Raw genomic sequence first — 55389 nt, 5'->3', positions numbered from 1 at the left:
GCGCGCCGCTCGGGCTCGCTGTCGGGGGCCGGCGGTAGAATCCGTGCATGCACGCGGGTGCCACGCCATCGTGGGTGATTCGCGAGAACGCGAGCACCGGAGCCCTCCTCGCCCTCTACCTGCGGGAGGTGCTCGGCGTCGCCTCGCCCGCCGAGCTCCCGCGGCTCCGCGACGTCGGCCGCATCGGCCCCGAGGGGTCCCGCGACGTCGACGCGCACGACACCCTCGAGAAGCAGTGGCGCGAGTGGTGGACCATGACCATCGAGCCCGAGACCCACCCGTCGCCGGTGCCGCTCGAACTCGTCGAGGAGTTCGGCACGGCCGTCGCGCTCCCGGTGACCGGGGCCGAGTCGCTCGCGGCCGCCATCCGGCCGCACGCCGAGGCCGCGCTGGCCTGGGCCGAGTGGGCGCACGAGCGCTACCGCACGGCGTCCGCCGCACGCTCGGGCGACACCTACCGTGCCTACGCGGGCTCGATCGCCGAGCACGAGCGGGAGGTGGGCCGTCGCGCACACTCGTTCGAGCTCAACGTCGAGGTGCTGCCGCTGGCGGCATCCGGCATCTGGTGGATCGGCCAGAAGACCGTGGCCGTCACCGACACGCTGCGGTCGGATGCCGCGGCGTTCGACGACGCGATCCATCCGATCATCGCCGAGCTCGCCTGACGTCGCGCGACCCCGGTGAGGCCGAAGCCGGCGGGCGTGCCCGGTCCAGCACGACGGCGGCCGCGAGCAGCACGGTCCCCGCGGCGGCCAGCGCGAGGTCGAGCCCGCGGAGGATCACCCCGAGGAGCGGGATGAGCGCGAGCACCGCGGCGACCACGATCGACGTCGCCGACGGCCGGCGGGACCCGGGACGGGCCGCCCGGGCGAACCGCTCGAATCGTGCGAGCGGGGACGAGATCAGCCACACCACGAGGAGCACGACGACGAAGACGGCGGGTCGCCCCACCCACCACGCGACCTGCGTCGGCGCGGGAGCGAGGGCCGGCAGGAGCAGCGACGCCGCCGAGATGACGACGATGACCGGCAGGTGCCAGAGGTACAGCGTCAGCGCCCGGCTCGCCACCAGTCCCACGACGACCCGAACGGGCCGTGACGCCATGAGCCGCCCGAGCGCGGTGTGGAAGAGCGTCAGCAGGCTGACCTGCGCGATGCCGAGCAGCATGAGCGAGACCGTCGGCGGGTCGAGGTTGGTCAGCATGTTCGGCGCATGCCATCCGGCGGCGACGCCGAGCCAGGCCAGCGCGTAGGCGGCGACCGCGATGGCAGCGAGCTGCACCCGCCGTCGACCCCCGAACCACCCGTCGGCGTACCAGAACCCGAGTTGCTGCACGAAGCCGCCGACGAAGAGCAGGTCGATCAGCCCGATCTCACGACTGCCCGTCGCGAACCGGGCGAGGTCGACGATCGCGGCGGCCCCGGCGAGCACGATGAGCGTGCCGCGCGGCGCGCGCTCGTGCAGCGCGAGGAGCCACGGGACCAGGCACTGCACGAGGAGGTATGCGGCGAGGAACCAGAGCGGCACGCCGATGCCCGCGGCGATCGTGTCGAGCAGTGCCGGGTCGACGCCGGCGAAGGCCGCGATCAGCAGCGCAGCGGTGAGGACGGCGAACAACGGGAGTGCCGGCGCCGCCAGACGCAGCGTGCGCGAGCGGACGAAGTCGGCGGCGGTGTCGCCCAGTGCCCGCCGACGACGCCACGAGGTCGCCGCGGTGAAGCCGCCCAGCGCGAAGAACAGCGGCATGATCTGCCCGACCCACGTCGCCGGGACGAACCACGGCTGCTCCTCGACGGGGCGGGAGAGCACGATGCGACCCGACGGATCGAGGCCGACCCCGACCATGAGCAGGTGCGCCACCACGACCAGGAGGATGCAGGCGACCCGCGCGAGGTCGACGACCGGATCGCGCGACGCCGACGACGCGGCCGGCACCGGACCCAGCACCGGTTCGTGCACCGGTTCGTGCAGTGCGCGGAGGTCCTCGTCGTCGCCCACGGCACCATCATGGCCGCCCGGCCGCCGCCGGCGCAGCATCGGCGCGTGGCAGACTCGATGCCCATGAGCATCTGGTTCGGCGAGCCCTCACTGGAGTGGGCGAACTCGCGCGGCGAGCACGCCCTGATCCGCGCCCTGGGCATCGAGATGACCGAGGTCACGGACGGGTCGTTGAAGGGGCGGATGCCCGTCGACCACCGCACCCGCCAGCCGGCGGGCGTGCTGCACGGCGGAGCATCCGTCGCCCTCGCCGAGACGCTCGCGAGCTGGGGCGCATCGTTCACGGTCGACCCGGCGCAGTTCTACTGCGTCGGCATGGAGATCAACGCGAACCACGTCCGCCCGGTCTCCGAGGGGTGGGTGTACGCGGAGGCGAGCCCGATCACCCGCGGCCGCACGACGCAGGTGTGGGACATCCGCATCACCGACGAGCAGGGGCGACTCGTGTGCGTGTCGCGCTGCACCATGGCCGTGCTGCCCACGCCCTCGCAGTACTGACACGAGGCGAGCGCCGCGCGTATCGTGGGGCCGTGAAGCCCTTCGTGCTCCTCGCCACCCGAGCAGAGGACCAGCCCGCCGACGAGGAGTACGCCCTCTTCCTCCGCGGCACCGGACTCGATGAGCGCGACCTCATCCGCGTCCGCCTCGAGGCCGAGCCGATGCCGCGGCTCGACCTCGACGCCCTGTCGGGGATCTTCGTCGGCGGCGGGCCGTTCAACGCCTCCGATCCCGCCGATCGGAAGTCGGCGGTCCAGCATCGGGTGGAGGCCGAGTTCGCGACCCTGCTCGACGAGGTCGTCGCCCGGGACTTCCCCTTCCTCGGCGCCTGCTACGGCGTCGGCACGCTCGGCGCGCACCAGGGCGCGCTCATCGACGACCGCTACGCCGAGAAGATCGGCGTGGTCCCCGTGACGATGACGGAGGCCGGCGCCGAGGACCCGCTGCTCGCCGGGCTGCCCGAGACCTTCAACGCGTTCGTCGGGCACAAGGAGGCGATCCGCGCACTGCCGTCGTCGGCGACGCTGCTCGGATCGTCGCCGACGTGCCCCGTGCAGGTCTTCCGCGTCGGCGCCAACGTCTACGCGACGCAGTTCCACCCCGAGCTCGACCTCGAGGGCATCCAGGTGCGCATCCGCGCCTACGCGAGCTACGGCTACTTCGCGGCCGACGAGCTCGAACTCACGCTGGCCGCGGCCGCCCGCGCGGTCGTGTCCGAGCCGAGCCGAATGCTGCGCACCTTCGTCGAGCTCTACGCGCGGTAGCGCGGTCCGCTCCGCGCGCGCCGCACCGCCGGTGCATGAGAATCCGGCGCACGAGTCGCCTCAGCCCCCGTCACCCGGATCCTCATGCGTACGGGTGGATTCGTCAGGACGACGCGAAGACGTCGCCCAGTGAGGGCCACGCCGTCGCCCGGACGAACACCGGAATCCGGTCGATCGGCACCTCGACGCGAACCAGCGCGTCGCCGGCGACCTCGTCGCCCGTCCACGCGTCGACCCACTCGCCGGGCGGCAGCGCGGCCTCGTGACGGACCTGCCCTTCGGAGAGCACGGGCGAGACGAACAGGTCGCGGCCGAGGAACCACTGGAGCGGATGCGTCCAGGCGCCATCCCACTCGGGGTGGTCGAAGTACACCGGGCGCATGAGGGGCGCCGAGGTGCGGATGCTCTCGGCGGCCTCGGCCGAGAGGTACGGCACGAGTCGCTCTCGCAGCTGCGCGAAGGCGCGGAACACGGGGAGCACGTTCTGGTCGCCGGTCTGCTCCGCGACGTTCCACGGCGTCCGGTCGCGCGACGGGGTGCGGTGGTGGTTGAACTCGGAGTGGTACTGCATGATCGGCACGAACGTCGAGGCCGCGGTCGCACGCAGGTACAGCTCGGCGCTCGGCAGTTCGCCGGAGAACCCCGCGAGGTCCCAGCCCCAGTAGAGGATGCCGCTCGCAGCCGCCGAGAGCCCGGCGAACATCGACCAGCGGAAGGCCTCCCAGGTCGAGTTCTCGTCGCCGGCCCAGAACGCGCCGTGCGCCTGCGAGCCGGTGAAGCCCGCCCGGCTGAACGTCACGGGCGCCTTGCCCGCCGACCGGAGCAGGTCGCCGTACGCCTTCGCGTACGCGACCGGGAAGCGGTTGTTCGCCTCGTCGCCGCGCGCGCCGTCGAGGTACGCGAGCTCCCGACCCCAGGCATGCTCGCCGCCGTCGGTCTTGAACCCGTCGATGCCGACCTCCTCGACGAGGTACCGGCGCTTCTCGGTCCACCACCGCGCTGCGCGGCCGTCGGTGAGGTCGGGCATGGTCGACAGCGGGAACCACCAGCCCCGATTCCGGTACGCGCGCAGATCGCCGCGTGCGTTCGGCTCACGGATCAGCACGCCCTCGCGCTCGGCGGCGAGCGCGTCCGCACGCGCCTGCCCGGTCGGGTGCGGGCGGGCCTTCAGGAGCGGGATCTGCCACAGGTGCACCCGGATGCCGCGGGCGTGCAGGTCGTCGACCATGCCCTTCGGGTCGGGCCACGCCCCGTCCGCCGGGAACTCGAAGTCGGCGAGCCGGTGCGGGGCGCCGTCCTCCGTCACCTCGTATCGCGCGTCGCGGAACGCGGTGAAGGTGCGCTCGTCGCTCCACGCCTCGATGACGACCGAACCGACCGGCACGTCGTGCTCGCGGTGCAGGTCCATCTGACGCACGACCTCGGCCTGCGTGTTCCACTCGTTGCCGCTCGCCCAGAGCCGGAACACCCAGTCGGGCAGCTGCTCGGGACGGCCGACCTCGGCGAGGAAGGCGTCGAGGACGGCGCGCGGGTCGCCGTCGTAGAACGCGACCGCGACGGCCGGTTCGCCGGCCGCGGCATCCGCCTCGACCTCGACGACGAGCCGATCGGGCTCGCTCGCGCCGATGTCGAACCAGGCGCGGCGGGACGTTCGCACGTGGAATCCCCAGCCCTCGCCGCCTACGACGTGCGCGAACGGCATCGGCAGGTACGTCTTCCGCTCGGCGCCCTGGCTCTTGTACTGCTCGAACACGACCGAGTCGAGCTCGGCGCCGCGGTGGTCGAGCGCGTCGAAGCGCTCGCCGAAGCCGGTCACGTGCTCGCCGTCGGCGAGCGGCAGCGCGAAGCGCACGCGACGCACGCGCGCGCCGTCGGTCAGCACCCGCACGCTGCCCGGGACGACCCGGCTCGCGCCGGCGACCGCGACCAGGTCGTCGTGCGCGTCGGACCACCCCGACACGGTCGTCTCGAACCGGCGCGTGCGCTGATCGCGGCCGTCGGCCGCCCGCCCCACGAAGCGGTAGCGGATGGCGCTGCCCGCATCGGGCGCCGGGAACTCGACCGCCCAGCCGCCCGCGCTGCGGGCGAGCCGCGCCTGCGCGGACGCGAGGTGCCCGCCGTCGATCGTCTGGCCGCGCGAGGTCCGGGCGACCCGCGCGAGCGGAAGGCGCTCGGTGCGACGCTCGCCCGCGGCATCCGTCGTCTCGAGCTCGACCCCGACCGACTCGACGTCGGGCGTCGCGCGTACGCCGAGCCGCAGGGGCTCGCCAGCGACGGGGTCGAGCGGCCAGCGCTGCTCCGTGTCGATCGAGTACGGGTGGCCGGAGCCGAGCGGGCGGTGGCGGATCATGCGGGGAACTCCTGTGGTGCGGGGGCGGGTTCGGGGGCGGGTTCGGGTGCGCCGTCGAGCTCGACGGCGAGGCGGATGAGCATGGCGTGGCTCCAGAGCAGCGGGTCGGCCGACGTGCCCCAGCGCTCGACCCACTCCGCCACGCGCGCGGCGTCGAGGAGGTGTCGCTCGACCTGCTCGGGCATCGAACCGTCGGGCCCCGCCGTCGAGGCGGCCCATCCGAGCAGTTCGCGCGCCCGATCGGCGTCACCGGCCCGCGCGTGCGCGAGGCCGAGGAAGCACGAGAGCAGCGGCCACTGGCCGCCGCCGAAGTAGGTGTCGCCGAGGAAGCGGTGCACGCCGCCGTCGACGGCGAGGTCGCGCTCGATGGCGGCGATGGTGCCGGCGCCGAGCGCGGATGTCGCGGGCACGACGTCCATGACGCCGACGATCGCCGCGAGGCTCGCGTCCACGGCCGGCGAACCGATCCACTTGGAGAGGTGACCGTCGGCGACGCCGCGCGCCGCCATGAAGGCCTCGACCTCCGCGGCGGTCGACGTGGCGAGCGCGACCCGTTCGTCGTCGAGCACGCCGAGTGCGGCCGCGGCACGGAGACCGGCCGCGATGCAGCCGAGGGTCGAGACGTGCACGTGCTCGGCATGCTCCTCCCACCAGTCGAAGCAGGGTCGCTGCCACGACGTCGCGAGGTAGTCGACCGTGAGCGAGATCGCCGGCGCCCAGCGCCGTGCACCCGCGCCGTGGCGTCGCACGTGCTCGGCGACCGCCCAGACCCAGGTGCCGTACCCGTCGAGCTGGAAGTCCCACCATTCGTCGTCGCCGGCGCGGCCGTCGAAGGAGAACCGGGTCGGCAGCATCGCGGCATCCGCGACCGGCGCACCGGCGCGCGCCGCGGCCGCGATCGCGTCGATCTCGTCGCGGCGCGACTCGAGCACCCGGGCGCACCAGTCGAAGAACCGCTCGGCCGACCCGGTGCGTCCGTACGCCGACATCGCGTCGGCGATGAAGGCGCCGTCGCGGAACCAGCTGTACCCCGCGTACGCGGAGAACGTGGGGCTCGCCGGGTACGCTCCGCCGTCGTCCTGGAGCGACCCGACGAGGTCGGCGCTCGAGGCGACGAGTGCGGCGAGGCCCGCGCGTGCGGTCGTGGGAACGGTCATCGTGGAGCTGCCTTCGTGCGTCGTGGATGGGAGCGGGGCCGGGCGCGTGGACGCCCGGCCCCGAGGTGGTGCGAGCGGTCAGCCGCCGATCGCGGCGTTGATGCGCTCCTCGGCGGAGTCGAGCGCCTCCTGCACGGTCTTGCGTCCGGCCTGCGCCTCGACGAGCTCCTCGGTCATGATGTCCTGCATCTCCTGCTGGCCCTCGGCGACCACGGGCGGGAGCGCGACGTCCTCGAGCGAGTCGAAGACGGCCTGGCGGTTCTCCGGGTCGCCGAGCGTCAGGTAGCTGTCGAGCGCGGCCTCGTCGGAGGTCGCCGGCAGCTCCCAGCCCGCGTCGAGGCGGGTCTGGACCATGACGTCGCCCGAGGTGAGGTACTCGGCGAACGCCGCCGCGGCCTCCTGGTGCTCCGAGCCGGCGGAGACGCCGACCGCGTTCGAGAAGAGCGCGCTCGCCTGCTGCGTGTTGCCCGGCTCGACCGCGATGTCCCAGCCGAACGGCACGTCGGCGAAGGCGCCGAACATCCAGATGCCGGTGTGCAGCATGGCGAGCTCGCCGTCGAGGAACAGGTTGGTGTCGAAGTCGGGCGTTCCCTGGCCGTCCTCGATGCTCGGCATCGTCGTGCCGCTCTTGCCGACGAGCCACTCGGCGGCCTCGACGCCCTCGGGCGTGTTGAACGCGACCGCGGTGCCGTCCCCGTTCAGGAACTCGCCGCCGTTCTGCGCGAGCACCTTGTAGTACTCGTAGAAGCTGACGGGCTGGTGGTCGCCCCAGACGCCGGCGGCCTCGTCGGTGAGCTCCTCGGCCGCGGCCTGCTCGTCGGCCCAGGTCCACTCCGAGGTCGGCGTCTCGACGCCCGCGGCCTCGAAGAGGTCGGCGTTGTAGAAGAGGACGACGGTCGAGAACGAGCTGGGCAGCGCGTACTGCGTGCCATCCGCCTGGTATGCCTCGAGAACGCTCGCGCGATAGGCGGACGGGTCCTCGGGATCGAGCTCGGCGAGCACGCCGTTCGCCTGGTACTGCGCGAAGTTCGCGTACTCGATGTCGAAGACGTCCGACACCGTTCCCGCGGCGAGGTCGGTCTGCAGCGCCGTGCCGTAGTCGGCGTAGGGCAGCGTCGTGACCTCGACCGTGACGTCGGGGTTCTCCTCCTCGAAGGCATCGACGATGGCCTGGAGGTTCTCCTCGTTGCCGCCGTTCGAGATGAAGTTCGTATACGTGATCGTGACGGGGCCGTCGGCCTCGCCGGACGAGTCGCCGGCCGAGCAGCCGGTCAGGGCGAGGGCGGTGGCGGCGACGATGCCGACGCCGGCCAGTGCTGTGGTCCTCATGGTGCGTATCTCCTTCGATAGGGGTGAGGCGTGGGTCGGTGATGGATGGATGGGTGGATGGAGCGGGTGTTCGGGACGCGGGCGCGGCTCGCGACCTCACTTGAGGCCGGTGTTCGCGACCCCCTGGATGACGTACTTCTGGGCGAACAGGTAGATGGCGAGCATCGGCAGGATGCTCACGACGGAGCCGGCCATGACGATGTCCCACTGCGTCGTGTACTGGCCCTGGAGGCCGGCGAGGGCGACCGGCAGCGTCTGCAGCTCGGGCGAGCGCAGGACGACGAGCGGCCACAGGAAGCTGTTCCAGCTGCCCATGAACGCGAACACCGCGAGCGTCGCGAGCGCCGGACGGATGTTCGGCAGGATCACGGTCCAGAAGATCCGGAAGTGACCGGCCCCGTCGAGCGCCGCGGCCTCGTCGAGCTCGAACGGCACCTGGTTCATCGCCTGGCGCAGGAGGAATACTCCGAACGCGGCGGCGAGCGTCGGCAGCAGCGCGCCGAGGTAGGTGTCCACGAGGCCCCAGGCCCGCAGCTCGGCGAACAGCGGCACGACGAGCACCTGCAGCGGGATCATCATCGTCGCGAGGTAGATGCCGAAGAGCACCGTGCGGCCCCGGAACGGCAGTCGGCTGAACGCGTACGCCGCCGTCGCGCTCGTGAAGAGCTGCGCAAGCGTCGTGATGGTCGCGAGCAGCAGGCTGTTGCCGACGACCCGGGCGAAGGGCAGGTCGGCGAAGAGCCGCTGGTACGCGTCGAGGCTCGCGTCCGCCGGGATGAGCGAGGGGGACGAGCTCAGTCCGCTGCCCGGGGTCAGGGACGTGACGACCGTCCAGTAGAACGGGAAGAACATCGCCAGGGCGCCGAGCACCATGATCACGTGCAGCACCACGCTGCGGGCGAGCGCCGCACGCGCGGCGTCCGTGCGACGGCGGATGCCGCCGGCCCGAGCCGTCGTGGGGGCGAGCGTCGTCTCAGCCATAGTTCACCCACTTGCGCTGACCGCGGATCTGGATGACCGTGACGGCGAGGATCACGACGAACAGCAGCCACGAGAGCGCGGACGCCTCGCCCGCCTTCCCGTACCGGAAGGTCAGGTCGTAGATCTGCTGCACGACGACCTGGGTCGCACCGCCCGGTCCTCCGCCGGTCATCGCGTACACCTGGTCGAAGACCTGGAAGCCGTTGATGAGCGAGATCACGATGACGAAGAAGGTCGCGGGCGAGAGCAGCGGCAGCGTCACGGAGAAGAGCCGGCGCCACCATCCCGCCCCGTCGACGCGTGCGGCGTCGAGCAGTTCGGGATCGATCGCCTGGAGGCCGGCGAGCAGGATGACCATCACGAAGCCGAGGTCCTTCCACGCCGACGCGAGGATGATCGACGGCATCGCCCAGGCCGGGTCGGTCCACCACCCGGGGCCGTCGATGCCGAACCAGGCGAGCACGGTGTTGACGACGCCGTTCGACGGGTTGAGCAACCACCGCCAGACGAGGGCGACGACGATCCAGCTCGTGATGACGGGGAGGAAGTACACGCCGCGGAGGACCGTCCGGCCGCGCAACGCGGTGTTCAGCGCGAGCGCGATCGCGAGCCCGCCGACGTACACGAGCGGCAGGTAGCCGACGATGTAGGTCAGCGTGTGGAGGAACACGTCGGCCGTCTCGGGATCGGTCAGCAGGTTCGCGTAGTTCTCGAGGCCGACCCACTGCGCGGGTGCGAGCAGGTTCCACTCGGTGAGGCTGATCCACGCCGCGGCGACCATCGGACCGAGGACGAACAGGAGGAGCGGCACTGCGCTCGGCAGCAGGAAGGCGAGCACCGTGAGCGCGTACCGGAGCCGGCGAGCGCGGCGGCCGGGGGTCCGCGGCGCGCGGTCGCGCGACGCGGTCGGACGCGGATCGGCGCCGACGTCGGCGGCGGCCTCGCCGATGAGCGCGGTCATCGGCGCACCACCTGGCCGACGAGGCGTTCGCGGATGAGTCGCCCCTGGTCGCCGGCCGACCCGGCGGAGTCGAACGGCATCGCGAGCACGAGGGCGGCGGCGCCCTGCGCCCAGCTCTCGTCCTGCCAGGTCTCGATCTCGACGGGGAGGCTCCTGCGGTGGCGGAGGAGGTGCGATCGGAACGCCGGCTCGAACCCGGGCGACCAATGGCGCCAGCCGGTCGTGCCCTCGCCGAGGACGACGACGAGGGCCGGGTCCACGGTGTGCACGACGCCGGCGAGGGTGCGCCCGAGCAGTCGGCCGGCCTCGCGGTAGATGGCCGCCGCGCCGTGGTCGCCGGCGTCGGCCGCGGCGAGCAGGTCGTCGATGCCGCCGTCCGGCATGATCACGCCGAGCTCGCGGGCGTCGCGGACGAGCGCTCCCTCGCCGATGTGCGCCTCGAGGCATCCGTCGTTGCCGCATCCGCACCGGGGGCCGTCGTCGGCGACGGGGAAGTGACCGATCTCGCCCGCGCCGCCGGAGGCGCCGCGCAGCACGTTGCCGTCGAGCACGACCCCGGCGCCGACGCCCGTGCCGATCGTGACGACGAGGAAGTTGTCGTGCGAGCGGCCGAGGCCGAAGAGGCGCTCCGCCACCGCGAGGGCGTTCACGTTGTTCTCGACGACGACGGGAAGGCCGGTCGCACGGCGGAGGGCGTCTCCGAGCTCGACGCCGCTCCAGCCGAGCTGGGCCGAGTCCACGACCCCGTTGCCGAGGCGGTCGACGCTGCCCGGCACGCCGACTCCGAGGCCGAGCACCGTGGTGCCGTCTCCCGAGGCGATGAAGCCGCGGATGCGCTCGACGAGTCCGGCGATGAACGTGCTGGCCGTCGCGTCGAACGGCTCGCTCGCCGAGCGGACCACGCGGCCGTCGACGCCGACCTCCACGAAGGCCACGTGGTCGGCGACCACCTTGACGCCGATGGCGTGCCCGGCCGAGGTCGCGAGGCCCAGCATGCGCGCCGGGCGCCCGCCGTTGGAGGGCGCCTGCTCGAGCTCGACGAGCAGGCCGTCGGCGAGCAGCTCCTTCACGAGCTGCGTGATGAGCGCGGGCGAGAGCGCCAGGACCCGGGCGAGCTCGGCACGCGAGGCGGGGCCGTCGGCGCCGAGCCGGGCGAGGATCGCCGAGCGGTTGACGTCGGTTCGGTTGCTGGAGTGGATCGCCATCGATGCCTCTGTGTCCGTGGAGCAGGTCGTCCTGCGGGGTCGAGGCTTAATTTAGAACTAAACAAAGTCGGAAAGCAACCCCCGATCGTCGCCGGCACGACGAAGCGCCCCGACCGGTCCCTCGGTGCGGGGCGCTCCGCGCTCCGGCGGCCGCGCTCAGCGGCCTCGACGTGCGATCAGGATGCCGCCGCCGTGGCGTAGGTCGACTGGGCGACCGAGCCGTAGTACGGCCCGAACATGACGTTCGGGATGTTGTTGTATCCGAAGCTGTTCACCGAGTTCTGCGACCCGTTGCCGAGGAACCAGGGGCCGCCGGACGAACCGCCGGTCATGTCGCACGGGATGCCCTGCGACTGCGTCTGGCCGTACGGGTCGGCGGTCGCGGTGCCCGCGCAGGACTTCAGCGTCTGCCCGTTGAACGGCGCCGCCGCCGGGTACCCGAACGCCTCGTACGAGAGTCCGCGCGCCTGGTTGAACGAGATCGCCGTGCCCCCGACGGTCGCCTGCAGCGTCTTCCCCGCGACCTGTCCGACCGTCGCGAAGGCCGTGTCGTACGTGATGTCGCCGCCCTTCGTCCACTGGCGGGGCGCCGTGAGGGACGTCGCGACCCACTGCCCGTACGGCGCGGCGCCGTTCTCGTAGGCCGGCACGAACGTCCAGTTCGTGGCGTACTTGCCCTTGCCCGAGTGCACGCAGTGCGCGGCCGTCGCGACGACGCTGCCGTTCGCCGCGCTCACCGAGTTGCCCGAGCACACGTAGTTGCGGCCGTTCAGCGTGAAGAACACCTTGCCGATGTTCGGCACCGGCGACTCGTTCGCGGCCATCGGCGTGATCTCCTGGGCCGGGGCCGGCTTGCCGTAGGTGACCGGCGCGCCGGCGGCGACCTCCGCGGCCGGCGTCGATGCCGACTTGCCGGCCAGCAACACGTCGGCCGGCGCCGCCGTGCGCATGCGCTCCGCGGTCCAGTACCCGGCGGCCGCAGCCCGTTCGGCGGCGGGCACGGCCCGCTGGTCGACGCCCGGCGGCACCGCGGGCGGCGCGGCCGACGCGGCGGTCGGCGCGGCGAGGAGCCCGCAGGCGACGAGGGCGGCGCCGGCGAGTGCCGCGCGCATTGAGGTGAGCTTCATGGAGTGAGCCCTTTCTGAGCAGGCGGCGGCGGTCCCCCCAAAGGTCGCCGCGCCGCAGTTGTGCGAATGCGGGAGAGCGTGGCACACGTCCCCCGTTCGGGGGGAGGGCCCGAGGCATCCTTCGCGGAAATCGAGAACCCGCCGGAGGGATCCGAAAACCTCCCCCGCGTGCACCGCCCGCGATGTATGTTCATCGTTTGGCCGCAGGGCGCCGCTCGGCCGGCAGGCGGCCCCGCCGAGCAGGGCCGCGCTCACGTGAGCAGCGGCGTCCGTTCAGCCGGCTCACACGCGCGCGTGTGCGAGGATGTATCGTCCAGCTCGGACGCATCACCACACCTCCCGAGGAGCCATCGCTCGCATGTGCGGCATCGTCGGCATCGTCTCCACCGAGCCCGTCAACCAGCAGATCTACGACAGCCTCCTCCTCCTGCAGCACCGCGGCCAGGACTCGACGGGCATCGCGACGGCCGACGGACCCGTCTTCCACATGTCGAAGGCCCGCGGCCAGGTGCGCGAGGCGTTCCGCACGCGCGACATGCGTTCGCTGCTCGGCACGATGGGCCTCGGCCACGTCCGGTACACGACGAAGGGCGCCGCCGAGCGCGAGGAGGAGGCCCAGCCGTTCTACGTGAACGCGCCGTACGGCATCATCCTCGTCCACAACGGCAACCTCACGAACACGCGCGAACTCTCGGAGGACCTCTTCCGCATCGACCGCCGCCACGTGAACTCCACGAGCGACACCGAGATGCTGCTCAACGTGCTGGCGACCGAGCTGCAGGGCCGGATCACCGGCCTCGACCTCGACCCCGACCAGGTCTTCCAGGCCGTGTCGCACGTGCACGAGCGCGTCGAGGGTTCGTACGCGGTCATCGCGATGATCGCCGGCTACGGCCTGCTCGCGTTCCGCGACCCGTTCGGCATCCGGCCGCTCATCCTCGGCCGGCGCACGACTGATGCCGGCAAGGAGGAGTGGATCGTCGCGTCCGAGTCGCTCGTGCTCGAGAACGGCGACTACGAGATCGTGCGCGACGTCGAGCCGGGCGAGGCCGTCTTCATCACGCTCGACGGCCAGATGATCTCGCGCCAGTGCGCCGCGAACCCGCGCCTCGTGCCGTGCTCGTTCGAGTACGTCTACCTCGCGCGCCCCGACTCGATCATGAACGGCATCTCGGTCTACGAGGCGCGCCTGCGCATGGGCGACCGGCTCGCGAACACGATCGCGACCCACATGGACCAGGGCGACATCGACGTGGTCATGCCCATCCCCGACTCCTCGCGCCCGGCCGCCATGCAGGTCGCGCAGAAGCTCGGCATCGAGTACCGCGAGGGCTTCTACAAGAACCGCTACGTCGGCCGGACGTTCATCATGCCCGGGCAGGCCGCGCGCAAGCGCTCGGTCCGGCAGAAGCTCAACGCCATGGGCACCGAGTTCCGGGGCAAGAACGTGCTCATCGTCGACGACTCCATCGTCCGCGGCACGACCTCCAAGCAGATCGTCGAGATGGCCCGCGCCGCCGGCGCGAACAAGGTCACGTTCACCTCGGCCGCGCCGCCCGTGCGATTCCCGCACGTCTACGGCATCAACATGCCGAGCCGCGCCGAACTCGTCGCCCACGACCGGAAGATCCCCGAGATCGCCCGCGAGCTCGGCGCCGACCACATGATCTACCAGGAGGTCGAGGACCTCCAGGCCGCGATCACCGAGGGCACCCCGATCGATCGCCTCGACCTGTCGTGCTTCACGGGCGAGTACGTGACCGGCACGGTCACGCCCGAGTACCTCGACTGGGTCGAGCGCACCCAGCTCAGCTGACGCGGGCTCCGGCGCTCACAGGCGGCCTCCGGTCGACCCTGCGAAGCTGACCCCATGGTCGAGCATGTCGAGTACCTCGGGGTCTACGACGCCGACGGCGGCGTCCGCGGCGAGCTCGCCTACCTCGTCGGGCACTTCCTGGGCAGCGCGGAGTGCGCGCTGTGCGACATCACGCACACCTGGCGTCGCAAGCCCGAGTGGGACGACATGGTGCGCCGGCTCGGAGCGCCGTTCGCGCTCCGACATCGCAACGAGGTGACGGATGCCGCGGCGTCGGCCGTCGTCCGGGCCGTGGGCCTGCCCGTCGTGCTCGGCCGCGATGCGTCTGGCGAGTGGCATCCCGTGCTCGGACGCATCGACCTGGAACGCGCCGAGGGCAGCGTGGGGACGTTCGAGCGGCTGCTGCTCGCCGCCCGCACGGATCAGGCCTCGGGCTCGTCGCCCACGTAGTGCGTCGACTCGTGCTCGGCGACGGCCGTGCCGCGGCGCCTCGAGAGCACCCGGTCGATGACCAGTGCGGCGGCGCCGCCGAGGGCGAGCCCGCCCGCGCCGCACCACAGCAGCAGGAACCCGAACACCTGGCCCCGGTCGAACTGCTCGTTCTCGGGGAACGCGAACGTGAGGATCAGTGCGACCAGCACGCCGAGCGCGGCGCCGAGCAGCAGGAAGCTGCCGTAGCGGGGCGACCGGCGCACGGTCACGGCGTCGCTCGTCACGTCGGTCTCGAGGTGCTCGCCCGTCTCGGGGTCGACGTCCATGCGCTCGACCTTCGGTCGGGTGCCGTCATCCGTCATCCCCGGGTCGACGGGAGCGACCGAGGCGTCGGGCGCCGCGCCCGGCTCGGCGGACTCGGCGGGCTCGGGACGGTTCGCATCGCTCACCCGTCCATTCTCCCGCATGCGGCCGGTGCCCCGATCAGCGCATGCGAATCCGCTTCACACCGCCACGCGGCGGCCCATCACGCGAATTCCCATGCGGAATGAAGCCGGAAGGACCGCGAGCGGCACCGGACGACCCACGCGGCGGAGGGCGGCGAGCGGGTCAGCCGAGGCGCGCGGCGTCGATCACGGGCACGACGTCCTCAAGGTCGGCTCGCTGCCCCGAGGCGTGGACGGCGCCGGAGGATCGCGCCTCCGCCCACGCGAGCGAGCCCGTCGCGAGGCCGAGCCAGGTCGCGGCATCCGTCTCGACGACGTTCGGCGGCGTGCCGCGCGTGTGCCTCGGCCCCTCGATGCACTGCACCGCCCCGAAGGGCGGCACGCGCACCTCGACCGTGCCGCCCGGTGCGCCCTCCGCGAGCAGTTGCAGCGTGTAGCGCACGGCGAGCGCGAGCGTGCTGCGGTCGACGGATGCCGCGGCATCCGCTCGCACGAACGCGGCGACCGCGTCGCGCCCCTCGACGTCTCCGATCCTGCGCGGCATCCCACCATCCTCCCCCACGGAGGCGACCGTCGTCGGGCCGGCCCGGGAGGGCGTCACGCGCCCGGTCCGGCGCGAGGGGGTCCGGTAGCCTGAGCGGGTGAGAATCCTCGTCCTCGGTTCGGGCGCGCGCGAGCACGCCATCATCCTCGCCCTGCTCGACGAGGAGGCCGGCCACGAGATCGTCGCGGCGCCCGGCAACGCGGGGATCGCGGCATCCCCCACGTCGTCGTCGCGCGGCAGCGTCGAGACCATCGCGCTCGACCCGACCGACCCGGTGATCGTCGCCGACTACGCGATGGACAACGACATCGAGCTCGTCGTCGTCGGCCCCGAGGCGCCGCTCGTCGCGGGCGTCGCCGACGCGCTGCGGACGAGGGGGATCGCCGTGTTCGGCCCGGGCAAGGCGGCCGCCGCGCTCGAGGGATCGAAGACCTTCGCGAAGCGCATCATGGAGTCGGCGGGCGTGCCGACCGGCCGCGCGAGCCTCGTCGACTCGCTGCCGAAGGTGACCGAGGTGCTCGACGAGTTCGGCGCCCCCTACGTCGTGAAGGCCGACGGCCTCGCCGCGGGCAAGGGCGTGCTCGTCACCGAGGACCGCGAGGCGGCGCTGGCGCACGCCGCGCACTACCTCCAGCAGGGCCCGGTGCTCGTCGAGGAGTTCCTCGACGGCCAGGAGGTCTCGCTCTTCCTGCTCTCCGACGGCACGAACGTGCTGCCGCTCTCGCCCGCACAGGACTACAAGCGACTCCGCGACGGCGACGAGGGCCCGAACACCGGCGGCATGGGCGCGTACTCGCCGCTGCCGTGGCTCGACGACCGCTTCGGCGGTGAAGACGCCTTCGTCGACGAGGTCATCGAGACCATCGCGCTGCCGACCGTGAAGCAGCTGGCCGAGGAGCAGACGCCGTTCATCGGCCTGCTCTACGCGGGGCTGATCCTGACGAGCCGCGGCATCCGCGTCATCGAGTTCAACGCGCGCTTCGGCGATCCGGAGACGCAGGTCGTGCTGCCGAGGCTCGCGACGCCGCTCTCCGGGCTGCTCTACGCGGCCGCCACCGGCGGGCTCGGCGAGCTGCCTCGCCCCGAGTTCCGCACCGACGCGGCCGTCACGGTCGTGCTCGCGAGCGAGGGCTACCCCGAGTCCCCCGAGACCGGGCGCCGGATCGACGGGTTGGACGCCGCGGCATCCGTGCCGGGCGTGCACCTCGCGCACGCGGCCACGGCGGTCGGCTCGACCGAGGACGACGCGGAGCCGCACCTCATCGCGACGGGCGGCCGCGTGCTCAACGTGGTCGCGCTGGGCGACGACTTCGCCGAGGCGCGCCGCCGAGCGTACGAGGCGATCGGACAGCTCCGCCTCGACGGCGGGCAGTACCGCACCGACATCGCCGCGCGGGTCGCGGACTGAGCAGGCGCGCACCCGGGCGGGCTGCGGCATCCGCGACGCGAAGGAGACGGACATGACCCACGTGAACGACCTCACCGGCTGGACCCTCGTCTACTCGGGCAAGGTGCGCGACCTGTACGTGCCCACCGCCCTGATGACCGACGACGACACCTGGACCGGCGACCCCCTGAAGCTCTCGCCCGTCGTCCTCGTCGTCGCGAGCGACCGGGTGAGCGCGTTCGACGAGGTCCTCGAGCCCGAGATCCCCGGCAAGGGCGCGCTGCTCACCTCGCTCACGCGCTGGTGGTTCGACCGGCTGCCCGAGGTGCCGAACCACCTCGCGTACGCGGAGGACGATCGGTACCACGACCTGCCGGAGATCCCGGCCGCGGTCGCCGACCGCGCGATGCTCTGCCGGACGCTGGACATGTTCCCGATCGAGTGCGTCGTGCGCGGCTACCTCACCGGCAGCGGCTACACGGAGTACGTCGCGACGGGTGCGATCGGCGGGCTGCCGCTCCCCGAGGGGCTGCAGGACGGCGACCGGCTCCCCGAGCCCGTCTACACCCCCGCGTGGAAGGCCCCGCTGGGCCAGCACGACGAGAACATCTCCTACGAGCGCACGGTCGAACTCGTGGGCGAGACCGTCGCCGAGCAGCTCCGCGCGATCTCGCTCTCGGTCTTCCAGCACGCGTCCGAGGTCGCGGAGGAGCGCGGCCTGATCCTCGCGGACACGAAGTTCGAGTTCGGCGCCGACCGGGAGCTCGGCATCGTGACGCTCGCCGACGAGGTGCTGACGAGCGACTCGAGTCGCTACTGGGACCTCGAGGCGTACCTGACCGGCGCGACGCCCGAGATCCGCATGGCGAGCTTCGACAAGCAGATCGTGCGCGACTGGCTCGCGGCGAACTGGGACCGGTCCGCGCAGTCGGCGCCGCCGACGCTGCCGACGGAGATCGTCGAGCAGACGGCCGAACGCTATCGGGCGCTCGTGGAGCGGCTGACGCTCGGGCTCTAGGCCGGATCGATGGGGGGTCCGGTGCGGCGGGAGTAGCCGCCGGGAGGACGTGGTTGAAATGGTTGTGCCTACAACTGATTCGGGTGCCGCATCCGGTGCCGCCCCCGACCGCCTCGCCGCCGACACCGCGATGGGCCCGGTGACCCTCCGCGTCGCCGACCTCGACGCCATGATCCGGTACTACCGCGACGGCGTCACGCTCGAGCTCCTGAGCCACGACGGCCCCGTCGCCGTTCTCGGCCGCGGCGGGGTGCCCGCCGTCATCCTCCAGCACGCGCCCGAACTGAAGCACGCGTCGCCCCGCAGCGCCGGGCTGTTCCACACCGCCATCCTGTTCGACACCCGCGAGGCGCTCGCCACCGCGCTCCTCTCGGTCGCGTCGAAGCACCCGGGCACCTTCACCGGCAGCGCCGACCACCTGGTGAGCGAGGCGTTCTACTTCGACGACCCCGAGGGCAACGGCGTCGAGCTCTACTTCGACCGCGACCGGTCGACGTGGAGCTGGACGCACGGCACGGTCGAGATGGCCACGATCTTCCTCGACCCCAACGGCTACCTCCGCGAGCACCTGACCGAGCGAGGGGCGGATGCCGCAGCCGCCGGCCGCGGACTCGGCAGCGCCGGCGTCGGACACGTCCACCTGTCGGTGGGCGACGTCGCGAGCGCGCGCGAGTTCTACGTCGACCGCCTGGGCTTCGACCAGACCGCGACGTACGGCGACCAGGCGCTCTTCGTCAGCGCCGGCGGCTACCACCACCACATGGCGATGAACACGTGGAAGAGCCTCGGCGCCGGGCGCCGGCAGCTCGCGCTCGGCCTCGGCAAGGTCGAGATCCTGGTCCCGACGGCCGACGACCTCGGCGAGCTGGGCGAGCGGATGGCGCACTTCCGCGTCCCGACGCGCGACGACGGTCGCACGGTCGCGTTCGACGACCCGTGGGCGAACGTCGTCGAGGTGCGCTCCGCGCAGTAGCGCGGCGTCGGCGTCAGTCCTCGGGGCGCTTCCGGTGCGACATGTCGTGGAACTCGCCGAAGTCGAGCGCCGCGCCCGGCAGCTCGCGCGCGTCGGGCCGAGCGCGCAGCCCGTCGAGGACGACGGCCAGCTGGCGCCGCCAGAACGGGAGGTAGGTTCCGCCGTACTGGCCGAGCGATCCCAGCATGTCGACGAGCACGCTGATGTCGACCGACGTGACGTCGGGACGCAACGCCCCCTCGGCCTGGGCGCGCGCGACGATGCCGTCGGCGACCGCCTGCAGCTCGGTACCGGGGCGGTGGTCGGGGTCGAGCTCGGCCACGCGGCGCATGACGGCCGGCAGGTACGGGCGCTCGATGAGCCAGGCCGACAGGGTCTCGAGCCAGATCTCGATCGCGTGCCATCCGCTCTCGGCCTCGACGACCTTCGCCGTGAAGGCGCGGAGGTCGTCGACTCCCGTGTCGTAGAGCTCGCGGATCAGGGCGTCGCGGGTCGGGAAGTGACGATACACCGTGCCGGCGCCGACCTCGGCGCGGTTCGCGAGCTCGTCGAGCGGGGCCTCGATCCCGCGCTCGGCGAAGAGGCGCCTGGCCTCGACGAGCAGGCGCTCATGGTTGCGACGGGCATCCCGACGCGACGACACGGTCGTGGTCACGCCTCCAGCGTACGCCCGCGGAACCGGTCGGCGTCGGGCCGGAAGTCATCATGACGCGGCCGCTGTCCGGATCGGCTAGTATTCGGAGCGTCGACTCCGCTTTCCCTAGGGCGGGAGACACGCGCCCACTCGGGGGAGGGGCGTTCGGTGCGGCGGGCCGGGGTGGGTTCCGCTCCAGGGAGCCCGCCGCACCCACTCCACCGGGCCGAGACCGCTCGATCGCCCCGGACCCGTCCGGTTGCTACTCGAGCGTCTCGAGGTGCACGTCGACCGGTTCGCCGGGCTCGATGCCCTCGGCATCGCGCACGGCGCGCTTGAGCGGGAGCGCGTAGCGCTCCGTTCCGGGGAAGATCGAGGTCCGCCACGTCGTGCCGCCGATCGTCGCCGCCACCCGCACCGATCCGAAGCCGCGCGGCATGCGCGGACGGTCCCTGATCTCGTCGGAGAGCTCCTCGGGCACGTCGACGAAGAACCACGAGTCGGCGGCACGCTCGTTCCAGCGATAGACCACCCCCGTGAACCGGTACTCCTCGCGCATGCGACCGACCCTACGCCGGGCCTGCGACGCCGATCACGGCGCCGCGCCATCCGTCCGGGCACCCGGACGCATGCATGCTCGACGACACTGACGAACGTACGCGCCCGATGGCTAGGCTGGCCGCGTGGCAGCACCGAACGACGACCGAGCGGTCGAGGCGGACGAACCAGGCGTCGAGGCGAACACCAGGCGCATCGAGGCATCCGTCGTCACCGACTTCAGCGACCGCATGAGCTACGGCGGCTACCTCGACCTCGACACGCTGCTCGCCGCGCAGCGGCCGATCTCCAGGCCCGAGCACCACGACGAGCTGCTGTTCATCATCCAGCACCAGACCACGGAGCTGTGGTTGAAGCTCGTGCTGCACGAGCTCGAGTCCGCGTGCGAGTTCATGCGCGCCGACGACCTCGCCCCCGCCCTGAAGTGCATCGCGCGCGTGAAGCACATCCAGAAGACGCTCACCGAGCAGTGGTCGGTGCTCGCGACGCTCACGCCGAGCGAGTACGCGCAGTTCCGCGGCGTGCTCGGCAACGCCTCGGGGTTCCAGTCGTACCAGTACCGCGCGGTCGAGTTCACGCTGGGCAACAAGAACGCCAGGATGCTGCAGGTCTTCGAGGCGGATGCCGCGGCGAGCGCGGTCGTGCGCCGCGCCCTCGAGGCGCCGAGCCTGTACGACGAATTCCTGCGGCTGCTCGCCCGGGCCGGGTACGACATCCCCGCCGAGGTGCTCGAGCGCGACGTCACGAAGGCCTGGACCTTCCACTCCGACCTCGTCCCGGTGTTCGCGGCGATCTACGCCGACCCCGAGCACAACTGGGCGGCGTACGAGACCTGCGAGGAGCTCGTCGACCTCGAGGACAACTTCCAGCTCTGGCGGTTCCGGCACCTGAAGACCGTCGAGCGCATCATCGGATCGAAGACGGGCACCGGCGGGTCGAGCGGCGCGCCGTTCCTCAGGCGAGCGCTCGAGCTCACCTTCTTCCCAGAGCTCTACGCGGTCCGCACCGAGATCCCCGGGTGACCGAGATGACGGATGCCGCGCACTCGCCCGCCTCGACCGGTCCCCTCGAGCCGCTCGGCCCGCTCGCGCGGCACGTGCGCCGCTCCCTGAACGGCGACCACCCCGGGGAGACCGGGGTGATGCTGCCACCACTCATCGATCACCACGTGCACCTGCAGCTGGCCGACGCCGCGCCCGCGGTCGCCAACGGCATCGCCGCGGTCGTCGACCTCGGCGCCGACCCCGGCGCGATCGCGACGATCGCCGGCGCCGACGGGCTGCCGCACGTGCGCTACGCGGGTGCGTTCCTCACGGCACGCGGCGGGTACCCGTCGGGTCGTCCGTGGGCGCCGTCCGGGAGCGTGCGCGAACTCGACGCCGTCTCCGGGGATGCGGACGACGTGCGGGAGCGCCGGCACCACGCCCTGAGCGGCCCCGTCGAGGCGGCGGTCGACGAGCAGCGGCGGTTCGGGGCGTCCGTCGTCAAGGTGGCCCTGAACTCGACCTCGGGCCCGGTCTTCGACCGGGCGACGCTCGACGCGATCGTCGGCGCCGCCCACGCGGCCGGGCTGCCCGTCGCGGTGCACGCCGAGGGCGCGGGGATGGCGGAACTCGCGATCGACGCCCGCGCCGACGTGCTCGTGCACGCGCCCTTCACCGAGCGGCTCGACGACGAGGTGGTCGCGCGCGCCGCGGCCGCGGGCCAGGCGTGGATCTCGACGCTCGCGATCCACGTGCGCGACGACGCATCCGTCGCCGAGACCGCGATCGACAACCTGCGCCGCTTCCACGCCGCCGGCGGGCGCGTGCTCTTCGGCACCGACGCCGGGAACGGCGAGCTCGAGCCGGGCGTGAACGCCGTCGAGGTGGCCGGCCTGGTGCGCGCGGGGCTCGCCGCATCCGACGTCGTCGCCGCCCTCGCCGACCCGTGGCCCGAACGGTCGCCCGGCTGGGCCGACGCGGGCGTCGCGACCTTCGTCCCCGACCCCGCACCCGCCGACGACGACCTCGTCGACCCCGACGCCGTCGCACGATGGCTCGCCACCGCGCGCCTCGTGCCCACGGAGGAACTGGAGCCCCGCTGAACATGGACTCGCTGCTCGCCTATGCCCGACGCCAGGACCGCGCCGACGGCCTCGCGCACCTGCGCACGCGCTTCGTCGGCGCCGACACCGACCTCGTCTACTTCGACGGCAACTCGCTCGGCCGCCCGCCGGTCTCGGCGATCGAGCGCGTCGAGCGGTTCATGCGCGAGGAATGGGGCGGGCGGCTCATCCGCGGCTGGGACGAGTCCTGGCTCCAGCTGCCGTACGAGATCGGGGACCGCATCGGCCGCGCCGTGATCGAGGCCAAGGCCGGGCAGACCGTGATCGGCGACTCGACGACGGTGCTCCTCTACAAGCTCGCGCGGGCCGCCGTCGACGCGCAGATCGCACGCGACCCGCAGCGCCGCGAGATCGTCGTCGACCGCGACAACTTCCCCACGGACCGCTACGTGCTCGAGGGCATCGCGCACGAGACCGGCTGCCGCCTGCGCTGGATCGACGTCGACCTCGAGCGCGGCGTCACCCCCGAGCAGCTGGCCGAGGTCGCCGGCCCGCACACCGCGCTCGTCGTGGTCAACCACGTCTCGTACCGCTCGGCGTACCTCGCCGACGCCCCGGAGCTCACGCGCATCGCGCACGACGCCGGCGCGCTGATCCTCTGGGACCTCTGCCACTCGGCGGGGTCGGTGCCGGTGCACGCCGATCGGTGGGAGTTCGACCTCGCCGTCGGCTGCACCTACAAGTACCTCAACGGCGGCCCCGGGTCCCCCGCGTTCGCGTACGTGCGGGACGACCTGCAGCAGGTGCTCCGGCAGCCGATCCAGGGCTGGTTCGGCACGGCCGACCTGTTCGCCATGGGCCCGGAGTACGTGCCCGCATCCGGCATCCGCCGCTTCGTCAGCGGCACGTCGCCGATCACCGCGATGATCGCGATGCAGGAGACGCTCGCGATGATCGAGGACGTCGGGATGGCGGCGATCCGCGCGAAGTCGATCGCGCTGACCGCCTACGCCATCGACCTGGCCGACGAATGGCTCGCGCCGCTCGGGGTGACCGTCGGATCGCCGCGCGACGCCGAAGAACGCGGCGGACACGTGATCCTCCAGCACGACGCCATGCGCGAGGTCACCGCCCGCCTCTGGCAGCGCGACGTGATCCCCGACTACCGCGACGTCGGTGGGCTCCGGGTCGGCCTCGCGCCGCTGTCGACGAGCTTCGAGGAGGTCCACCGGGGCCTCGAGGCCACCCGCGAGGTGCTCCGCGAGGTGCTCGCGGAGCGGGCCGGGCTCGGTTAGGCGCCGGCCGGGCTCTCTGTCGTCGGTCGCCTCGCGGCCGGCCGATGGCCGAGCAGCACGGCCAGGATCACGGCGAGCGCGAGCCCCGCCTCGAAGATCGCCGAGAGCCACAGCTCGGGCGCCGTGATCACGAGCGAGACGCCGAGCACGACGTGCATCGCGCTGATCGCGAGCACGAGCGCGCGCCCGGCCTCGACGCGCGTTCCGCGCGCCAGCAGCACGCCGACGACGACGGTCACGCCCATGAGCATGTTGTAGACCCCGACGTTGCGGGTCCAGAGGGCGACCGCGTCGTACTCGCCCGGCTCGATGAGGAAGATCGCGTACAACGCGGGCTCCCGGAAGAAGAACGTCTCCAGCGCGCCGACCACGAGGAGCGTGAGCGCCTCGAGCGCCGCCAGGACCTGTGCGACTCTGGTCATGGCCGCATTCTCCTCCCGGCCCCAGCCGAGTTCCAGCCTCGAGGGCGTGCCGACCGCTGCACGCGGGTACCACGCGATCCGGGGTCGGGCAATCCCCGGTGGGACTTCACCTGCCCGGAACATGGCGCGCGTAGCATGGCCGCACACGTGACACCGATGGAAGGGATGTTCCATGACGGATGCGACGGACAAGAAGATCGACGACCTCGACGAGCAGGTCGAGGAGGCCGTCGAGAACGCGATGGCCGCGGCGGATGCGGCCGCCGACGAGGCCTCCGACCGGATCGAGGACCTCGCCGGCGCGGCGAGCGACGCGCTCGGCAAGGCGACCGCCGCGGCGACCGAGGTCGCGAGCAAGGCGACCGCCGCGGCGACCGACGCGGCGAGCAAGGCGACGGCCGCGGCCTCCGACGCCGCGAGCCAGGCCAAGGCGCTCGCCGCGGACGCCATGGACGACGCCGGCGAGTTCATCGACGACGCCAGCGACTGGATCCAGGAGAAGTACCGCGAGAACCCGGCACTGGTCCTCGGCCTCGCCGCCGCCGCCGGCGTGGCGCTGATCGTGGGCGTCGGCGCGATCGTCCGCGCCATCGCACGCAGCTGACGGCCGCGCGGCGCGGCGACCCGGTGGCCGTCGCGCCGCCGGGCCGCCGGGCCGCCGGGCGGCGGCTCACACGAGCGCGGCGATCCGGACGAACTCCCGGCAGAGGCCGTCCGACACGACCTCCGCGTCGACGCCCGCGGCGTCGCAGTGCACCGCGCAGCGGAGTGCACCGTCGTACGAGATCGCCGCGATCCCGAGGCGGACGTTCCCCTCGATGGCGGTCACGGGCCACGCGTGCTCGAGCCGTGCACCGGCCAGGTCGAGCGGATGCCGCGGACCCGGCACGTTCGTCACGAACATGACGACCAGCCGCTGACGACGCGCGAGTCGGAGGAACAGCCGCGCGCCGAGGCGCGTGCGGGTGAGCTCGAAGGTCCCGCGCCGGCGCGCGTCGGGCTTCGCCTCGCGGGTGAGCGCGGCGATCCGGCCGAGGCGGCGGGCGAGGTCGACCTCGCCCGTGGGGAGCCGGACGAGCATCACGCCGACCGCGTTGCCGGACCGGCCGCGAGCGCCGAGCGCGACGGGCACGCTCGCGGGGAGGACGTCCGGCACGGGGTCGCCCTGCGCGCGCAGCGCGCCCTCGACCGCGGCGACCGCGGCGGCGAGCAGTGCGTCGTTGAGCGTCGCGCCGACGGTCGCGGCGCCCGCCGCGAGCGCGTCGAGGGGCGCCTCGGCGAACGCGACGCCGCGGCGCGAGCCGATGGGGCCGAGGAGGACGGTGTCGGGCACCGCCTCCCGGAGCATGCCGACCGTGCGCTGGACGCCGGACAGGACGGCGCGCACACCGGTGACGAGTCGCCGCCGCCCGCCGCGGCCGGGCGAGGCGGTCGCCGGCTCGACGGCGATGACGTCGTCGGGGTGCGCGGGTTCCGCGGCATCCGTCGCGTCCTCCGAGTCGCCGCCGTCGACGGTCTCGGGAGCCAGGAGCCGCTCGACGAGCCGTACGGAGGCGATGCCGTCGGCGAGCGCGTGGTGGATCCGCAGCACCACGCCGATCCCGCCGGGCTCGACGCCCGGGACGACCAGCAGCTCCCAGAGCGGACGGTCGAGCGGCATCGGCGTGACCATCAGCCGCGCGCACAGCGCCTCGAGTCCCGCGCGGCCGTCGACCGGGTCCATCGCCCTCACCTGTCGCGAGAGGTCGACCGCCACGGGCTCCCAGACGAGCGTGCGCCCGGCGCGCGCCACCCGCTGGGAGAGGCGCGGGATGCGCGTCATGCGCGCAGCCAGGCTCGCTCGGACGCGGTCCAGGTCGACCGAGCCGTCAGCGCCGAGCGCTCCGCCCGGGCGGAGCACGCCGGCCATCAGGAACGCGTTCACCTGGTCGGGAACGTCCATCACGATGTTCGCCGCGTCGGCCCTCGAGAGCCGCTCGCGATCGGCCGTGCGCGCCGCCACGGCGGCAGTCTACGGCGGGCGACGATCCGCCTCCGGGCGGCGGATAGAATCGACGCATCCACACCCTCGCCACCGAACGGAGAACCGCGGTGCCCACCATCGTCGTCGAAGTGATGCCCAAGGCCGAACTGCTCGACCCGCAGGGGAAGGCCGTCGTCGGCGCGCTCTCCCGCACGGGGCACGGCTCGATCAGCGGGGTCCGGGTCGGCAAGCGCTTCGAGCTGACCGTCGACGGCCCCGTCGACGAGGCGCTCCGGGCCGAGGTGGCCGCGCTCGCCGAGAACGTGCTGTCGAACTCGGTCATCGAGGACGTCGTGGGGATCCACTACGAGCAGTCGAACGCCGAGGCCGCCGCCGAGGCCGCCGAGCACCACGACGGCTACGACGCCCCCGCCGGCGAGACCCACTGAGGCCGGGGATCGACCCATGCGCATCGGCGTCATCACCTTCCCCGGCTCGCTCGACGACCGCGACGCGCAGCGCGCGGTCCGCCTCGCGGGCGGCGAGCCCGTCGCGCTCTGGCACGGGTCGCACGACCTCGAGGGCGTCGACGCCCTGATCCTCCCCGGGGGCTTCAGCTACGGCGACTACCTGCGATGCGGCGCGATCGCCTCGCTCAGCCCGATCATGGCCGAGGTCGTCGACGCGGCGAATGCGGGGATGCCGGTCCTGGGCATCTGCAACGGCTTCCAGATGCTCGCCGAGGCGCACCTGCTCGAGGGCGGCCTGATCCGCAACGACCACGGCTCGTTCATCTGCCGCGACCAGGTCCTGCGCGTCGAGAACGCGTCGACCGCCTGGACCGGCGACTTCGAGGCGGGCCAGGAGATCGTCATCCCGCTGAAGAACGGCGAGGGCGGGTTCATCGCGTCCGAGGAGACGCTCGACCGCCTCGAGGGAGAGGGGCGCGTGGCCTTCCGCTACGTGGGCGTGAACCCGAACGGGTCGCTGCGCGACATCGCCGGCATCACGAACGCCGCCGGGAACGTGGTCGGGCTCATGCCTCACCCCGAGCACGCGGTCGAGCCCGGCTTCGGCCCCGACACCGCCGCCGCGATGCGATCGGGCGTCGACGGCCTCGGCTTCTTCACGAGCGTCATCCGCCGCACCCTCGTCGAGGCGTAGCCGCGGCCTGATCGCCTCACGTCAAGGCCTCTCGCCGCGCCGCGGCCCTCCCCTAGGCTGATCGGCGGGAGGTGCCGATGCCGACGTCCGACGGGACCCGCCGCTGGTGGGCCACGCTGTCCGAGTCCATCTCCTCCCGGATCTGGCCGCTCCCCGTGGCCGCGATCGTCGCGGCGGTCGTCGCGGGCATCCTCCTGCCGATCCTCGACGCCGCGGTCGACGAGCACCTCCCCGCCCTGCTCGAGGCGATCCTCTTCAGCGGCGGCACCGACGCGGCGCGGGCCGTGCTCACGACGATCGCCGGATCACTCATCACCGCAACCTCGCTCACGTTCTCCCTCACGGTCGTCGCGTTGCAGCTGGCGAGCAACCAGGCGTCGCCGAGGCTCCTGCGGACCTTCTCGTCGGACCGCATGGTGCACGCGACGCTCGCGACGTTCCTCGCCACCTTCGCCTACGCGCTCACCGTGCTGCGCACGGTGTCGGACACCGGCGAGTCCGTGCCCCGCCTCGCGGTGACCGTCGCGTTCGTGCTGACGCTCGCCAGCGTCCTCATGCTCGTCCTGTTCCTCGCCCACCTCGCGAGCCGGCTCCGCGTCGAGACGATGCTCCGCGACGTCCACCGCGAGACGACGCGGACGATCGCGCTCGTCGGCGCCGACGACCGTCCGACGGCCGCCGCGCCCGAGCGCCCTGCGGATGCCCGCGCGGTCCTGGCGCAGCGATCGGGATTCGTGACCGGGATCGATCGCGACGCGCTGGTCGGCGCCGCGCGCGACCACGACGTCGTCGTGCGCGAACTGCGCCAGGTGGGTGCGAGCGTGATCGACGGGACGCCCGTCGCGGAGTGGTGGCCCGCATCGCCGCTGGCGGACGCCCCGACGAACCGGGCGACGCGCGCCGATCGGTCGGCGCTGGAGTCCGCCGTCGTCGATGCCTATCAGCTCGGCTACGAGCGGACGTCGCCCCAGGACATCGGCTTCGGCCTGCGCCAGCTCGCGGACATCGCCGCCAAGGCGCTCTCGCCCGGGGTCAACGACCCGACCACGGCGGTGCACGCGCTGAGCCACATCGCCGCCGTGCTCGGCGACCTCGCCGACCTGCCGGAGGCGCCGCAGGCGTACGCGGACGACCACGGGACCGCGCGCGTCGTCCCCGTGCGCCACGACTTCGCCGAACTCGTGGAGGTCGGCGTGCAGCAGGTCCGCCGCTACGGCGCCGCGGACCCCGACGTCGCCGCCCGGCTGTTCGAGCTGATCGAGGACGTCGGGCACCACGCCACGCGGCCGGAACACCGGCGGGTGCTCGAGGGGCAACTCGACCGCCTGGTGTCGAGCGTCGCCGCCGCGGACTACGACGCGCACGAGCGCGCGGTGTTCGCCCGGCTCGCGGACCGCGCCCGCGACGTGCTCGCTCAGGCGGACGCGACGTCGGCGTAGCCGGCGGCCGAGTTCGCAGGATGACACGCACGGTGCCGGCCGCAGCAGGGCTCCGCCTCGGCGCATCCTGCGAACTCGCCTGTTCACGCATCGCGTCGACGGTTGGCGCGTCGTGCGGGACCGCTCAGGCCGTCGCGACGTCGGTGTAGCGACCGGGCGCCCCGACCGCATCGCCGGTGTACGAGCCGAGCGCACCCGCGACGGCGTGGCCCACGTATCGGCCCGGCAGGGCCGGCTCGGCGAGCGGCACGTACTGGCCGCCGAGCGGGTGGGGCGCTGCGGAGGGCGCCGGCGCGTCCACTGCCGCGGCCGCCGCGACGGTCGGGCGCTCGGCGCGGGCGGCGTAGGCTTGCAGGGATCCGTGGTTCATCGTTCGTCCTTCAACGGGTTCGTGGACATGGGTCCTGCGATGCCGGGGCTGCCACCCCGGCATCGCGCTTCTACCCGGATCGCGCGGATGCGCGGCGGGTTCGGTGGCGTCCGAGCCGCGCTGCCACGCGACCCGGACGGCCCGCCGATGCTCAGTACCGCCGACTCAGGCGGCGGCCTCGTCGGCCTCGTCGGCCTCCGGCTGCTGCGGCGCGTCGGCGTTCACGCCGGCCGCGAACGCCTCGCGGAGCGAGGCGCCGAGCCCCGCGTCGACGTTCGTCCAGTACTGGAAGAAGCGCTCGCGGATGTCGTCGACGGTGATCGCGTTCGCCTGGCCCGAGAGCGTCTCGAGGAAGCGAGCCTTCGCCTCGGCCGAGTACACGTCGCGGTAGAGCGATCCCGCCTGGCCGAAGTCGGAGTCGTCGGCTCGCAGGGTGTAGGCCGTGCGGACGAGCGCGCCGTCGGCCTCCCAGCCTCCCTCGCCCGCGGCATCCGCCGACGCCACCGGACCGCCGACCGAGTTCGGCGCGTAGACCGGCGCGCTCGGCGCGTTGAAGCGGTAGCGGGCGGCGCCGTCCTGCGAGTAGTCGTGCACGGGCGCCGCGTGCGGCGCGTTCACGGGCAGCTGGTTGTAGTTCGTGCCGACGCGGTAGCGCTGCGCGTCCGGGTAGCTGAAGACGCGCGCCATGAGCATCTTGTCGGGGCTGATGGCGATGCCGGGCACCGTGTTCGCGGGCGAGAACGCGGCCTGCTCGATCTCCGCGAAGAAGTTCTGCGGGTTCCGGTCGAGCGTGAGCGTGCCGACCGGGATCAGCGGGTAGTCGGCGTGCGGCCACACCTTCGTCAGGTCGAACGGGTTGAGGCGGTAGCTCTTGGCGTCCTCGTACGGCATGACCTGCACGAAGAGGTCCCACTTCGGGTGGTCGCCGCGCTCGATCGCCTCGTACAGGTCGCGGCGGTAGAAGTCGGCGTCGGCGCCGGCGATCGCCTCGGCGGTCTCGGCGTCGAGGTGCAGGTCGCCCTGCTGCGAGCGGAAGTGGTACTTGACCCAGAACCGCTCGCCCTCGGCGTTGGTCCACTGGTACGTGTGCGAGCCGTACCCCTGCATCTCGCGCCAGGACTTCGGCAGGCCGCGGTCGCCCATGAGGTAAGTCACCTGATGCGCCGACTCGGGCGAGAGCGTCCAGAAGTCCCACTGCATGTCGGCGTCGCGGAGACCCGATCCGGGCAGGCGCTTCTGCGAGTGGATGAAGTCGGGGAACTTGATGGCGTCGCGGATGAAGAACACCGGGGTGTTGTTGCCGACGATGTCGTAGTTGCCCTCGGTCGTGTAGAACTTCAGCGAGAAGCCGCGCACGTCGCGCCACGTGTCGGGCGAGCCCTGCTCACCGGCGACCGACGAGAAGCGCAGGAGCGTCTCGGACTCGGTGCCGGGCTGGAACACGGCCGCGCGGGTGTAGGCCGAGACGTCCGCCGTGACCTCGAAGCGGCCGAACGCGCCGCCGCCCTTGGCGTGGACGATGCGCTCGGGGATGCGCTCGCGGTTGAACTGGGCGAGCTTCTCGACGAGGTACCGGTCGTGCAGCACCGTGGCGCCGTCGGCGCCGACCGTGAGCGAGTGCGCGTCGCTGGCCACCGGCGTGCCGGTCTGGGTGGTCGTCACGGGCGGGGTCGTGGGGTTCGACATGTCGTCCTTCTCTTCTCGGTGGGTGGATGCCTCGGCGCGGCGGTGCACGGCGTGCGGGCACGACGAGCACCGCCCCGGTCGGGCGGTCGGCGCGCAGGGCGCGCCTGGGCGAGCGGATGCGGCCGGGCTAGCCGGCGAGCTCCCGCTGGCAGTCGGCGCAGAGGCCCCAGAAGGTGACCTCGGCGGTGTGGATGGCGAAGCCCGCGGCGTCGGACGGCGCGAGGCAGGGCGGCTCGCCCACCACGCAGTCGACGTCGGCCACGGCATGGCACCTCGTGCAGACGACGTGGTGGTGGTTGTCTCCCGTGCGGCTCTCGTAGAGCGCGGGCGACTCGGCGGGTTCGATTCGGCGGAGCAGGCCGGCGTCGGTGAGGGCGCCGAGCACGTTGTAGACCGACTGGAGCGAGGTGCCGGGGAGCGTGCCGGTGACGCGTGCGAGCACGGCATCGGCGTCGAGGTGCCCGTGGCCGCTGACGGCGTCGAGCACCGCGAGGCGCGGCGCGGTCACCTTGAGGCCCGCGGCGCGGAGGCGCGCAGCGGCGTCGTCGCGGTGGGTCTCGGTCGGCATGCCTCCACGGTAGCAGTTGTTTTGAGTGATTCAAAACAACTTGGAATCGGGCCGATGCTTCGTGGCGCGCACCGGGCTGCGCCAAAGCCCGCGCATAGCCTCGGGGCGGACTATCCGGGGGAGGGCCGGAGCATCCGCACCGGCCGAGCCACCCCGAAGGACCGATCATGACCTCGCAGACCACGACGACGGACGCGGACGAGTCGGCGACGACGCCGGACACTCCCGCCACCGCCCCGACGGAGCCGCTGCCGCCCGCCGCCCGCACACCTCCCCCGTTCCAGCCGGCCTCGCCGTCCGGGCCCGCGACGACCGCGCCGCCCGTGCGCCGCGGACCGGCCGCCGACGTCGAACCCACGCCGTGGTACCGCCGCGTCTGGGTCGTCGTCGTCGGCGCCGTCGTCGCGGCGCTCGTGTTCTTCGGCGCGGGCTTCGTCGCCGGCAACGCCGCCGCGCTGTTCAACGGCGTGGTCGGCGGCCAGACCGGCGTCCCCACGGGGCCCGGGTTCGGCGGCGACCGGGACGGCGACGGCTTCGCCCCGGGCGGCGGCCGGCCCGGCTTCGGCGAACCCGGCGAGCGCCCCGGATTCGAGGACGAGGACGGCGACGGCGACGGCGACGCCGGCACGGCCCAGTCCTTCTGACCTCACGCCCGGCAATGGTGAAGGCCGGGTCGCACGCGGCGACCCGGCATTCATCGAGGCGACCTACGGAACGGGCACGACCCCGCTGTCGGTCTGATAGCCGGTCACCGGCGCGTGCGGGATCTCCTCCCAGCGAGCCGGGTCCTCCTGCTGCACCTCACCGGTGGCCATGCCGGTCAGGAGCTCCTGCAGCGCGAGCACGTTCTGCTTGATCGACTTGCCGCGGGCCTTCTGCCCGAGGCTGCCGTCGCTGGTGTTGCCGCTCGTCTCGAAGAAGATCGCCGGGTTGCTGTGCCCCTCGGGGTTCAGTCCGTCGTGGTCGAGGCCGAGCATCATCGCAGAGACGACCCCGCCCTTGATGTCGATCTCGAGGCTGCCGCCCACCTGGTAGCGATCCATGTTCACGTACCCGTACTTCGCGAGCTCGTCGTACACGTGCACGTGCATCTGGCGCGTGAGCACGTCGTACGCGCCACCCTCGATGCCCGGCAGGGTCGGCCCGCCGGGGGCGAGCGAGATGCCGAGCGACAGGGTGACGTCGTCGCCCGTGCCGTACTCCCGCTTCAGGCCCTGGTGGTGGATGTCGACCGCGAAGGCCGGGTCGACCATCGTCCAGTACTCGTAGAACGCCTCGGACTCGGCGGCGACGAACTTGCCCTCGCCCCAGTCGCGGTTGAGGTCGATCCGCGTGTTCGAGCCGTCCTGCAGGATCGTGTGGCGGATGTTGAGCTCCGACCCGTCGGGGTTGTACATCGGGATCACGTGGAACGTGTACGTGTCGCGGAGCAGCGTCCAGTCGGGCGAGCCGTTGGTGCCGAGCTCCTTGAGGACGGCGAGCAGCGACTCGGTTCCGTAGGGCTCGTTCCCGTGGATGCGTCCCTGCAGCCAGACGGCCTCGGGGCCGTCGCCGACGGTCGCGACATGGAGGTCGCGACCCGTCTCGGAGGTCGAGACCGCGGTGCCGACCTCGGCGAGCGTCTGGACGTCGACGCCGAAGCGCGCGGTGTCCTCCAGCCGCTGGAGTTCGGCCACGAGGTCGTCGTACGTGGCGATGCTCGAGGTGTTCGTCTCCCCCTCGGTCGAGGGGAAGTTCGGGTCGGCCACCGCTGGTGCGGCGGCGATGAGCGGGGCCGCCACGGCCAGCGCTGCGGCGGCGGCGAAGGTTGCGGTTCGGGATCGGTGGTGCGTCGGCGTCGGGCCTGTGGACATCGAGATCTCCCCTGCGAGTGCGACGTGCCGGTGAAGGCGGCACGAGCTCCGGGGATCACCCGGAAGGGGCTTTCCCATGAGCGTGCTGTGAGCCTACGGAGGATCGACTCCGTTCCTCAAGGGACACCCGTCCGCGGTTCCCCGCCGGTCCGCACCGTTCGTCCGGCGCGTCGGTCCGGCCGAGCCGAACGCGTCAGCGCGCCGGATCGACCGGCGAGTGGTCGTCGCCGCGGTCCGCGTCGCTCCCGGACCGTGCGTCGTCGGCCTCGTCCGCGCGCTGCACGGGGATCGCCTGCGTGAACTCCGAGGCACGCTGCTCGCCGTCGGCCGTCCCGGAGAAGAGCCCGGCGCGCGGCATGGAGCCCGTCGACGTCCGTGGCTCCGACGCCTCGCGCGGTTGCCGGCCGGGCTCGGCCGCGCCATCCGTCGCCGGGCTCCGGTCCTCGTTCTCGGGCGCATCGGTGCGCGCGGCCGGCTCCGCGCCGACGAGGACGCGCTGCTGCGGCAGCCCCGCGGCATCCTGCTCCCGGATCCACTCGACGAGGTCCTCGCGGACGAGGCAGCGCAGGTCCCACAGGGCCGCCGAATCGGCCGCGCTCACGAGCACCCGGACCCGCACCAGGCCGCCGGTCGCCTCCGTGACCTGCAGCACCTTCGTGCGGCCGTCGAAGAGCTCCTCGCCCTCGAGGATGCGGTCGAGCTCCTCGCGCATCGCATCGGTCGAGATGCGCCAGTCGACGTCGAGCTCGACGGACCCGATCAGCGCGCTGCCGTACTTCGTCCAGTTCTGGAACGGCTTCGTCGTGAAGTAGGTGCAGGGCAGCACCACGGTCCGCTCGTCCCACGTGACGACCACGACGTACGTGAGCGTGATCTCGCGGATCCGGCCCCACTCGCCCTCGACGACCACCACGTCGTCGACGCGGATCGCCTCGCTGAACGCGATCTGGATGCCGGCGAACATGTTCGCCAGCACGGACTGCGCGGCGAGACCGGCGACGATCGACGCGATACCGGCCGACGCGAGCACGCTCGCTCCGACCGCTCGCACGCCGGGGAAGGTCAGCAGGATGGCGCCGACCGCGAGGATCACGATGACGACGACCACGAGGCGGCGCACGATCTGGAACTGCGTGTGCACGCGTCGGGCGACCCGGTTGTCGGCGACGTCCATCCGGTACCGACTCACGCCCAGGTCGGCGAGGAACAGGAACACCTGCGCGACGAGCCACGCACCCGCGGCGATCATCGCGATGAGGAACGCGTGGTCGACGGGAGGCCGCCAATTCGCACCGGGGAACGCGAGCGCGATCGAGATCCAGGCACCGGCGATGAAGAGCACCGTGCGGAACGGCCACCTCGCCCGACGGATCAGGATGCCCGCCCAGTCGCGGCGGCGCGCCACGGCGCGCACGATGATCGAGGCGATGGCCGAGACGACGAAGGTCGCGACGACCGCGGTGACGAGCGCGATCGCGAAGACCAGCATGGTCTCCCAGGTCGTTGCGTCGGGCACGGGGGCTCCCTCCGGTCGGGCTCCCCAGCGTAGGCGGGGCCCCCGTGGCGCATGCAAGCCGAGCGACGAGCTCTCGGGTCATGCCCAGCCCCTGCCGGGGCGACGGCCAGCCGGGCACCGCCCGACCGGGCGGGGAACGGGCGGCACGCTCAGGTCGCGTCGCGGGCCGCGATCCAGGCTCGGACGAGCGCCTGCAGCGCGCCGCGCTTCCGCTCGAGGTCGGCCGGGTCGGCGAACTTCGCGACCCGCGAGACCTCGCCCTCGCCCTCGAGGAGCCCGTCGGGATCGGGCAGTTCCGCCCCGCGGTGGAACATCAGGCTGGCATGCGACTTCGCCTTCGGGTAGAACGACGCGATGTTGCCGCGATACGCGAAGGTCGGCGCCTGCCACTTGATCGACTCGGTCACCCGGTCATCCGCGTCGAGCACGGCGTCGCGCACCGCCATCACGAGGTCGCGCTGCGGGTTGTCGTAGCGTTCGAACCAGGCGTCCACCGTCGGATCGTGCCGTACCATGCCCGCAGTATCGCACCGCGGCGGGACCGCGGCCAGCGCGCGGCGGCGGATGCGCCGTCCTGCGCGGGTAGCCTGAACGGATGGCGCTGACCGAGCTCGTCTCCCTCCCCGGCGGCACGTTCCGCATGGGCAGCGACGTCCACTACCCCGAGGAGGCGCCGCAGCACGAGCGGCTCATCGCGCCGTTCGCCATCGAGCGCCACCCGGTCACGAACGCGCAGTTCGCCGAGTTCGTCGCCGCGACCGGGTACGTCACGACCGCCGAACGGCCCCTCGACCCCGTCGAGTTCGCCGATGTCCCCGAGGCCGACCGCGCGCCGGGGTCCCTCGTGTTCACGCCGACCGACGGCCCGGTCGACCTCCGGGACTGGCGCCGGTGGTGGCGCTGGGTGCCGGGCGCCGACTGGCGGCATCCGTTCGGACCCGACTCCGGGATCGACGACCGCGCCGACCACCCGGTCGTGCACGTCGCCTTCGCGGACGCCGCGGCGTACGCCGAGTGGGCGGGACGCCGCCTGCCCACCGAGGCCGAGTGGGAGTACGCGGCCCGCGGCGGGCTGGACGGCGCCGAGTTCGCGTGGGGCGACGAGCGGATGCCGGGCGGTGCCGTCATGGCGAACACCTGGCAGGGTTCGTTCCCCTACCGCAACGAGGGCTGGGGCGGCACCTCGCCCGTCGGCTCGTTCGCGCCCAACGGGTTCGGCCTCGTCGACGTCGTCGGCAACGTCTGGGAGTGGACCTCCGACCCGTTCACGCCGCGCCACGTGCCTCCCGGCGCGTCATCCGTCGACCGCGGCGAGCGCACCGACCTGCTCGCCGGGCTCGCCCCGTCGCGCGCGCTGCACGTCACGAAGGGCGGCTCGCACCTGTGCGCGCCCGAGTACTGCCGGCGCTACCGCCCGGCCGCGCGTTCGTCGCAGGCCGAGGACTCGTCGACGACGCACCTGGGCTTCCGCTGCGCGGCGGACCTCGCCTGACGCCCCGTCGGCGCGGGGCTCAGCGGTACTCGGGGTTCGGGTGGTCCGGCGTGGGCCGGTAGCCCCAGCGCTCGCCCGAGCCCCACTCGTCGCGGAGGTTGCCGATCGCGGGGATCCCGCCGGCATCCTTCAGCAGCTTCGCGAGGTGCATGAGGTTGTACGTCATGAACGTCGTGTTCCGGTTCGTGAAGTCGTTCTCGGGTCCGCCGGAGCCCGCGTCGAGGTAGCTCGGGCCCGGCCCGGCCTCGCCGATCCACCCGGCGTCGGCGGCGGGCGGGATCGTGTATCCGATGTGCTGCATGGAGTACAGCAGGTCCATCGCGCAGTGCTTGATGCCGTCCTCGTTGCCGGTGATGACCACGCCGCCGACCTTGCCGTAGAAGGCGTACTGGCCCTTGGCGTTCCGCTCGCCGCTCATCGCGTAGAGGCGCTCGATGAGCCGCTTGGTCACCGACGAGTTGTCGCCGAGCCAGATCGGGCCGCCGATGACGAGGATGTCGGCGTCGCGGACGCTCGGCCAGATCTCATCGGGCCAGGCGTCCGTCGCCCAGCCGTGCTCGCGCATGTCGGGGAACACTCCCGTGGCGACGTCGTGGTCGACGAAGCGGAACGTCTCGACCGCGACGCCGTGCTGCCGCATCAGGGCGATGCTCGCGTCCATGAGCCCCTGGGTGTTGCTCACCTCGGGCGACCGCTTGAGCGTGCAGTTGACGTACACCGCACTGAGGTCGCTGAAATCCGGTGCTGCTGCCATGGCGCCGACGGTACTCCGGCGAGCCCGGGATCAGTACCGGAGAAGGCTGTGGATCTCCACCCGATCGCCGAGACGCGCGCGCCCGCCGAGCGCAGGGAGCTCGATCGCGACCGAGACGCCGGCGACGTGCCATCCGGCCCGCTCGATGAGGGCCGTCGCGGCCGCGACGGTGCCGCCCGTCGCGAGCACGTCGTCGATGACGAGGACGCGCGAGCCGGGCGGCAACTCGTCCTCGTGCACCTCGAGCGCGGCCGTGCCGTACTCGAGCTCGTACTCCTCGCGGAGCACCGTGCGCGGCAGCTTGCCCGCCTTGCGGATGGGGAGCACGCCCGCCCCGCACAGCGCCGACGCCGCACCGGCGAGCAGGAAGCCGCGGGCCTCGAGGGCCGCGAGGTGATCGAACCGCCCGGCGAACGGGGCGATGAGCGCCTCCGAGAGGGCGCGGAACGCGGGTCCGTCGGCGAAGACCGGAGTCAGGTCGCGGAAGACGACGCCGGGTTCCGGGAAGTCGGGGATCGTCGCGAGCTTCGACTCGACGAGGTCGCGGACCTGCGCTTCGTTCACCGGAACACCCTACTCCGGCGCCTCGTCCATCCTTCGGTCGATGCGGGCGGCCGCTGCGATTGCGAGGATGGGAGCGTGAGCTCCCCCGATCCGAACCCCACGCCCGCCACGATCTCCAACACGCTTCACCTCCCGCCCGTCACGACGCCCGTGACGTCCGTCGCCCCCGGCCTCACGCCGAAGCGACTGTTCCGCCTCCTCGCGGTCGCCGAGGCGATCACCTGGACCGTCCTGATCACCGCGCTCATCATGCGCGCAGCGCTCGACCTCGACTGGGCGGTGCTCGTCGGCGGGTCCATCCACGGCTTCGTGTTCCTGGCGTACGCCTTCACGGCGGCGCTCGTCGGCGTGAACCAACGGTGGCCGTTCGGCCTCATCGTGCTCGGCGTCGTGTTCGCGATCGTGCCGTACGCGACGATCCCGTTCGAGGTCTGGCTGCTGCGTCGCGACAAGCTCGACGGCCCGTGGCGACGTGAGCCGACCGACCACCCCGCCGACGGCAACGTGATCAACCGGATGCTGCACTGGTTCCTCGCTCGCCCGCTGCTGCTGACCGTGGCCGCCGTGCTCGGCATCGCCGCGGTGTTCGTGGTCCTGCTGCTCATCGGCCCGCCCGGCGGGCGCGACTGACCACTCGCCGCGACCCGCACGACGAAGGGCGGGGCGGATGCCGCGGCATCCGCCCCGCCCTCGTGCGCGGGCTACGTCGCCCGGGTCACTCGACCGTCACGCGGTCGATCGAGTGCGTGCCCTTGCCCGAGAACGTGAGGGAGTACCCCTGCACGTCCGTGAGCGTGAGCCCGTCGTCGGGCGCACCCGCCGGCTGCTCGTCGGCCCGCTTGAAGGCGTCGAACGGGATCGTCACCTCGTGCCATCCGACCGTGCGGTCGACGATGCCCGCCGTGAACCGCTCGGCCGTGTCGGGCGCCTGGTAGACGCGGAGGTAGTCCACCGTGAGCGACTGCGGGAACTCGAGGTCGTCGCCGAGGGCGCCGCCGAAGTTGCCGCCGACCGCGATGTTGGTGATGAGCGAGAACGGGTGGTCGAAGACCCACTCGTTCGGCGAGACATCCGCCGGCACGGCCTCGTGGTACTCGATGCCGTCGACCGACCAGACGATCTCCTCCGGGGTCCACTCGACGGCGAACTCGTGCCAGCCCTCGGGCACCGGCTGACCGAAGTCGTAGATGCCGCCGTACGACTGGCCGCCCGAGTAGCCGGGGCCGTGGATGGTGCCGAAGATCTCGTTCGGCAGGCGACCGACGTACTCCATGATGTCGATCTCGCCGGTCTGCGGCCAGCCGACCTCGCGGAAGTCGGTGCCGAGCGACCAGACCGCCGGCCAGATGCCGCTGCCCTCGGGCAGCTGCACGCGCGACTCGATGCGGCCGTACTCGAACTCCTGCTTCTGCTCGGTGATCAGGCGAGCCGACGTGTACTCGCACGGGCCGTACCAGCACTCGAGGCCTTCCGCCTCGCCGTCGACCTCGCGGGCCGTGATGACGAGGTTGCCGTCGCCGTCGAGCGCCGCGTTGTCGGTGCTGTCGGTGTAGTACTGCAGCTCGTCGTTGCCCCAGCCCCAGCCGCCGGTCTCGTAGGTCCAGTTCTCGGGGTTCGCCGGCGCGCCGGCGGGTCCGTCGAACTCGTCGCTCCATGCCAGCTCCCACGTGTCCGGGCCGCCGTCGGGCGCCGGGTCGTCCTGGATGCCGACCGTGATGCGGGTCGGCGTCCCGGTGCCGTTCACCATGAGGCTGATGCCGTCGGCGTCCGACCAGTCCTGGCCGCCGGCGAACTCGCGCGTCATCGTCGCGGTGCCCGTGTGCGCGAAGTCGGCGACGCCCTCGTAGGCGGCCTGGCCGTCGTAGGCGTCGGCGTCGCCCACCGCGATCTCGCGCGTCGTGAGCTCGGCGGTGCCGGTGACGTCGTACAGCCACGGCGCCGTCTCGAAGTCCTCGACGAGCGAGGCGTCGATCGGGTCGTCGTCCTGGATGCTGACGGTGGCGGTCCGCACGAAGCCGAACTCGGCGCCCTGCGGGTTCGAGAGCCGCACGATGAACGTCTCGTCGACCTCGTGCTTGCCGTCCTCGATGGTCGGCAGCTCGATGGTCGCCTCGCGCTCGCCCGCCGGGATCGTGACCTGCCCGCTCGCGGGGGTGAAGTCGCGGTCGGCGGTCGCCGAGAGGTCCTCGGTCGCGGTGCGCGCCTCGGTGGCCTCCGACGCCCAGTCGACGGTCACGTCGGTCTCGGCCACGCGGTTCAGGCGGATGACGCCGGTGACCGCGTCGCCCTCGTCGACCTCGTAGCCCGAACGGTCGAACCCGACCGCGAGCGCCGGCGGCTCGGCCTCGCCGTAGACGAGCACGTCGTCGTACAGGAAGACCTGCGGCGTGGTCGTGCGCAGCGATCCGAACGCGTAGCCGTGCATGTCGGTGAGTGTCAGCCCGTCGTTCGGCGCGCCGTTGCCGATGTTCTTGCGCGAGAACTCGTCGAAGTCGAAGGTGAGGAACTTCCAGCCGCGCCAGTCGTCGGAGAACGAGACGACGAAGCGCTCGGCGTCGTCGGTCGTCGAACCCGGGTTGCGGTTGTCGAGCAGGTCGAGGAACAGGTCGGTGCCGGAGCCGTTGCCGTGCATCCAGAACCCGATGCCCTCGTAGGTCGACCAGTCCTCGGTCGTCCACGCGTCGGCGGCCTCGTTCGTGAAGTTGCGCACGACGACGCCGAAGCTCGTCACGTCGAAGTCGGCGCGCAGCACGTCGTTGCCCTCGGGGGCTCCGGGCACCGGTGCCGGCGGGGTGTCCGTCCGCTCGAACGCCACGGTGCTGCTCGGGTCCTGCGCCTCGAACCAGCCGACGGGGATGCCGCCGGCGTCGCCGCGCACGAGCGGCGACTCGTGGTCGTCGACGATCGTCGTCCGGCCGCTCGGCGGGCCGACGACCTCGCCGTCGTCGTCGAGGATCGTGACCTCGAGCGCGGTGAGCGAGCCCAGCTGGGCGCCGGAGGGAGCGGCGAGCTCGAGCGTGAAGGTCTCGTCGCCCTCGTCGAGGTCGTCAGCGGTCGTCGCGACCTGGATGACGCGGCTGGTCTCGCCGGGCGCGAACTCGACGGTCGTGCTCGGGTCGGCGTAGTCGCCGTCGGCGAGCGTCGCGCTGCCGTCGACCGCGCTGAGCTCGACGGTCACGGGCGAGTCCGACGCGAGGTCGAGCCGAACCTCGACGTCGAACGCATCGCCCTCGATCGCGGATGCGGCGGCGGCCGAGAACGAGATCGACGGGGTGAGGTCGGAGTCGGAGTAGACGGCGATGTCGTCGACCCGGATCGTGTCGGCGCCGTTCACGGCGGGGATGGCGTAGCCCCAGAGCGTCGTGAGCCCGAGGCCGTCGTCAGGTGCGCCGCCGGGCTGGTAGTCGGTCGCGCGCGTGAAGGCCGACCAGGGCAGGCGCACCTCCTTCCAGCCGTCGGTGTCGTCGACGAGGTCGACGTCGAACCGCTCGGAGGCGTCGGCGTTCGGGCCGCCGTCGAACAGCTCGACCTGGTAGACGGCACCGTTGCCCGAGCCGTCGACCATGAGGGTCACGCCGTCGAAGGCGCTGACGTCGCGGGCGCCGGCGAAGGTCTGCCCGACGCCTCCGAACGAGCCGGGGGCGGTGACGTCCCAGCCGTACGAGACGACCTTCGTCGGGTCGGTCTGCCCCGGCTTGGCGTCGGCCGAGCCGGCGGCGATGTCGACGATGCCGAAGCCGGCCGCACCGTAGGAGAAGAACCCGTCCGGTGCACCGCCCTCGAAGTCGGCGAGGACGGAGATGCTGCCGGCCGCTGAGGCCGGGGCGGCTGCGGCGAGCGGCGCGACGACCACGGCCGCAGCCGCCACCGTCGCCGCCGCTCGCCGTGAGAGCGCTCTCTTCTTCGAGTCCATTCGTGCTCCATTGCAGTGTGTGAAGGGAACGACCGAGGTGGTCCCCGACAGGGTAGGCAGGCCCCGGCGGTTCCCGCAAGCCCCTTGCGGATACAGGGATCCACGACCCGGCTGTCCGGTTCCGCCCGCTCGGCCACGGGAAACCGTTCACCAGGGACCGAGTGAAGAGAGCGCTCTCACAACATATCCATGGCACGGCGACGAGGAGAATGGCGGCATGCCGATCCTCAACAAGGACATGCAGGTCTGCATCTCGCTCTCCGGTCGCCCGTCGAACCTCGGCACGCGCTTCCACAACTTCCTCTACGACGAGCTCGGCCTGAACTTCCTCTACAAGGCGTTCACGACCGACGACCTCGGGGGTGCGATCCGCGGCATGCGCGCACTCGGCTTCCGCGGCTGCTCGGTGTCGATGCCGTTCAAGGAGGCCGTGATCCCGCTGGTCGACGTGATGGAGGACTCGGCCGCGGCGATCGAGTCGGTGAACACGATCGTGAACGACGACGGCCGGCTCGCGGCATCCAACACCGACTACGAGGCGGTCGCCCAGCTCATCGCCGAGCACGGCCTCGACCCCGCGGCCCGCGTCGTCGTACGCGGGTCCGGCGGCATGGCGAAGGCCGTGGTCGCGGCGTTCCGCGGCGCCGGCTTCGGCGACCTCACCGTGCTCGCCCGCAACGCGGAGGCCGGACCGGTGCTCGCGGCGAAGTACGGCTACGCGTGGGTCGCCGACGAGCCGGAGGCATCCTTCGACGTCATCGTGAACGTCACGCCGCTCGGCATGCAGGGCGCGGATGCCGCGGCGCTCGCCTTCGGCGAACGGTTCATCGAACGCGCCTCGACGGTCTTCGACGTGGTGGCGTTCCCCGCCGAGACGCCGCTCATCGCGGCGGCCCGCGCCGCGGGCACCCCCGTGATCACGGGGGCCGAGGTCGTCGCACTCCAGGCCGCCCGCCAGTTCGAGCGGTACACGGGCGTCGCGCTCACGCGCGACCAGGTCGAGCGGGCCGCCGCGTTCTCGCGCGCCAAGTGATGCCCTCGAAGTGAGGTTTCTGCGCCAAAGTCGAGTTTCGAGGTCTGCTCCACCGCAAGAACCTCACTTCGGGCGGCCGGCAGCGCGAGCGGAGCAGGCGCGGCCGGCAGCGCGAGCGGAGCAGGCGCGGGCGGGGAGCGCGGGCGGGGAGCGCGGGCGGCGGGCGCGGATGCGGGTGCGGGCACGCGCGCTGCTCACGTGAGCGCGACGGGTAGACTCGGGGGGTCCGGCATCCGCCCGCGGCATCCGTCTCGCCGCCGTTTCCAGGAGCTCGCCACACCGTGACTGACGCACCCGCCACGACCGCTGCCCACGACGGGGCCGCGGCCCGCACGACGCCGGTGCTCGACACCGTCGAGGTCGCGAAGGCGACGCCCGAGAAGGAGCAGCCGTACGCGGCGCTCGGGGTCAAGCCCGACGAGTACGAGCGGATCCGCAACATCCTCGGCCGTCGCCCCACGAGCGCCGAGCTCGCCATGTACTCCGTGATGTGGAGCGAGCACGCCTCCTACAAGTCGAGCAAGGTGCACCTGCGCCAGTTCGGCAAGAAGGTCACGCCCGAGATGAAGCAGCACCTCATGGTGGGCATCGGCGAGAACGCCGGCGTGCTCGACATCGGCGAGGGCTGGGCGGTCACGTTCAAGATCGAGTCGCACAACCACCCGAGCTTCATCGAGCCGTTCCAGGGCGCCGCGACCGGCGTCGGCGGCATCGTGCGCGACATCATCTCGATGGGCGCCCGCCCGGTCGCCGTCATGGACGCACTGCGCTTCGGCCGCATCGACGACCCCGACACCGCGCGAGTCGTGCACGGCGTCGTCGCCGGCATCAGCTTCTACGGCAACTGCCTCGGGCTGCCGAACATCGGCGGCGAGACGTGGTTCGACCCGGTGTACCAGAAGAACCCGCTCGTGAACGCCCTCGCCGTGGGCGTGCTGCGGCACGAGGACCTGCACCTCGCGAACGCCAAGGGCGTCGGCAACAAGGTCGTGCTCTTCGGCGCCCGCACGGGCGGCGACGGCATCGGCGGCACGTCGATCCTCGCGTCCGACACGTTCGCCGAGGGCGGCCCGACCAAGCGCCCCGCAGTGCAGGTCGGCGACCCGTTCGCCGAGAAGGTGCTCATCGAGTGCTGCCTCGAGCTCTTCGCGGGCGACCTCGTCGAGGGCATCCAGGACCTCGGTGCGGCCGGCATCTCGTGCGCGACCAGCGAGCTCGCGGCGAACGGCGACGGCGGCATGGCGATCGTGCTCGACGACGTGCTGCTGCGCGACCCCTCGCTCACGCCCGAGGAGATCCTCATGAGCGAGAGCCAGGAGCGCATGATGGCGATCGTGAAGCCCGAGAAGCTCGCCGGCTTCATGGAGGTCGTGCAGAAGTGGGACGTCGAGACGAGCGTGCTCGGCGAGGTGACCGACTCCGGACGCCTCTCGATCACCTGGCGCGGCCAGGAGATCGTGAACGTCGACCCGCGCACGGTCGCGGTCGACGGGCCCGTCTACGAGCGGCCGATGACCGTCCCGTCGTACCTGGAGGCCCTGCAGGCCGATACGGCCGCGTCGCTCGCCCGCCCCGCCGACGACGCCGGCGACGAGCTGCGCGCCCAGTTCCTGCAGCTCGTGGGCTCGGCGAACCAGGCGGATGCCGCGTGGATCACGAACCAGTACGACCACTACGTGCTCGGCAACACCGCGCTCGCCGCGCCCGACGACGCGGGCATGATCCGCGTCGACGAGGAGTCGGGGCTCGGCGTCTCGGTCGCCACCGACGCGAATGGGCGCTACTGCCAGCTCGACCCGCGCCGCGGCGCGCAGCTCGCGCTCGCCGAGGCGTACCGCAACGTCGCCGTGACCGGCGCGACCCCGATGGGCATCTCGGACTGCCTGAACTTCGGCAGCCCCGAGAACCCCGAGGTCATGTGGCAGTTCGCCGAGGCGGTCACGGGCCTCGCCGACGGATGCCTCGAGCTCGGCATCCCCGTCACGGGCGGCAACGTCAGCTTCTACAACCAGACCGGCGACGTGCCGATCCACCCGACGCCCGTCGTCGCGGTGCTCGGCGTGATCGACGACGTCGCACGCCGCATCCCGTCGGGCTGGCAGGACGAGGGCCACAACATCTACCTGCTCGGCGAGACCTACGCCGAGCTCGACGGCTCCGCGTGGGCCGGCGTCGTGCACGACCACCTCGGCGGCATTCCCCCGTTCGTCGACCTCGGTCGCGAGAAGCAGCTCGCCGAGCTGCTCCGGGCGGCGGCGGTCGAAGGCCTGATCGACTCGGCGCACGACCTCTCCGACGGCGGGCTCGCGATCGCGCTGGCCGAGGGCGTCGCCCGCTTCGGCGTGGGCGCTCGCGTGTTCCTCGGCGAGGTCGCGGAGGACGCCGGCATCGACCTCGCGACGGCGCTCTTCTCCGAGTCGTCGGGTCGCGTCATCGTGACCGTGCCGCGCGAGGACGACGTGAAGTTCCGCGGCCTCTGCGAGGGTCGCGGCTACCCGGTGCGCCGCATCGGCGTGACGGATGCCGCGTCGGGCTCGCTCGAGGTGCAGGGCGCGTTCACGGTGTCGATCGACGAGCTCCGCGGTGTCAACCGCGCCCCGCTCGCCGACGCGTTCGGCCCCGTCGTCGGGTACTGAGCGGGCGGATCGGCGGCCGATGTCGGACGAGCCGCGGCAGTCGTACCCGGCGGCGTACGCCGCCGAGCACGGCACGTTCGCGCTGATCCCCGCGGCCTACGTGTTCCTCGTCGACGGCGAGCGCGTGCTCCTGCAGATGCGAGCGGGCACCGGCTACTACGACGGGTGGTGGGCCGCGTCGGCGGCCGGGCACGTCGATCCGGGCGAGACGCTCATGGCCGGCGCGGTGCGCGAGACGCTCGAGGAGATCGGGGTCGAGGTCGCCGAGTCCGACCTCGAGCCGATCACCGCGATGCACCGCACCGCACCCACCGGGCTGCCGATCGACCAGCGGCTCGACGTGTTCTTCGAAGCCCGCCGCTGGCGCGGCGAGCCGGTGCTCGCGGAGCCCGACAAGGCGAGTGCGCTCGAGTGGTTCGCGCTCGACGACCTGCCCGAGCGGCTGGTGCACCACGAGCGGTTCGCGCTCGAGGGATGGCGCGACGGCGGCCTGCCGGCCGTCACGGCGTTCGGGTTCTGATGGAGGCTGTGGTCTTCGCCCTCGCCGCGCTGTTCGGCGCGGCGCTCGTGGTCGGCATGACGGTGCGCGCCATCCGGGCGCCCCGGGGACGACGCGCCCACGCGGCGTTCGGCCCGCTCATGAGCGCCGGCGAGACCTACCAGGAACTGCACACCGGGCAGCGCGGACTGCAGGACTCGGTCATCGAGTCGATCGCCGAGCAGGAGCAGCGCCCGAGCCGGACGGACGCCCCGCCCACCGAGTCCGACCCGGGAGCCCGGCCGGCCCGACCCACGCCCGCCGAGATGCCACCTCCGGTCGTGAAGCGGGCGGGATTCCCTCGGCAGGCGGCAACTCGACGCATAGCGGGGAGGCCGGGTCACGCGCCCTGCGGAGGATGCGCGAGCAGGTCGACCCGCTCGGCGAGGTAGGACCCGAGCGGCAGCACCGCGTCGGCGGATGCCGGATTCCAGCGGACGCCGACGACGGCCGCGCCGTCGACGCCCGCGGTGAGCACGAGCGGGCCGGCGTCGGCGAGCGCGAGCACGTCGGCGTCGAGGTCGAGCGGTACGGCGTCGAACACCACGCTCGCCCCCTCGGCGATCCCGCCGCGGATCGCGGCCGCGCGGTACGCCCGCTGCTCGGCGACGGACTCGGCGAGCACGCTCCTGCGCACCGCGCGCTCGGCTCGCACGACGCGTCCGGTCGAGTAGAGCCGCCCGTCTGCGTCGAGCAGCAGCACGCCCAGCCGCCAGACCGGCCCGATCACCCGCATGCGCGGCGCCCGCGGAATGCCGAGCACACGTCGGCCAGGGACGAACTCCGCGAGCGTCTCGGTCCGCGCGGCCGCCTCGCGCAGCGCGAGCACCGCCCGCCCGACGGCGTCACGCGCCTGCTCGATCGCGCCCGCGGCATCCGCTTCGCCCATGTGTCCGAGCCTACGCAGGCGCGTCCCCGCAGCGCCCGGCGGGCGTGCACGAACCCGTCGACCGGGCCCGAACGCGCATCGGGTGGGCTCGGACCCCGGCCGGCGGGGACGCGTGCGGCTCAGCGCGTGCGCTCGATCAGCGCGAGGAGCGCCATGCCGTAGGCCTCGGCGGCGTCGGGGTGCTCGAACGCGAGCGGCTCGCCCGAGACCTCGATCGACACCTCGAACGCGTCGGACAGTCGGCGCAGGCTCCGGAACGTGGCGCGGAGCAGGTCGCGCAGCTGGTCCTCGCGAGGCAGCCAGACCGCGTCGGCCAGCGCGACGGAGTCGAGCGCCCACTCGGTCGTCCCGTTGAAGGCGAGGATCGTGCCCGTCGGGTAGCGACGCGTCTCGATCGTCATCTCGCTCACGGTGAACGTGTCGGCCTCGACCTCGGCCTCGACGTCGCTCGGCAGGTCGAGTTGGAACCGGTCGCCGGAGTCGGGATGCCAGACCAGGCCGGCGTCGCGCAACTGCAGGGCGAGGTCGCGGCTGATCATGCGGACACGTTACGCGCTCGGGTCGGGCGGAACCTACTCGCGCCGCTTCCGGATACGGGCCGGCCCGAGCCCCGCACCGAGCCCGACGACGATGATCCCGGCGAAGAGGAAGCCGTATCGCCCGCTGAGGACCCCGAACAGGCCGAGCACGACGCCGATCACGACGACCACGCGGGCGATGCGCAGCCGGACTCCCGGCTGCGACCACCAGCGCGAGACCATCCCCCGGATCACGAGCCCGCTCCGACGTCGAAGGCGCGGCCGACGGCATCCTCGGCGAACGCCCAGACCTTGGCGCCGATGCGGGCGTCGCGGCTCGTGCGGGTCGGGGTGGCGAGCCGGGGCGCGCCCTTGACCATCCACTTCGGGCCCCAGAACTGGCCGCCCTCCACGTCGTCGGCGGTGAGCGCGTGCACGATCGCCTCCGCACCCCGATGCTTGCCCTGGGCCCACACCGCCTGCAGGGCGTCGGCGAACCGGTCGGCGGTCGGCGGCTGGTTCACGCCGGGCACGCGCGGCGTGCGCCCCGAGATCGAGTAGCCCGGGTGGGCGACGATGCTGTGCACGCGGGGTGTGACGGATGCCGCGCCGACCGCCTCCGCCGCATCCGTCGCCGCGCGGCGCAGCCGCCGGTCGAGCTCGAACGCGAGCGCGGCGCCCGCGATCTTCGACTGCGCGTACGCGCGCCACGAGTCGTACGACCGGGTCGACTGCAGGTCGTCGACGCGGAACGTCGACAGCCTCGTCGAGAGCGAACTGACCGTGACGACGCGCGCGCCCCGCGAGAGGTGGGGGACGACCTCGGCGAGCAGCGCGAAGTGGCCGAGGACGTTCGTCGCGAGCACCAGTTCGTCGCCGTCGACCGACTCCTGCCGACGCGTCGGGGTGTGCACCATGCCGGCGTTCAGGACCACCGCGTCGAGCGGCGCGCGATCGAGCAGCCGGTCGGCACCCGCGCGCACGGACTGGAGCGATGACGTGTCGATCACGAGCGTGTCGAGGGACGCACCCGGGATCCGCCCGCGGATCGCTGCGACCGCCGCGGCGAGCCGCTCGGGGCTGCGCCCCGAGAGCGTGACGTGCGCGCCGGCCCGAGCCAGGCGTGCGGAGGTGAAGAACCCGAGCCCGGCGTTCGCACCCGTGACGAGCACCTGCCGCCCGGCCTGCGGCGGCACCCGCGTCGGGTACCAGTTCACGCGCGGTCCGACCCGGAGCCGTCGGCGATCTCCTCGTGGTGGCGGATCACCTCGGCGACGACGAAGTTGAACCACTTCTCGGCGAACGCGGGGTCGAGGTGGGCGTCCTCCGCGAGCGAGCGGAGCCGCTCGATCTGCCGCTTCTCGCGGTCGGGATCGCTCGGCGGGAGGCCGTGCTCGGCCTTCAGGCGGCCGACCTGCTGCGTGAACTTGAACCGCTCCGCGAGCAGGTGGATGAGCGCCGCGTCGATGTTGTCGATGCTCGAACGGATGCCGAGCAGCATGCTGATCGCAGCGTCGCGTTCGTCGACCGCGCCGTCGCCCCGGGTCTGGCTGGGGTCGGCGGCGCGGTCGGGAGTCTCGGCGGTCATGCTTCGACCCTAGGCGGTCGGGACCGCCGATCGGAACGCGCGGAGGCGCAGGCTGTTGCCGACGACGAACACGCTCGAGAACGCCATCGCCGCACCCGCGAGCATCGGGTTGAGGAGTCCGAGCGCCGCGAGCGGGATCGCGGCCACGTTGTACGCGAACGCCCAGAACAGGTTCCCCCGGATCACCCCGAGCGTGCGCCGCGACAGCCGGATGGCGGCGACGGCGGCGAGCAGGTCGCCGCGCACGAGCGTCAGGTCGGCGGCCTCGATCGCGACGTCGCTGCCCGTGCCCATCGCGATGCCGAGGTCGGCCTGCGCGAGCGCCGCGGCGTCGTTCACGCCGTCGCCGACCATCGCGACCACGCGACCCTCGCCCTGCAGGCGCGCGACCACCGACGCCTTGTCGGCCGGCAGCACCTCGGCGACGACGCGCTCGATGCCGACCTCGGCGGCGACCTGCCGCGCGACGGCCTGGTTGTCGCCCGTGAGCAGGATCGGTTCGAGGCCGAGCTTCCGCAGCCGCGCGATCGCATCGGCGCTCGTCGGCTTCACGGCGTCGGCCACGGTGAGCGCGCCGCGCACGTGACCGTCCCAGGCGACGACGACGGCCGTGCGGCCCTCGGCCTCGACGACGGCGACGGATGCCGCGACCCGCGCGTCGGGCTCGACCGCCCACTCGGCGAGCAGTGCGGGCCGGCCGACGAGCACGAGGTGCCCGTCGACGACGCCGTGCACGCCGAGCCCCGGATCGTTCTCGAACGACTCGGGCGTCGGCAGGGCGCCGACGCGCGCCGCCGCGCCATCCGCGATCGCCTTCGCGACGGGGTGCTCGGAGGCGTTCTCGAGCGCGCCCGCGAGGCGCAGCAGGTCGGCCTCGTCGACGCCGTCGGCCGCGTGCACGCTCGCGAGCGACATCCGCCCGCTCGTCACGGTGCCGGTCTTGTCGAGCACGACGGTGTCGACTCGACGGGTCGATTCCAACACCTCCGGGCCCTTGATGAGCACGCCGAGCTGGGCGCCGCGCCCGGTGCCGACGAGCAGTGCCGTCGGGGTCGCGAGGCCGAGCGCGCATGGGCAGGCGATGATGAGGACCGCGACGGCCGCGGTGAGCGCCGCGGCGGGCGGGAACCCGATGGCGAGCCACGTGCCGAGCGTCGCGACCGCGATGAGGATCACGATCGGCACGAACACGCCCGCGACGCGGTCGGCGAGCCGCTGCACCTGCGCCTTGCCTGCCTGGGCGTCCTCGACGAGTCTCGCCATCTGCGCGAGTCGCGTGTCGGCCCCGACGCGGGTGGCGCGGACGACGAGGCGTCCGCCCGCGATCACGGTGGCGCCGATGACGGCATCGCCGACCTCGACCTCGACCGGCACCGACTCGCCGGTCACGAGCGACGCATCGATGGCGCTGCGACCCTCGATCACGACGCCGTCGGTCGCGATCTTCTCGCCGGGGCGGACGACGAAGGCGTCGCCGACCGCGAGTCGCTCGACGGGGATTCGCGCCTCGACGCCGTCGCGGAGGACCGCGACGTCCTTCGCTCCGAGCTCGAGCAGGGCGCGGAGCGCCGCGCCGGCGGCGCGCTTGGATCGCTTCTCGAGGTACCGGCCGAGCAGCACGAACATCGTCACGCCCGCGGCGACCTCGAGGTAGAGGTTCGACGCGCCGTCGCTCGGGGCGACCGTGACCTCGAAGCCGTGGACCATGCCCGGCATGCCCGCGGTGCCGAGGAAGAGCGCGTAGAGCGACCAGAGGAACGCCGCCGTCACGCCGATGGAGACGAGCGTGTCCATGGTCGCGGCGCCGTGCCGCAGGTTGACGAGCGCCGCGCGGTGGAACGGCCAGGCCGCCCACGTCACGACGGGCGCCGCGAGCGCGAGCGAGGCCCACTGCCAGTACGTGAACTGCAGGGCCGGGACCATCGCGAGGAGGATCACAGGCACCGAGAGCACGACGGAGGCGACGAGGCGCCGGCGGAGCGATCGGAGCTCGGAGTCGGCGCGGGTCTCGGCGGGGCCGGCGGCGTCACCGGCCGGAGCCGGAGGCGGCGGGAGTTCGGCGCGGTAGCCCGCCGCCTCGACCGTCGCGATGAGCTCGGCCGTATCCACACCGTCGGGCACCGCGACGCGGGCCTTCTCGGTCGCGTAGTTCACCGTCGCGGTGACGCCGTCGAGCCGGTTGAGCTTCTTCTCGATGCGCATCGCGCACGAGGCGCAGGTCATACCGGCGATCTCGAGTTCCACGACCTGCCGGTCGGCGGATCCGGTTTCGAGGTCCGTCACGGGTGACCCCCACCGCGCGCGCCGGCGCCGTGCGCAGCGTGGCCGTGCGCGCCGGCGCCCTGCGCGGCGCGGCCCGTGGCCTCCGTCGCCTGTTCGCCCGCCGGCCCCGTCGCCGTGACGACGAACGGGATCGACCGCACGACCCCGCCCTCCTGCACGTCGAGGTAGAGCAGGTAGCGGCCGGCCGTCGGCGCGATCGCCATGAACACGATCTCGGGCCCGGGCTCGGTCACGCCGTCGCCCGGCTCGCCCAGGGGGTGCACGTGCAGGTAGGCGAGGTCGCCCTGCCGGAGCGCGATGAGGTGCCCGTACGCGCCGAGGTACGGCTCGAGCGCGGTCACGGGTTCGCCGTCGCGCGTGACGGTGAAGACGAGCTCGCTCACCCTGCCGGCGACGAGCGCTCCCACGACCTCGACGGCGAGGCCGGCGACGGTCGACGTCCTGACGTCGGCGACGCGCGGTTCGGGGCGGAACTCGCCCGCCACCTCGATCGTGCTCGTCAGCGTGATCGCCTCGCCGAGCTCGGATGGCGTGACGTCGGCGAACACGCGGTGGGTGCCAGCAGCGTCGAACGCGAACGGGATGCGCCACGTGCCGTCGTCGTCGAGCTCGGGGTGGACGTGCCGGAAGTGCGCGCCGTCGGTCCGCACCACGATGAGGTGGAGCGGTCGGTCGTGCGAGATCTCGACCGCGGTGACGGCAGCCCCTGAGGCATCCGTCAGGGTGAAGGAGATCTCGCCCGCCTCGCCGGCGCGGGCGGGCGCGGCGAGATCGGAGAGCGTGATGCCCCGGTGCGAGACCGCGAGGCCGCGCAGGTCGTCGGCTGATGCCTCGGCGGCGGCGTGGCCGCCGCGTCCGGTGTGCTGGTGATCCATCGGATCCTCCTCGTTCGAGGTCCAGGCGGCCGACGCATCGGCCGGAGTTCGGTGGTGCGACGGCGGAGGGGCCGCCGTCGCGCTCGCCGCGGTCCGCGCAGGTCGGACGGGCGTGCGAGTGCTCAGACGCGCACGGCCGAGTAGCCGGCCTCCTCGACCGCGGCGATCACGCCGGCGTCGTCGAGGTCGGCCGGGGCCGAGAGGGTCAGGGTGCCGGCGCCGGCCGAGACCCGGATGCCGGTCACGCCGACCACCTGCTCGACCTCTTCGCGCACCGACAGCTCGCAGTGCCCGCACGTCATTCCGGTCACCTGGTACTCGCGCTCGATCATCGGGTTCTCCTCATCTGGATCGGATCGTGTTCGAAGATACCCCGATGGGGTACCTATGCCAAGTCGAACGTGATACCCCTAGGCGGTATTCCGACCCGATTGCGGTGGCGCGTCCGGGATGGACGGCACCGCCGCATCCGCGGGACGCTCGCGCTCCCACCACGCGGCCAGCGCGAGCACGCGGAGGTCCGCGAAACGCGCACCCGCGACCTGCAGCGCGATCGCACGCCCGTCCGTCGTCGTCCCGGCGTTGATGCTCACGGCCGGCTGGCCCGACATGTTGTACGGGAGCGTGAACGCGATGTGCGCCATCCCGAGGTCCTCCTCACCCCACGGCATCGGCCGCTCGGCGGGGAACGCGGCCATGGGCGCGACCGGCGAGAGCACCGCGTCGAACGGCGCCGTCGCGAGCACCGTGCGGTGCCGGAGCACCCCGATGTCGTCGTAGGCGGCGAGCGCACCGACACCGGAGACCTCCGCGCCGGGAGCGACCCACCGGGCGATGTACGGCAGCACCCGTTCGCGCGCCTCCGGCGGGAGCTCGTCATAGGTGCGCCGGAACCGCACCCGCCAGAACCGGTCGACCTGCCCGAGCAGCCCGTCGTCGAGGAAGGGCGCGACCTCGACGACCTCGGCCCCGGCCGCGGCGAACCGCTCCGCCGCCGACCGGACCGCGGCGGCGATCTCGGGCTCGACGGGCAGCCCGGCCCCGGCGTCGGTGTGCACGGCGATGCGGAGCCCGCGCACGTCGAGCCCTGGATCGGCCCAGTCGAGTTCCTCGTACGGCAGCGACGTGTGGTCGCGCACGTCGGGCCGCGTGACGACCGCCATCGCCGCGGCGAGGTCGGCGACGCGGCGCCCGATCGGTCCGGCGGCGCGCCCCAGGTATGGCGGATCGATCGGCACGCGACCAGCGCTCGGCTTCAGCCCGACGAGGCCGAGCCACGCCGCGGGGAATCGGACCGACCCGCCGATGTCGGTGCCCATGTGGATCGGCCCGATGCCCGCCGCGGCGACGGCGCCGGCCCCCGCGCTCGACCCGCCGACCGTGAGCGTCGGGTCGAGCGGGCTCCGCGTGATGCCGTGCAGGCTCGAGACACCCGACGAGAGCATGCCCCAGTCGGGCATCGTCGTCGACCCCAGAATGACGGCGCCCGCCTCGCGGAGCCGGGCCACGATCGGCGAGTCTGCGTCGGGCACGACCGGCGCGGATGCCGCGGACCCCGACCGCGCCGGGACGCCGGCGCGCAGCATGTTCTCCTTCACCGTCACGGGCACGCCGTCGAGCGGGCCGAGCGGGGAACCGCGCCGGTGGCGCTCGGCGCTGGCTGCGGCATCCGCTCGCACCAGGCTCGGATCGTGGTCGGAGAACGCGTTCACGACCGGCTCGAAGCGCGCGATGCGGGCGAGCGCATCCTCGGCGACCTCGACGGGCGTCGTCACCCCCGCGCGGAACGCCGCGGCGAGGCCCGCCGCGGAGGCGGTCGCATCGGCGGCGGGGTCGGGGGCGGGCTGCGAGGCGCTCGTCACCTGCTCACCTCATCACATCGCGCCGCGGCTGCACAGGGTCCCGCCGATGATCGGCGGCGTCGCGGCACGATCGTCGTGCCGATGCACGCGAGCGGGCGTCGGCCGGCCGTCGCGAGCGTGCGTCAGCCGGCGGTCGCCGAATGGCGCGCGAACGGCATCCGCACCCGGCCCTGCGCCAGCAGGATGCCGAGCATGACGACGAGGGCGCCGACCGGCTCGTTCCACGACAGCGGCTCGCTGAGCACCAGCACGCCCAGCACGACGCCCACCACGGGCGTGACGTAGGTGACGGTCGACGCGTTCGTCGGGCCCCAGTCGCGGATGACGCCGATGTTCCAGACGTATGCGAGCCCCGTGCCGAGGATGCCGAGGATCGCGAGGCACACGATGATCGCGGCGTCGAGGCGCACCGGGCCGACCGCGAGCAGCGGTGTGAGGATCAGCATCACGGCGGCGCCCATGCCGACCTGCAGGAACGCGAACGTGGTCTGCGCGATCGGCCGGCCGCTCAGGAACTTGCGCGTGTAGCCGAACATGGCGCCGTAGCAGGCGGTCGCACCGAGGCACGCGAGCTGGCCCGCGAGGCTCCCCGCGAGCTCCGAGCGCCACGGCGCGATGATCACGACGACGCCCGCGATGCCGACGAGCACGCCCAGCCACCGCGACGCGTCGAGCCGCTCGACGCGGAACGCGAGCGTCGCGATGAGCGCCGTCATGATCGGCGTCGTCGCGTTGAGGATCGACGCGAGGCTCGAGGTCACGCTCTGCTGCGCCCACGAGAAGAGCAGGAAGGGGATGACGCAGCCGAGCACGCCGATCACGAGGAAATGCAGCCACACCACGGGCTGCCTCGGCAGCACGGGGCCGCCCTCGACGCGGGGCCGCGCCACCAGCACGACCAGGCCGAGCGTGAGGCCGCCGAGCACGGTGCGCGTCCACGCGACCTGGGTGAACGAGATTCCCGTGAGCGCGACCGCCATGAAGAGGAAGCTCGCACCCCACACGAGTCCCGCCGCGAGGAACTGGGCCCAGGTGCGAAGGCCGCCCGCACGCGGTGCGCGGTCGGTCGCGGACGGGGTGCCGGGGACGGTGCCGGTGGTGGTGCTCCTGCTCACCCGTTCACGGTACGACCGGCGACCGGCCTCCGCGAGGGCTGCCGGATGCGATGTCCGGAACCCGCCGAACGTTGGCAGGCAGGAGTCCGAGCGGGGCACCTGGCACCGTGCCCCCGGCTTGGGCCCGACCCGTGCCGATCGTGCGCGGCCCGCCTAGGCTTGGCGCCATGACCAGCCATTTCGACGTCATCGTCCTGGGCGCGGGTCCGGGCGGCTACGTGGCCGCCATCCGCGCCGCCCAGCTCGGCCGGAAGGTCGCCGTCATCGAGGAGAAGTACTGGGGCGGGGTCTGCCTCAACGTCGGCTGCATCCCCTCGAAGGCGCTGCTGCGCAACGCCGAGCTCGCGCACATCTTCCACGCGCAGGCCTCGACCTTCGGCATCTCGGGCGACGTGCACTTCGACTTCGGCGCGGCGTACGACCGCAGCCGCCAGGTGTCGGAGAAGCACGTCAAGGGCGTGCACTTCCTCATGAAGAAGAACGGCATCACCGAGTTCGACGGCCGCGGCTCGTTCACCGGCCCGAACGGCATCGACGTCGCCAAGGGCGACGGATCGGTCGAGTCGCTGACCTTCGACCACGCGATCATCGCGACGGGCTCGAGGGTGCGCCTCCTCCCGGGCGTCGAGCTCTCCGACAACGTGGTGACGTACGAGACCCAGATCCTCACGCGCGACCTGCCGCGCTCGATCGCCATCGTCGGCGCGGGTGCGATCGGCATGGAGTTCGCCTACATCCTGCGCAACTACGGCGTCGAGGTGACGGTCGTCGAGTTCCTCGACCGCGCGCTCCCGAACGAGGACGCCGAGGTCTCCAAGGAGATCACTC

55 protein-coding genes (1 of these 55 running past the window's edge) are annotated in these 55389 nt (G+C 72.7%); 22 read left to right on the top strand and 33 right to left on the bottom strand.

Annotated elements, in window-relative coordinates; translation table 11 throughout:
- Positions 1 to 47: 47 nt before the first annotated feature.
- Positions 48 to 665, top strand: coding sequence for a zinc-binding alcohol dehydrogenase (locus tag ABME02_RS07590; protein ID WP_353814668.1), 618 nt, complete (start codon positions 48 to 50; stop codon positions 663 to 665).
- Here ABME02_RS07590 and ABME02_RS07585 read toward each other — a convergent pair.
- The gene (locus tag ABME02_RS07585) at positions 646 to 1998 is read right to left on the bottom strand and encodes an acyltransferase family protein (RefSeq protein WP_353814667.1); all 1353 of its coding nucleotides are present in this window, start codon (positions 1996 to 1998) and stop codon (positions 646 to 648) included. The two genes, ABME02_RS07590 and ABME02_RS07585, sit on opposite strands and share 20 nt — an antisense overlap.
- A 45-nt stretch (positions 1999 to 2043) precedes the next feature.
- Between ABME02_RS07585 and ABME02_RS07580 the strand changes: the two genes are divergently transcribed.
- Together ABME02_RS07580 and ABME02_RS07575 are read left to right on the top strand one after the other, a co-directional pair.
- Positions 2044 to 2496, top strand: coding sequence for a hotdog fold thioesterase (locus ABME02_RS07580; protein ID WP_353814666.1), 453 nt, complete (start codon positions 2044 to 2046; stop codon positions 2494 to 2496).
- A gap of 32 nt (positions 2497 to 2528) precedes the next feature.
- Complete coding sequence (locus ABME02_RS07575; RefSeq protein WP_353814665.1) at positions 2529 to 3260, top strand: glutamine amidotransferase; 732 nt, start codon at positions 2529 to 2531, stop codon at positions 3258 to 3260.
- Positions 3261 to 3363: 103 nt separating this feature from the next.
- Here ABME02_RS07575 and ABME02_RS07570 read toward each other — a convergent pair whose 3' ends face one another.
- The 7 genes from ABME02_RS07570 to ABME02_RS07540 form a co-directional block, all read right to left on the bottom strand.
- On the bottom strand, positions 3364 to 5610 hold the full coding sequence (locus ABME02_RS07570; protein WP_353814664.1) for a glycoside hydrolase family 31 protein: 2247 nt from the start codon (positions 5608 to 5610) through the stop codon (positions 3364 to 3366).
- Complete coding sequence (locus ABME02_RS07565) at positions 5607 to 6767, bottom strand: glycoside hydrolase family 15 protein (RefSeq protein ID WP_353814663.1); 1161 nt, start codon at positions 6765 to 6767, stop codon at positions 5607 to 5609. The genes ABME02_RS07570 and ABME02_RS07565 overlap by 4 nt, the downstream gene beginning before the upstream one ends.
- A 78-nt stretch (positions 6768 to 6845) precedes the next feature.
- Positions 6846 to 8096, bottom strand: a complete 1251-nt coding sequence (locus ABME02_RS07560; protein ID WP_353814662.1) for an ABC transporter substrate-binding protein — start codon at positions 8094 to 8096, stop codon at positions 6846 to 6848.
- Between the two features lie 96 nt (positions 8097 to 8192).
- Positions 8193 to 9077 carry a carbohydrate ABC transporter permease gene (locus tag ABME02_RS07555; RefSeq protein WP_353814661.1) on the bottom strand — a complete coding sequence of 295 codons (885 nt, stop codon included), beginning with the start codon at positions 9075 to 9077 and terminating at the stop codon, positions 8193 to 8195.
- On the bottom strand, positions 9070 to 10038 hold the full coding sequence (locus tag ABME02_RS07550) for a carbohydrate ABC transporter permease (RefSeq protein WP_353814660.1): 969 nt from the start codon (positions 10036 to 10038) through the stop codon (positions 9070 to 9072). The genes ABME02_RS07555 and ABME02_RS07550 overlap by 8 nt, the downstream gene beginning before the upstream one ends.
- Complete coding sequence (locus tag ABME02_RS07545; protein ID WP_353814659.1) at positions 10035 to 11243, bottom strand: ROK family protein; 1209 nt, start codon at positions 11241 to 11243, stop codon at positions 10035 to 10037. Before ABME02_RS07545 ends, ABME02_RS07550 begins: the two co-directional genes overlap by 4 nt.
- 176 nt (positions 11244 to 11419) lie before the next feature.
- Positions 11420 to 12370, bottom strand: a complete 951-nt coding sequence (locus ABME02_RS07540) for a trypsin-like serine peptidase (protein WP_353814658.1) — start codon at positions 12368 to 12370, stop codon at positions 11420 to 11422.
- A gap of 358 nt (positions 12371 to 12728) precedes the next feature.
- Here ABME02_RS07540 and purF point away from each other — a divergent pair, with 358 nt between their 5' ends.
- Entirely contained in the window at positions 12729 to 14186 is a 1458-nt protein-coding gene (gene purF, locus ABME02_RS07535; RefSeq protein ID WP_353814657.1) for an amidophosphoribosyltransferase, read from the top strand.
- A gap of 54 nt (positions 14187 to 14240) precedes the next feature.
- Positions 14241 to 14636 (top strand): hypothetical protein, encoded by a 396-nt coding sequence (locus ABME02_RS07530; protein WP_353814656.1) that lies wholly within the window; start codon positions 14241 to 14243, stop codon positions 14634 to 14636.
- Here ABME02_RS07530 and ABME02_RS07525 read toward each other — a convergent pair.
- Positions 14609 to 15067: a hypothetical protein gene (locus ABME02_RS07525; protein ID WP_353814655.1), complete on the bottom strand. Its 459-nt coding sequence runs from the start codon at positions 15065 to 15067 to the stop codon at positions 14609 to 14611. The genes ABME02_RS07530 and ABME02_RS07525 overlap by 28 nt on opposite strands.
- Positions 15068 to 15227: 160 nt before the next feature.
- Positions 15228 to 15608 carry a sterol carrier family protein gene (locus ABME02_RS07520; protein ID WP_353814654.1) on the bottom strand — a complete coding sequence of 127 codons (381 nt, stop codon included), beginning with the start codon at positions 15606 to 15608 and terminating at the stop codon, positions 15228 to 15230.
- Positions 15609 to 15705: 97 nt separating this feature from the next.
- Between ABME02_RS07520 and purD the strand changes: the two genes are divergently transcribed.
- From purD to ABME02_RS07505, 3 genes are read left to right on the top strand one after another with little or no spacing between them, the layout of a single operon-like run.
- The gene (purD, locus tag ABME02_RS07515) at positions 15706 to 17016 is read left to right on the top strand and encodes a phosphoribosylamine--glycine ligase (RefSeq protein ID WP_353814653.1); all 1311 of its coding nucleotides are present in this window, start codon (positions 15706 to 15708) and stop codon (positions 17014 to 17016) included.
- A gap of 52 nt (positions 17017 to 17068) precedes the next feature.
- Complete coding sequence (locus tag ABME02_RS07510; RefSeq protein WP_353814652.1) at positions 17069 to 18013, top strand: phosphoribosylaminoimidazolesuccinocarboxamide synthase; 945 nt, start codon at positions 17069 to 17071, stop codon at positions 18011 to 18013.
- A 58-nt stretch (positions 18014 to 18071) separates the two neighbouring features.
- The gene (locus tag ABME02_RS07505) at positions 18072 to 18986 is read left to right on the top strand and encodes a VOC family protein (protein ID WP_353814651.1); all 915 of its coding nucleotides are present in this window, start codon (positions 18072 to 18074) and stop codon (positions 18984 to 18986) included.
- Between the two features lie 13 nt (positions 18987 to 18999).
- On the opposite strand, the gene ABME02_RS07500 is transcribed toward ABME02_RS07505, so the two are convergent.
- The gene (locus ABME02_RS07500; RefSeq protein ID WP_353814650.1) at positions 19000 to 19641 is read right to left on the bottom strand and encodes a TetR/AcrR family transcriptional regulator; all 642 of its coding nucleotides are present in this window, start codon (positions 19639 to 19641) and stop codon (positions 19000 to 19002) included.
- Positions 19642 to 19882: 241 nt separating this feature from the next.
- Positions 19883 to 20179 (bottom strand): DUF1905 domain-containing protein, encoded by a 297-nt coding sequence (locus ABME02_RS07495; protein WP_353814649.1) that lies wholly within the window; start codon positions 20177 to 20179, stop codon positions 19883 to 19885.
- 124 nt (positions 20180 to 20303) lie between these two features.
- On the opposite strand from ABME02_RS07495, the gene kynA reads away from it, so the two are divergent.
- From kynA to ABME02_RS07480, 3 genes are read left to right on the top strand one after another with little or no spacing between them, the layout of a single operon-like run.
- Positions 20304 to 21200 carry a tryptophan 2,3-dioxygenase gene (kynA, locus tag ABME02_RS07490; protein WP_353814648.1) on the top strand — a complete coding sequence of 299 codons (897 nt, stop codon included), beginning with the start codon at positions 20304 to 20306 and terminating at the stop codon, positions 21198 to 21200.
- 5 nt (positions 21201 to 21205) lie between these two features.
- Complete coding sequence (locus ABME02_RS07485; protein WP_353814970.1) at positions 21206 to 22264, top strand: amidohydrolase family protein; 1059 nt, start codon at positions 21206 to 21208, stop codon at positions 22262 to 22264.
- 2 nt (positions 22265 to 22266) lie between these two features.
- Complete coding sequence (locus tag ABME02_RS07480; RefSeq protein WP_353814647.1) at positions 22267 to 23520, top strand: kynureninase; 1254 nt, start codon at positions 22267 to 22269, stop codon at positions 23518 to 23520.
- Here ABME02_RS07480 and ABME02_RS07475 read toward each other — a convergent pair.
- On the bottom strand, positions 23517 to 23942 hold the full coding sequence (locus ABME02_RS07475; protein WP_353814646.1) for a DUF1304 family protein: 426 nt from the start codon (positions 23940 to 23942) through the stop codon (positions 23517 to 23519). The genes ABME02_RS07480 and ABME02_RS07475 overlap by 4 nt on opposite strands.
- 172 nt (positions 23943 to 24114) lie before the next feature.
- Here ABME02_RS07475 and ABME02_RS07470 point away from each other — a divergent pair, with 172 nt between their 5' ends.
- Complete coding sequence (locus ABME02_RS07470) at positions 24115 to 24546, top strand: hypothetical protein (RefSeq protein ID WP_353814645.1); 432 nt, start codon at positions 24115 to 24117, stop codon at positions 24544 to 24546.
- 66 nt (positions 24547 to 24612) lie between these two features.
- Here ABME02_RS07470 and ABME02_RS07465 read toward each other — a convergent pair whose 3' ends face one another.
- Positions 24613 to 25944 (bottom strand): wax ester/triacylglycerol synthase domain-containing protein, encoded by a 1332-nt coding sequence (locus ABME02_RS07465; protein WP_353814644.1) that lies wholly within the window; start codon positions 25942 to 25944, stop codon positions 24613 to 24615.
- A gap of 89 nt (positions 25945 to 26033) precedes the next feature.
- Here ABME02_RS07465 and purS point away from each other — a divergent pair, with 89 nt between their 5' ends.
- From purS to ABME02_RS07450, 3 genes are all read left to right on the top strand, one after another.
- The gene (gene purS / locus ABME02_RS07460; RefSeq protein WP_353814643.1) at positions 26034 to 26354 is read left to right on the top strand and encodes a phosphoribosylformylglycinamidine synthase subunit PurS; all 321 of its coding nucleotides are present in this window, start codon (positions 26034 to 26036) and stop codon (positions 26352 to 26354) included.
- 16 nt (positions 26355 to 26370) lie between these two features.
- Positions 26371 to 27069: a phosphoribosylformylglycinamidine synthase subunit PurQ gene (purQ, locus tag ABME02_RS07455; RefSeq protein ID WP_353814642.1), complete on the top strand. Its 699-nt coding sequence runs from the start codon at positions 26371 to 26373 to the stop codon at positions 27067 to 27069.
- A 77-nt stretch (positions 27070 to 27146) separates the two neighbouring features.
- The gene (locus ABME02_RS07450; protein WP_353814641.1) at positions 27147 to 28508 is read left to right on the top strand and encodes a DUF2254 domain-containing protein; all 1362 of its coding nucleotides are present in this window, start codon (positions 27147 to 27149) and stop codon (positions 28506 to 28508) included.
- A 124-nt stretch (positions 28509 to 28632) separates the two neighbouring features.
- Here ABME02_RS07450 and ABME02_RS07445 read toward each other — a convergent pair whose 3' ends face one another.
- From ABME02_RS07445 to ABME02_RS07435, 3 genes are all read right to left on the bottom strand, one after another.
- Positions 28633 to 28878 carry a hypothetical protein gene (locus ABME02_RS07445; RefSeq protein WP_353814640.1) on the bottom strand — a complete coding sequence of 82 codons (246 nt, stop codon included), beginning with the start codon at positions 28876 to 28878 and terminating at the stop codon, positions 28633 to 28635.
- A 165-nt stretch (positions 28879 to 29043) separates the two neighbouring features.
- Positions 29044 to 30564, bottom strand: a complete 1521-nt coding sequence (locus tag ABME02_RS07440) for a catalase (RefSeq protein ID WP_353814639.1) — start codon at positions 30562 to 30564, stop codon at positions 29044 to 29046.
- A gap of 127 nt (positions 30565 to 30691) precedes the next feature.
- The gene (locus tag ABME02_RS07435; RefSeq protein ID WP_353814638.1) at positions 30692 to 31132 is read right to left on the bottom strand and encodes a Fur family transcriptional regulator; all 441 of its coding nucleotides are present in this window, start codon (positions 31130 to 31132) and stop codon (positions 30692 to 30694) included.
- A 167-nt stretch (positions 31133 to 31299) separates the two neighbouring features.
- On the opposite strand from ABME02_RS07435, the gene ABME02_RS07430 reads away from it, so the two are divergent.
- On the top strand, positions 31300 to 31776 hold the full coding sequence (locus tag ABME02_RS07430; protein ID WP_353814637.1) for a hypothetical protein: 477 nt from the start codon (positions 31300 to 31302) through the stop codon (positions 31774 to 31776).
- A 63-nt stretch (positions 31777 to 31839) separates the two neighbouring features.
- Here ABME02_RS07430 and ABME02_RS07425 read toward each other — a convergent pair whose 3' ends face one another.
- The 3 genes from ABME02_RS07425 to ABME02_RS07415 form a co-directional block, all read right to left on the bottom strand.
- Positions 31840 to 32985 (bottom strand): M14 family zinc carboxypeptidase, encoded by a 1146-nt coding sequence (locus tag ABME02_RS07425; RefSeq protein WP_353814636.1) that lies wholly within the window; start codon positions 32983 to 32985, stop codon positions 31840 to 31842.
- A 193-nt stretch (positions 32986 to 33178) separates the two neighbouring features.
- Entirely contained in the window at positions 33179 to 34501 is a 1323-nt protein-coding gene (locus ABME02_RS07420) for a mechanosensitive ion channel family protein (protein WP_353814635.1), read from the bottom strand.
- Positions 34502 to 34650: 149 nt separating this feature from the next.
- The gene (locus tag ABME02_RS07415; protein ID WP_353814634.1) at positions 34651 to 35016 is read right to left on the bottom strand and encodes a DUF1801 domain-containing protein; all 366 of its coding nucleotides are present in this window, start codon (positions 35014 to 35016) and stop codon (positions 34651 to 34653) included.
- An 80-nt stretch (positions 35017 to 35096) separates the two neighbouring features.
- Between ABME02_RS07415 and ABME02_RS07410 the strand changes: the two genes are divergently transcribed.
- Positions 35097 to 35993 (top strand): formylglycine-generating enzyme family protein, encoded by an 897-nt coding sequence (locus tag ABME02_RS07410; protein ID WP_353814633.1) that lies wholly within the window; start codon positions 35097 to 35099, stop codon positions 35991 to 35993.
- 19 nt (positions 35994 to 36012) lie between these two features.
- Here ABME02_RS07410 and ABME02_RS07405 read toward each other — a convergent pair whose 3' ends face one another.
- Positions 36013 to 36747, bottom strand: coding sequence for a flavodoxin family protein (locus ABME02_RS07405; RefSeq protein WP_353814632.1), 735 nt, complete (start codon positions 36745 to 36747; stop codon positions 36013 to 36015).
- A 30-nt stretch (positions 36748 to 36777) separates the two neighbouring features.
- Positions 36778 to 37311 carry an adenine phosphoribosyltransferase gene (locus tag ABME02_RS07400; protein ID WP_353814631.1) on the bottom strand — a complete coding sequence of 178 codons (534 nt, stop codon included), beginning with the start codon at positions 37309 to 37311 and terminating at the stop codon, positions 36778 to 36780.
- Positions 37312 to 37386: 75 nt separating this feature from the next.
- Between ABME02_RS07400 and ABME02_RS07395 the strand changes: the two genes are divergently transcribed.
- Positions 37387 to 37941: a DUF3817 domain-containing protein gene (locus tag ABME02_RS07395; protein ID WP_353814630.1), complete on the top strand. Its 555-nt coding sequence runs from the start codon at positions 37387 to 37389 to the stop codon at positions 37939 to 37941.
- A gap of 85 nt (positions 37942 to 38026) precedes the next feature.
- Here ABME02_RS07395 and ABME02_RS07390 read toward each other — a convergent pair whose 3' ends face one another.
- On the bottom strand, positions 38027 to 41224 hold the full coding sequence (locus ABME02_RS07390; RefSeq protein WP_353814629.1) for a carbohydrate binding domain-containing protein: 3198 nt from the start codon (positions 41222 to 41224) through the stop codon (positions 38027 to 38029).
- Between the two features lie 217 nt (positions 41225 to 41441).
- Between ABME02_RS07390 and ABME02_RS07385 the strand changes: the two genes are divergently transcribed.
- From ABME02_RS07385 to ABME02_RS07375, 3 genes are all read left to right on the top strand, one after another.
- Complete coding sequence (locus tag ABME02_RS07385; protein WP_353814628.1) at positions 41442 to 42257, top strand: shikimate 5-dehydrogenase; 816 nt, start codon at positions 41442 to 41444, stop codon at positions 42255 to 42257.
- 281 nt (positions 42258 to 42538) lie between these two features.
- Positions 42539 to 44893, top strand: a complete 2355-nt coding sequence (gene purL / locus ABME02_RS07380) for a phosphoribosylformylglycinamidine synthase subunit PurL (protein ID WP_436408244.1) — start codon at positions 42539 to 42541, stop codon at positions 44891 to 44893.
- A gap of 19 nt (positions 44894 to 44912) precedes the next feature.
- The gene (locus ABME02_RS07375) at positions 44913 to 45413 is read left to right on the top strand and encodes an NUDIX hydrolase (RefSeq protein ID WP_353814627.1); all 501 of its coding nucleotides are present in this window, start codon (positions 44913 to 44915) and stop codon (positions 45411 to 45413) included.
- A 358-nt stretch (positions 45414 to 45771) separates the two neighbouring features.
- Here ABME02_RS07375 and ABME02_RS07370 read toward each other — a convergent pair whose 3' ends face one another.
- From ABME02_RS07370 to ABME02_RS07325, 10 genes are all read right to left on the bottom strand, one after another.
- Positions 45772 to 46320: a hypothetical protein gene (locus ABME02_RS07370; RefSeq protein ID WP_353814626.1), complete on the bottom strand. Its 549-nt coding sequence runs from the start codon at positions 46318 to 46320 to the stop codon at positions 45772 to 45774.
- A gap of 119 nt (positions 46321 to 46439) precedes the next feature.
- Positions 46440 to 46859: a pilus assembly protein CpaE gene (locus ABME02_RS07365; protein WP_353814625.1), complete on the bottom strand. Its 420-nt coding sequence runs from the start codon at positions 46857 to 46859 to the stop codon at positions 46440 to 46442.
- Positions 46860 to 46892: 33 nt separating this feature from the next.
- Positions 46893 to 47093: a hypothetical protein gene (locus tag ABME02_RS07360; protein WP_353814624.1), complete on the bottom strand. Its 201-nt coding sequence runs from the start codon at positions 47091 to 47093 to the stop codon at positions 46893 to 46895.
- Positions 47090 to 48055, bottom strand: coding sequence for an SDR family NAD(P)-dependent oxidoreductase (locus ABME02_RS07355; RefSeq protein WP_353814623.1), 966 nt, complete (start codon positions 48053 to 48055; stop codon positions 47090 to 47092). The genes ABME02_RS07360 and ABME02_RS07355 overlap by 4 nt, the downstream gene beginning before the upstream one ends.
- Positions 48052 to 48426, bottom strand: coding sequence for a chorismate mutase (locus ABME02_RS07350; RefSeq protein ID WP_353814622.1), 375 nt, complete (start codon positions 48424 to 48426; stop codon positions 48052 to 48054). Before ABME02_RS07350 ends, ABME02_RS07355 begins: the two co-directional genes overlap by 4 nt.
- A 9-nt stretch (positions 48427 to 48435) precedes the next feature.
- Positions 48436 to 50709, bottom strand: a complete 2274-nt coding sequence (locus ABME02_RS07345; protein ID WP_353814621.1) for a heavy metal translocating P-type ATPase — start codon at positions 50707 to 50709, stop codon at positions 48436 to 48438.
- Positions 50706 to 51584 (bottom strand): DUF8832 domain-containing protein, encoded by an 879-nt coding sequence (locus tag ABME02_RS07340; RefSeq protein ID WP_353814620.1) that lies wholly within the window; start codon positions 51582 to 51584, stop codon positions 50706 to 50708. Before ABME02_RS07340 ends, ABME02_RS07345 begins: the two co-directional genes overlap by 4 nt.
- A 122-nt stretch (positions 51585 to 51706) precedes the next feature.
- Entirely contained in the window at positions 51707 to 51916 is a 210-nt protein-coding gene (locus tag ABME02_RS07335) for a heavy-metal-associated domain-containing protein (RefSeq protein WP_353814619.1), read from the bottom strand.
- Between the two features lie 78 nt (positions 51917 to 51994).
- Positions 51995 to 53446, bottom strand: a complete 1452-nt coding sequence (locus tag ABME02_RS07330; RefSeq protein ID WP_353814618.1) for an amidase — start codon at positions 53444 to 53446, stop codon at positions 51995 to 51997.
- Between the two features lie 122 nt (positions 53447 to 53568).
- Positions 53569 to 54561, bottom strand: coding sequence for a DMT family transporter (locus ABME02_RS07325; protein WP_353814617.1), 993 nt, complete (start codon positions 54559 to 54561; stop codon positions 53569 to 53571).
- A 167-nt stretch (positions 54562 to 54728) separates the two neighbouring features.
- Between ABME02_RS07325 and lpdA the strand changes: the two genes are divergently transcribed.
- Positions 54729 to 55389, top strand: partial view of a dihydrolipoyl dehydrogenase gene (gene lpdA / locus ABME02_RS07320; protein ID WP_353814616.1) — the 5' end (the start) only. 740 nt of this gene lie beyond the right edge of the window; the window shows 661 of its 1401 coding nt (coding positions 1–661); the start codon lies at positions 54729 to 54731; its stop codon lies beyond the right edge, outside the window.

It is taken from the genome of Agromyces zhanjiangensis (genome assembly GCF_040496055.1).
In the GTDB taxonomy this organism is placed as follows: domain Bacteria; phylum Actinomycetota; class Actinomycetes; order Actinomycetales; family Microbacteriaceae; genus Agromyces; species Agromyces zhanjiangensis.
Note: the sequence above shows the minus strand (reverse complement) of the source record. Positions and strands in the feature narration are given on the sequence as shown.

What these genes read in the sequence shown, in the direction of transcription:
- ABME02_RS07340 (WP_353814620.1), bottom strand. Translation starts at nt 51,584, where the DNA reads ATGGATCACCAGCACACCGGACGCGGCGGCCACGCCGCCGCCGAGGCA.
- ABME02_RS07565 (WP_353814663.1), bottom strand. Translation starts at nt 6,767, where the DNA reads ATGACCGTTCCCACGACCGCACGCGCGGGCCTCGCCGCACTCGTCGCC.
- purQ (WP_353814642.1), top strand. Translation starts at nt 26,371, where the DNA reads ATGCGCATCGGCGTCATCACCTTCCCCGGCTCGCTCGACGACCGCGAC.
- ABME02_RS07570 (WP_353814664.1), bottom strand. Translation starts at nt 5,610, where the DNA reads ATGATCCGCCACCGCCCGCTCGGCTCCGGCCACCCGTACTCGATCGAC.
- ABME02_RS07540 (WP_353814658.1), bottom strand. Translation starts at nt 12,370, where the DNA reads ATGAAGCTCACCTCAATGCGCGCGGCACTCGCCGGCGCCGCCCTCGTC.
- ABME02_RS07475 (WP_353814646.1), bottom strand. Translation starts at nt 23,942, where the DNA reads ATGACCAGAGTCGCACAGGTCCTGGCGGCGCTCGAGGCGCTCACGCTC.
- ABME02_RS07390 (WP_353814629.1), bottom strand. Translation starts at nt 41,224, where the DNA reads ATGGACTCGAAGAAGAGAGCGCTCTCACGGCGAGCGGCGGCGACGGTG.
- ABME02_RS07335 (WP_353814619.1), bottom strand. Translation starts at nt 51,916, where the DNA reads ATGATCGAGCGCGAGTACCAGGTGACCGGAATGACGTGCGGGCACTGC.
- ABME02_RS07365 (WP_353814625.1), bottom strand. Translation starts at nt 46,859, where the DNA reads ATGATCAGCCGCGACCTCGCCCTGCAGTTGCGCGACGCCGGCCTGGTC.
- ABME02_RS07375 (WP_353814627.1), top strand. Translation starts at nt 44,913, where the DNA reads ATGTCGGACGAGCCGCGGCAGTCGTACCCGGCGGCGTACGCCGCCGAG.
- ABME02_RS07470 (WP_353814645.1), top strand. Translation starts at nt 24,115, where the DNA reads ATGACGGATGCGACGGACAAGAAGATCGACGACCTCGACGAGCAGGTC.
- ABME02_RS07510 (WP_353814652.1), top strand. Translation starts at nt 17,069, where the DNA reads ATGACCCACGTGAACGACCTCACCGGCTGGACCCTCGTCTACTCGGGC.
- ABME02_RS07520 (WP_353814654.1), bottom strand. Translation starts at nt 15,608, where the DNA reads ATGCCGCGCAGGATCGGAGACGTCGAGGGGCGCGACGCGGTCGCCGCG.
- ABME02_RS07450 (WP_353814641.1), top strand. Translation starts at nt 27,147, where the DNA reads ATGCCGACGTCCGACGGGACCCGCCGCTGGTGGGCCACGCTGTCCGAG.
- ABME02_RS07445 (WP_353814640.1), bottom strand. Translation starts at nt 28,878, where the DNA reads ATGAACCACGGATCCCTGCAAGCCTACGCCGCCCGCGCCGAGCGCCCG.
- ABME02_RS07410 (WP_353814633.1), top strand. Translation starts at nt 35,097, where the DNA reads ATGGCGCTGACCGAGCTCGTCTCCCTCCCCGGCGGCACGTTCCGCATG.
- ABME02_RS07485 (WP_353814970.1), top strand. Translation starts at nt 21,206, where the DNA reads ATGACGGATGCCGCGCACTCGCCCGCCTCGACCGGTCCCCTCGAGCCG.
- purF (WP_353814657.1), top strand. Translation starts at nt 12,729, where the DNA reads ATGTGCGGCATCGTCGGCATCGTCTCCACCGAGCCCGTCAACCAGCAG.
- ABME02_RS07415 (WP_353814634.1), bottom strand. Translation starts at nt 35,016, where the DNA reads ATGGTACGGCACGATCCGACGGTGGACGCCTGGTTCGAACGCTACGAC.
- ABME02_RS07530 (WP_353814656.1), top strand. Translation starts at nt 14,241, where the DNA reads ATGGTCGAGCATGTCGAGTACCTCGGGGTCTACGACGCCGACGGCGGC.
- ABME02_RS07350 (WP_353814622.1), bottom strand. Translation starts at nt 48,426, where the DNA reads ATGACCGCCGAGACTCCCGACCGCGCCGCCGACCCCAGCCAGACCCGG.
- ABME02_RS07505 (WP_353814651.1), top strand. Translation starts at nt 18,072, where the DNA reads ATGGTTGTGCCTACAACTGATTCGGGTGCCGCATCCGGTGCCGCCCCC.
- ABME02_RS07430 (WP_353814637.1), top strand. Translation starts at nt 31,300, where the DNA reads ATGACCTCGCAGACCACGACGACGGACGCGGACGAGTCGGCGACGACG.
- ABME02_RS07480 (WP_353814647.1), top strand. Translation starts at nt 22,267, where the DNA reads ATGGACTCGCTGCTCGCCTATGCCCGACGCCAGGACCGCGCCGACGGC.
- ABME02_RS07385 (WP_353814628.1), top strand. Translation starts at nt 41,442, where the DNA reads ATGCCGATCCTCAACAAGGACATGCAGGTCTGCATCTCGCTCTCCGGT.
- ABME02_RS07555 (WP_353814661.1), bottom strand. Translation starts at nt 9,077, where the DNA reads ATGGCTGAGACGACGCTCGCCCCCACGACGGCTCGGGCCGGCGGCATC.
- ABME02_RS07370 (WP_353814626.1), bottom strand. Translation starts at nt 46,320, where the DNA reads ATGGGCGAAGCGGATGCCGCGGGCGCGATCGAGCAGGCGCGTGACGCC.
- ABME02_RS07560 (WP_353814662.1), bottom strand. Translation starts at nt 8,096, where the DNA reads ATGAGGACCACAGCACTGGCCGGCGTCGGCATCGTCGCCGCCACCGCC.
- ABME02_RS07550 (WP_353814660.1), bottom strand. Translation starts at nt 10,038, where the DNA reads ATGACCGCGCTCATCGGCGAGGCCGCCGCCGACGTCGGCGCCGATCCG.
- ABME02_RS07425 (WP_353814636.1), bottom strand. Translation starts at nt 32,985, where the DNA reads ATGTCCACAGGCCCGACGCCGACGCACCACCGATCCCGAACCGCAACC.
- ABME02_RS07405 (WP_353814632.1), bottom strand. Translation starts at nt 36,747, where the DNA reads ATGGCAGCAGCACCGGATTTCAGCGACCTCAGTGCGGTGTACGTCAAC.
- ABME02_RS07435 (WP_353814638.1), bottom strand. Translation starts at nt 31,132, where the DNA reads ATGCCGACCGAGACCCACCGCGACGACGCCGCTGCGCGCCTCCGCGCC.
- ABME02_RS07495 (WP_353814649.1), bottom strand. Translation starts at nt 20,179, where the DNA reads ATGCGCGAGGAGTACCGGTTCACGGGGGTGGTCTATCGCTGGAACGAG.
- ABME02_RS07545 (WP_353814659.1), bottom strand. Translation starts at nt 11,243, where the DNA reads ATGGCGATCCACTCCAGCAACCGAACCGACGTCAACCGCTCGGCGATC.
- ABME02_RS07590 (WP_353814668.1), top strand. Translation starts at nt 48, where the DNA reads ATGCACGCGGGTGCCACGCCATCGTGGGTGATTCGCGAGAACGCGAGC.
- ABME02_RS07440 (WP_353814639.1), bottom strand. Translation starts at nt 30,564, where the DNA reads ATGTCGAACCCCACGACCCCGCCCGTGACGACCACCCAGACCGGCACG.